Source organism: Pseudogemmobacter bohemicus (genome assembly GCF_003290025.1).
GTDB classification, from domain to species: Bacteria; Pseudomonadota; Alphaproteobacteria; order Rhodobacterales; family Rhodobacteraceae; genus Pseudogemmobacter; species Pseudogemmobacter bohemicus.
Map to the genome: position 1 here is coordinate 1,243,297 of NZ_QNHG01000001.1, position 57,238 is coordinate 1,300,534.

Consider the following 57,238-nt stretch of genomic DNA (forward strand, 5'->3'; position numbering starts at 1 on the left):
CAGCGCCTGATAGAATTCATCATAGGCGCGCGCGTTTTTCACCCGCACTTTCAGAATGTAATCAATATCGCCGGCCAGGCGATGCGCCTCCAGCACCTCGGGGCGTTCGCGCAGGGCGTGGAGGAATTTCCGCTGCCATTCCGCCTCATGTTCCGAGGTGCGGATCAGCACGAAGAAGCAGGCCTCCAGCCCCAGAGCCTCGGCATCAAGGATCACCGTCTGACGCGAGATCACGCCCTGTTCCTTCATCCGCCGGATCCGGTTCCAGACCGGGGTTTTCGACGAGCCCACCTTGCGGGCAATCTCGTCCAGTGACTGCTCTGCATCCTGTTGCAGTTCGGACAGGATTTTCCGGTCCAGATCGTCCAGCGCGGCTGCCATTCCTGATTTCCCCTCTGACGCAGAACTGCGTTCCTTGGCGCCAGAGTATCGGAACATTCTTCCTTATCTGCAAGAGGATCTGGCCGATTCATGGGAAAAAGTCCTATATTGCTGCTACCGCGAAAGCGACTCCGCAACAAAGCCAAGACCGAAGCCATGTTCCAGGCCAGCGCCGACAAACAAGACCTTCCGCCCGTGATCTTTGCGGGTGCCGGGCCGGGTGCGGCCGATCACCTGACGCTGGGCGTGCTGCGCGCGCTGGAAGGCGCCGATGTGGTGATCCATGACCGTCTGGTCGGTGACGAGGTGCTTGATCTGATCCCCGACCATGTGCGGCTGATTGATGTCGGCAAAGAGGGGTTCGGCCCCTCGACGGCACAGAGTGACATCAACCGGCTTCTGGTCGAAACCGCGCTGAGCGGCGCCCGTGTGGTGCGGCTGAAAGGCGGCGATCCCGGAATTTTCGCCCGTCTCGACGAAGAGGTTGCGGCGCTTGAGGCGAGGGGCCTTTCCTTCCGCATCCTGCCCGGCCTTTCCACCGCACCGGTTGCCGCCGCCGCCATTGGCCAGGCGCTGACCAAACGCGGCCGCAATGCCAGCCTGCGCATCGTCACCGGACATGACATGGCGGGCTTTGCCGAGCAGGACTGGCGCGGCCTCGCACGGCCCGGCGAGGTGGCCGGGATCTATATGGGCAAGAAATCGGCCCGCTTCATTCAGGGCCGGCTTTTGATGCATGGGGCGCGGCCGGAAACGCCGGTCACCCTGGTCGAAAACGCCTCGCGTCCGGATCAGCGTATCCATGCGGGGACCCTCGCCACGCTGCCGGCACTGGCCCTTTGTTGCAACGGCCCCGCCGTCATCCTTTTCGGCCTCGCGCCCCGCGCCGCCGTCATTGCCCTTACCAGTCACGAGGAAGCCCGCGCATGAGCCGCCGCTTTACCCCGAAAGTCGTCACCGCCAACCGCCTGCGTGAAGGCGATGTGGTTTACCTCACCGCCGATGACCGCTGGACGCTGGTTCACGGCGAGGCCGAGCTGATCGAAGACGAGGCCCATGCCCAGCTGCGCCTGCTGCATGCCAATGCGCAAGGCAGGCTGATCGTCGGCGCCTATCTGGCCGATGCGAAACCGGGCCCCAATGGCCCTGAACCCACCCATTTCCGTGAGGAGTTCCGCACCCGCGGCCCCTCGAACTATCACCACGGGAAACAGGCAGACCTCGATCATGTATGATTACACCGATTTCGATGAGCGTTTCGTCCGCGAGCGTGTGGCGCAGTTCAGCCAGCAGGTGGAGCGCCGGCTGGATGGCAGCCTGACCGAGGAAGAGTTCCGTCCCTTGCGGCTGATGAACGGGCTCTATCTGCAGCTGCATGCCTATATGCTGCGGGTCGCGATCCCTTACGGCACGCTGAATGCCGCCAAGATGCGCCAGCTGGCGATGATCGGGGCGCGGTGGGACAAAGGGTATGGTCACTGGACCACGCGGCAGAACATCCAGTTCAACTGGCCGAAACTGCCTGACGTGCCCGCGATCCTGACCGCGCTGGCCGATGTCGGCATGCATGCGATCCAGACCTCGGGGAATACCGTGCGCAACGTGACGGCGGATCATTTCGCCGGCGCCGCTGCCGATGAGATCGCCGATCCCCGCGCCTATGCCGAGCTTTTGCGCCAGTGGTCGACCGACCACCCGGAATTCCAGTTCCTGCCCCGGAAGTTCAAGATCGCGATCACCGGCGCTGTGCATGACCGCGCCGTGATCCGCGCGCATGATATCGGGCTGCAGGTGGTAAAGAATGAGCGTGGCGAGACCGGCTTTCGCGTGCTGGTCGGTGGTGGCCTTGGCCGCACGCCGCTGATCGGCATGGTGGTGCGGGATTTCCTGCCCGAAGCCGATCTGCTGCCCTATGTCGAGGCGGTGCTCAGCGTCTATAACGTGCTGGGCCGGCGCGACAACAAATACAAGGCGCGGATCAAGATCACCCTGCATGAGACCGGCAAGGAAGAGATCACCCGCCTGATCGAGGAGCGGTTCGAAGAGCTGCGCCCGCTGTTCGGTGGCGCCGATCAGGCCCTGCTGGAAGACATCCGCGACGCCTTCGCTCCGCCGGCCTTCCGCAATGCGCCCGTCACGGCCTTTGATGATTTCTACAAATCCGATCCGGTCTTCCGCGCCTGGGCCGATACCAACCTCGCCGCGCATAAGAACGATCAATATGCGATCGTGACGATTTCGGTGAAGGAACAGGGCAAGACGCCGGGCGATATGACCTCGGCCCAGATGGAGCTGGTGGCGGATCTCGCCGAGAAATTCGGCCATGACGATATCCGCATCAGCCATGAGCAAAACGTCATCCTGCCACATATCCATAAAGGCGATCTGCCGGCGCTGCATGCGGCGCTGGTTCAGGGCGGCATCGCCACCGCCAATGTCGGGCTGATTTCCGACATCATCGCCTGCCCCGGCATGGATTATTGCGCGCTGGCCACCGCGCGCTCGATCCCTGTCGCGCAAGAGATCGCTGTGCGGTTTAAGGAACTCGATCTGGAACATGAGATCGGGCCGCTGAAGATCAAGATCTCGGGCTGCATCAATGCCTGCGGCCATCACCATGTCGGCCATATCGGCATTCTGGGCCTCGACCGCGCGGGCGTGGAAAACTACCAGATCACGCTGGGCGGATCGGGGGCAGAAGACGCGCATATCGGCGACAAGACCGGCCCCGGCTTTGCTTATGACCAGGTCGTCCCGGCGGTGGAGCGGATCGTGCGCGCCTATCTCGCGGAACGCGATGGTCCGGGCGAGAGCTTCCTCGACGCCTTCCGCCGTCTCGGGATGGAGCCTTTCAAAGCCGCCCTTTACGAGACCGGAGACGCGAAGGATGCCGCGTGATCTGAACGCCTATCCGGTGGCGGACCGGGTGGCCGCGCTGAATGCGCGCTACAAACACCACTCTGCCCATGATGTGCTGGAACATGCCTTGCAGGATGAAGACCTGGGCCGGGTGGCCCTTGTCTCGTCTTTCGGGGCGGAATCGGTGGTGCTTTTGCATCTGGTCTCGCTGCTCGCGCCAGAGACCCCGGTGCTGTTCGTCGATACACGGATGCTGTTCAAGGAGACGCTGGATTATCAGCGCGAGCTGGCCGAACGCCTCGATCTTTGCGATATCCGCACCATCCGCGCCAATCCGCGCCGGCTGCAATTCGAGGATCCGGACAATACCCTGCATCTCTACAGCACCGATTCCTGCTGCAATGTCAGGAAGGTCGAGCCGCTGGAACGCGCGCTGAAACCGTTTGACGGCTGGATCACCGGCCGCAAACGCTTTCAGAACTCGGATCGCGGCACGCTGGATTTCTTCGAGAATGAGGGTGATTTCCGCATCAAGGTGAACCCGCTGGCGCATTGGGGCCGTGAAGACCTTGAGGATTATATCGTCAACAACAACCTTCCGCGCCATCCGCTGGTCGCGAAAGGCTATCCGTCGATCGGCTGTGCCCCTTGCACCAGCCCGGTGAAGCCCGGCGAAGACCCGCGCGCAGGCCGCTGGCGCGGGCAGACCAAGTCGGAATGCGGCATCCATTTCGCGGGCGGCAACCCCGTCCGCAACAACACCGGAAGCGCGGCATGAGCGGCGCCGATTTCTTGCAAGAAATCGGTCCGGTTCCTTCAAAGGAACCGGGCTCCTTGTCCGCCCCTGCGAACATAAAGGACTGAGACATGAGCATTATTGTCACCGATGCCGGTTTCGCCCCGGCCCCTGCGCGGGAAATTCCTGCCCTTGCCGATCTCACCGCCGGCGATCTTGCTGTCGATCTCTCGAATACCGACAATCCCGAGGCGCTGATCCCGCATCTCGACCGGCTCAGCCTGATCCGCGTCGCCTTCCCCGCCTTTTCCGATGGCCGTGCCTTTACCATTGCACGCCGGTTGCGGATGCTCGGCTATAAGGGGCAATTGCTTGCGCTCGGGCCGGTTATCTCCGATCAATATGCGATGTGTCGCCGGGTTGGCTTTGACGGGGTGGAAATCCCGGACGAGCTCGCCCAACGCCAGCCGGAAGAGCAATGGAAATTCCGCGCCAACTGGACGGCGCATGATTACCAGGGCCGCCTGCGCGCCTGATATATACGGCAACGCGAAGATATGCCGCAGTGAAGCCGGGGTGAAGCCGGGTTCCCCTCGGCCCGTCCTCGCCTTAAATGAATCAGCGCCCCGATGGCGCCCCGAGACGGAGCCTGAGATGACCGAGACCGCCGCCACCACCGAGCGCCCGGCGAAGCCGCATTTGCCCGATGCCCAGACCGTCACCTCGGTGAAACACTGGACCGACCGGCTGTTTTCCTTCCGCGTCTCACGGCCGCAATCGCTGCGCTTCCGTTCGGGCGAATTCGTGATGATCGGGCTGATGGGCGATAATGGCAAACCGCTCTTGCGGGCCTATTCCATCGCCTCGCCCGCCTGGGATGAAGAGCTGGAATTCTATTCGATCAAAGTGCCGGATGGCCCGCTGACCTCGAAGCTGCAGCATGTGCAGGTCGGAGACGAGATCATCCTGCGCCCGAAACCCGTGGGCACCCTGGTGCATGACGCGCTGCTTCCGGGCAAGCGGCTGTGGTTCCTGGCCACCGGCACCGGCTTCGCGCCTTTCGCGTCGCTCTTGCGCGAGCCGGAGACCTGGGAGAAATATGACCAGGTCATTATGATGCATACCTGCCGCGAGAATGGCGAGCTGGCTTATGGCTGTGCCCTGGTCGAGGGCCTGAAGCAAGATCCGCTGATCGGTGAACTGATCGGCGACAAGCTCCTTTACTACCCGACAACCACCCGCGAGGAATCGCAGTATAAAGGCCGGATCACCGACAACCTCGCCTCGGGCAAGGTGTTCGGGGATCTCGGCCTGCCGAAGATGAACCCCGAGGAAGACCGCGCCATGGTCTGCGGTTCGCTCGCGTTCAACGTCGATGTGAAGGCGACGCTGGAAAGCTTTGGCCTCGAAGAGGGCGCCAATTCCGACCCGAAGCAATTCGTGGTCGAGAAGGCCTTTGTCGGCGAAGGGATCTGATTTCCCACCCGCTGGAAGAAACAGGGCCGCCGGAGCAATCCGGCGGCCTTTTCCTTGCTCATCTCAGAGGCCACCCGGTGTTCTGAGACAGGAGACAGCCCCCGGGCCAGAACGAAAAACGGCTGCGGGATTGCGCCCGCAGCCGTCTCTCATGTCTTGCTGCCGGCCGGGGCCGGCAGGGCATCCGGATCAGAGGCCCGGATCAGAGGCCGAGTGCGGTCCGCACCTGGGCCAGAACGCTGGCAACCAGAGCCGGGTTCGCTTTGGCGCTGTCCACAGCGGTTTTCAGCACGCCCTTGGTCGCGTCATCCAGCGAGGAGGCGTCGATCAGCGCGGTGACTTTGGCCGCATCGAAATTGGCCGGGTCGAGGGCTGCGGCGGCATCCGAAGCGCCGGCAGCTGCCCCGGCGGCGGCATCATTTGCGGCCTCTGCGGTGCCGGTGACAGCTTCGGTCGCGCCTTCGACAGCATTGCCGGCTGCGGTTGCGGCACCTTCAACGGCGTTTTCGGTCGCAGTGGCAGCCTCTTCGGCAGCGCCGGTCACGGCTTCGCCGGCCGAGGCTGCGGCATCGCCAGCGGCTTCGACCGCAGCACCAGCGGCATTGCCTGCGGCTTCGGTGGCAGTGCCGACAGCTTCACCGGCAGTCTCGGCAGCACCGGCGACGGCTTCGCCGGCATCGGTTGCGGCTTCGGTCGCGGCGCCGGCAGCATCACCGTCAGCTTCGGTAGCAGTGCCCGCGGCCTCGGCTGCGGCGGCGGCATTCCTGGCGGCTTCGGCAGCGGCGGCGGCTTCCTGCTCTGGCTTATATTTGAACTGGTAGTATCCACCCGCCGCCAGCAGGACGACGATGGCGCCGATGATTACGCTTCTGTTCATGATGAATCTCCCATTGCCGGAAAAAAACGCCCGGATGGCCCGGATATGCCAGCATCACTGCCCGTTGAAAAGACTTTGGGCGCCAAACCGGCGGAAAAGCGGAGAAATCCGCGCAGTTGCCCCCGCAGATTTCCCGCGGACGGCGGCGCAGTCGGGCGCTTGAAAGCCCGTCACTTCAGGAGTAAGTTCGCCGCGACTTTCACCTCAGAAGGAAATACTACCATAGGACGCAGACCCCATAACGCCCCGCCGCAACGTGAGACCGGCCCGCGCGTCAACGACCGTATCCGCGCGCCCGAAATCCGTCTGATCGGCGCAGATGGCGAAAATGTCGGTGTTGTCACTCCGGCGCGTGCGATGGCGATGGCGGAAGAAGCCGGGCTCGACCTGGTCGAGATCTCGCCCAATGCCGTGCCGCCGGTCTGCAAGATCATGGATTTCGGCAAGTTCAAATACGAGACGCAAAAGCGCGAAGCCGAAGCCCGCAAGAAACAGAAGATCATCGAGATCAAGGAAATCAAGTTCCGTCCGGGCACGGATGAACATGATTATCAGGTCAAGATGCGCTCGGTACTGAAATTCCTCGGTGAAGGCGATAAGGTGAAGGTCACCCTGCGCTTCCGCGGCCGCGAAATGGCGCACCAGGAGCTGGGTCTGGAGCTGTTGAACCGGGTTTCCGCCGATGTCGGCGAGGCCGGCAAGGTCGAAAGCATGCCCAAGCTTGAAGGCCGCCAGATGGTGATGATGATCGCGCCCAAATAAGCGAACCATTCGTTTGTTGAGACATAAAGCCCCGCCTTGCAGCGGGGTTTTCTTTTCCGGCCTGGGCGCTGACTGGTTGTTCGCGCAGGGGGCGCTGCCCCCGTCCCGTTCCGGGACTCCCCCGGAGTATTTGGATCAAGAGGAAGTCAGCATTTCCTCTTGACCTAAATACTCCCGCAGGAGGCTTCCGAAACCAGTCAGAGAGTGCGAAGCCCGATCTATCGCGCGCCCTGCCCCTTCCCCTTGCGCCCGTCATTGGCTAAATCCCCTGCAGCAAAAGGGGAAGCGCGATGGCTATGGAAAAGACCTTCAACGCTCAGGAAGCCGAGGCCCGGATCTCGCAGCTCTGGATCGACGGCAAGGTCGGCCGCGCCGGAGCGAATGCAAAGCCCGGCAAGCCCGCCTTTTCCGTCGTCATCCCGCCCCCGAATGTCACTGGCAGCCTGCATATGGGCCATGCTTTCAACAATACGCTGCAAGATGTGCTGGTGCGCTGGCACCGGATGCGAGGGTATGACACGCTCTGGCAGCCCGGCACCGACCACGCGGGCATCGCCACCCAGATGGTGGTCGAGCGCGAACTGGCGAAAACCAACCGCCGCCGCTCGGATTTCACCCGACCGGAGTTTCTGGGTCTGGTGTGGGAGCAGAAGAAGAAGTCGCGCGGCCATATCATCGGCCAGCTGATGCGCCTTGGCGCCACCTGCGACTGGGACCGCGAGGCCTTCACCATGTCCGGCGCTCCGGATGCGCCCGAGGGCGAGGATGGCAATTTCCATGATGCGGTGATCAAGGTCTTTGTCGACCTTTACAACAAGGGTCTGATCTATCGCGGCAAACGCCTCGTGAACTGGGACCCCCATTTCGAGACCGCGATCTCTGACCTCGAAGTCGAACAGACCGAGGTTGACGGCCATATGTGGCATTTCAAATACCCGCTCGCCGGCGGGGAGACCTATCTTTACGAGGAGAAGGACGCGGACGGCAACGTCACCTTCTCGGAGGAGCGCGACTACATCTCCATCGCGACCACGCGCCCTGAGACCATGCTCGGCGATGGCGCGGTGGCGGTGCATCCCTCGGACTCGCGCTATGCGCCCATCGTCGGCAAGCTCTGCGAAATCCCGGTCGGGCCGCAAGAGCACCGCCGCCTGATCCCGATCATCACCGATATGTATCCCGACCCGACCTTCGGCTCGGGCGCGGTTAAGATCACCGGTGCGCATGATTTCAACGATTACGGCGTCGCGCAACGCAATGGCATCCCGCTTTACCGGTTGATGGATACCCGCGCCCGGATGCGCGACGACGGGTTGTCTTACGAGGAAAGCGCCGCCAATGCCCAGGCGATCCTTGATGGGGCGAGCTTTACCGAGGCCGATATCGACCGCATCAACCTGGTGCCGGACCATCTGCGCGGGCTGGACCGTTACGAGGCCAGGAAACTCGTTGTGGCCGAGATCAATGCCGAGGGGCTGGCGGTCACGAAACTGGTCAAATCCATCGACAAAGAGACCAATGCCGAGCATCTGGAACGGGTGCCGGTGGTCGAGAACAAAAAGATCATGCAGCCCTTCGGCGACCGCTCGAAAGTGGTGATCGAGCCGATGCTGACCGATCAGTGGTTTGTCGAGACCTCGAAAATCGTCGGCCCCGCGCTGGATGCGGTGCGTAATGGCGAGACCACCATCCTGCCCGAGCGTGATGCAAAGGTCTATTTCCACTGGCTGGAGAATATCGAGCCCTGGTGCATCTCGCGCCAGCTGTGGTGGGGGCATCAGATCCCGGTCTGGTATGGTCTCGACCTGCGCCCGGCGGGCTTCAAAGACGATCAGGGCGACAATGCAATGGACGAGGTGGAGCTGTTCCGCTTCCTCTATGATGGCGGCTTCAATAGCGCCGAGCCGGTCTATTTCTGCGCGCCCTCGCTGGCGGATGTGACAGGCCAGTTCCAGGACGCGCTGGCACCGTTGCCGATGCCGCTGAACCATGCGCGGATTGTCGAGGTCGAGAGCCGCGAGGCGGCGGAGCTGGCGCTGTCGGAGGCGCTGGCGGAGTATAACCTGACCCAGGACCCGACAAAGCTGATCTATCCGGTCTGGCGTGATGCCGATGTGCTGGACACCTGGTTCTCCTCGGGGCTCTGGCCGATCGGGACGCTGGGCTGGCCGGAACAGACGCCGGAACTGGCGCGCTATTTCCCGACGAGCGTTCTGGTCACCGGCTTTGACATCATCTTCTTCTGGGTCGCCCGGATGATGATGATGCAGCTGGCTGTCGTCGATCAGGTGCCGTTCAAAACCGTTTATGTTCATGCCCTTGTCCGTGACGAGAAGGGCAAGAAGATGTCGAAATCACTCGGCAACGTGCTCGACCCGCTGGATCTGATCGCCGATTACGGCGCGGATGCGGTACGGTTCACGCTCGCCGCAATGGCAGCGATGGGGCGTGACCTCAAGCTCTCGAAAGACCGTATCGCGGGCTATCGGAACTTCGGCACCAAGCTCTGGAATGCCTGCCGTTTTGCCGAGATGAATGGTGTCTGGGAAGGCCACACGACCAAAGCCGGTCCGCCCGTGGCCCAGGCGACCGCCAATAAATGGATCATCGGCGAGACCGCCAAGGCGCTGGCCGAGGTTGATCTCGCGCTGGCGGAATACCGTTTCGACCAGGCCGCAGACGCGCTTTACAAATTCGTCTGGGGCAAGGTCTGCGACTGGTATGTCGAATTCGCGAAACCGCTCTTTGACGGTGACGCGGCGGCGGAGACGCGGGCGACCATGGCCTGGGTGCTCGACCAGTGCATGATCCTGCTGCATCCCTTCACACCCTTCATCACCGAAGAGCTTTGGGCCACCACCGGCACGCGCGAAAAGCTGCTCGTCCATACAGACTGGCCGGAATATGGCCCAGGCCTGATCGACCAGGCAGCGGATGCCGAGATGTCTTTCGTTACCGGACTGATTGACGAGATCCGTTCGGCCCGGGCGCAATGCCATGTCCCGGCTGGCCTGAAAATCGACATCGTGGCGACGGAACTCGCCGGGCCTGCGCGCGAGGCCTGGAGCCGCAATGAGGCGTTGATCCGGCGTATGGCGCGGATCGAGGGGTTCAGCGAAGGCGCTGCACCGAAAGGCTCGATCCTGGTGGCGGCGGGGGGCGCTGGTTTCGCGATCCCGCTCGAAGGGCTGATCGACATTGCCGAGGAAAAGGCGCGGCTGACGAAGACGCTGGAGAAGCTCGGGAAAGAAATCGGCGGGCTGAAGGGCCGGCTCGACAATCCGAAATTCGCTGCCTCCGCGCCCGAGGAAGTGGTTGATGAGGCCCGCGCCAATCTCGAAGCGCGCGAAGACGAGCGCAGCAAGGTTGAAACCGCGCTGAAACGACTGTCGGAACTCGCCTGACATCCGTCCCTGCGGCGGCTCCCCTTGACCGGGGGCCGCCATCGGCGCGGGCCGCCGGTCGGACCCGGCTTTTCTGCCCCCCCTTCGGCAGGAGATCGCGGAAATCGGCGTAAAACCGCTTTACTGCCCCGCTCAATTCAGCAGACTCCCGCGCAGTGACGACCCAATTCTTGCAGGAGCTTTGCTGGTGTTTGCCCAAACCATCGCCGAAAATGGAATTTTTGAACTCGGCGGAGAGCGTCTGAGAGTCGAATCCTCCTCCGTCCTCCCGCGTCCGGTTTCCGATGCCACCGGCTTCGTTTTGCTCAAGAGCAAACCCTATCTCGACATCTATGCCAGCATCGCCGCCGGCGAAAAGCCGAAGACGCTGCTGGAGCTGGGCGTGTTCCAGGGCGGCGGCTATGTCTTTCTCGACAAGCTGCTGAACCCCGAGAAAATGTCGGCGGTGGAGCTGGCGGCGAAGCCGGTCGAGCCGCTGGTTGACTATGTCAAACGCACGCCGGGGCGGTCGGTGCATTTCGGCACCTCACAATCGGATGAGGCGGCGCTGAACCGCATCGTCGACGAGGAATTCGGCGGTCGGCTGGATATGGTCGTCGATGACGCCTCGCATATGTATGAACATACGAAGAAATCCTTCGAGATCCTGTTCCCGAAGCTGCGGCCGGGCGGGCTTTACATCCTGGAAGACTGGGCCTGGGCGCATCACCCGAATTACCAGTCGCCCGATCACGCCTGGCACAAACACACCTCGTTCAGCCAGCTGCTGTTCGAGCTGACCGCGCTGATGGGGTCGACCGCGCTGATGACCGAGATGAAGATCCTCAAGCCGCTGGTCGCGATCCGCAAGAACCCGAATTGCCCGCCGATCACCGGCAATATCTGGGATATGGTGCGGTTGCGCGGCCGCGAGATGGCGCCAGTTTGAGCAGCATCTGGCTGAGCAGCTTCTGACTGAGCAGCATCTGGGCGAGGCCTCCGCCTCAGCCCGCAGCAAGCGGCAGGATCAAACGGAAGGCGGCGCCGCCCGCCTTCCCCGACCCCGTCTTCCCATCTGTCAAAGCAATGCTGCCGCCATGCGATGACAGGATGGCGCGCAGCACGGCGAGGCCCATGCCGGTGCCGCCGGTCTCGCGGCGCGTGGTGAAAAACGGCTCGAAGACCCGCGCCGCATTGCCTGGCGAGATGCCGCGCCCGTTATCGCTGACATGCAGATGGCAGACCTCGCCGGAAACGGCGGCCCGGATCTGAACCCGGTCCGCGCCCTCCTCTGACGAATTCCGAACGAGATGGCCCAGCAAAAGCCGAAGCCCCTCGGGCGCGATGGCGATGCGAACCGATTCGCCTTCGGCCTCCAGCGTGAGCGCCGGCCAGTCCGCCCCGAGACCGGGCAGCACCATCGCAAGCGTGCTCTCGCCGATATAGCGGGTCTCGCGCGCCCGCGCCATGTCGCGAAGCGCCGCCAGCTGCGCCTCGATCTGGCGCCCGGCACTGCCGATCCGCGCCAGCAGCTCAAGATCGCCAGCCGCAAGTGTGCCGCCATCCTCGATCAGCTCCACCCCGGCGCGGATGGCGGCGACCGGCGTCTTCAGCTCATGGGTGACGTGGTCGGTATAGGCGCGCACCGTGGCCTCGCGGTCGCGCAGCACGCCGGCCATGGCGATCACCCGGCGCGCCGTGGAATGCAGCTCGCGCGTGCCGAAATGGGCGGGCGGCGCGATATCCTCGCCCGCTTCCACCCCGGCGGCAAAACTCTCCAGCGCGCGGATCGGCTGCAACAGGAGCCGCAGCAACAGCCAGCCAAGCCCGCCCGTCGCCAGGGCGATGATCAGAGCAATCCCGATTGCTGCATGGCGAAAGCCGGTCACCGGCCCCAGATAGCGCAAAGCGATCATCCCCACGAGCGAGAGCGCCAGCGTCGCCGCCAACGCACCGCCCAGCACCAGCGCAAGCGAGGGCCGCCAGCGCCGGGTCATGCGGCCTCCAGCCGGAAGCCCTGGCCATGCAGCGTGCCGATCACCGAGGGCAGCCCCGCCAGCGCCAGTTTCTGCCGCAGATTGCGCAGATGGCTGTCGAGCGTGCGGTCAGAGACGGCGTCGCGCCGGCTCCAGACCGCCTGGATCAAAGCCTGACGCGGCACCAGCGCCCCCGCCACCCGCATCAGCTCGGCCAGCAGGCGGAACTCGGTCGCGGTCAGCGCGAGACCCTGCTCGCCCACCCGCACCAGCCGCGCCGCCGGGTCGAGCGAAAGCGCCCCGTGGCGCAGCACGGGCTGGACCGGCGCGCTGCTGCGCTTCAGGATCGCCCGCACCCGCGCCACCAGCTCGCGCGGGCTGAAGGGTTTGGTCACATAGTCATCGGCGCCCAGCTCCAGCCCGACGATCCGGTCGATCTCGTCATCGCGGGCGGTCAGGAACAGCACCGGCACTTCCGAGCGCTGGCGGATCCGGCGGCAGGTCTCAAACCCGTCCATCTCGGGCAGGCCGATATCCAGCACGATCAGATCCGGCATTTCGCGGGCAAGATGGGTCAGGCAGGACCGGCCATCGGCGGCGGTGATCACCGCAAAGCCGGCCCGCTCCATAGCAAGGCGCACGAGATCACGCAGACGCGGATCGTCATCGACGATCAGGATCTTCATCCGGCCTGGTCTCCCCTCAGTTGTGCGGCTTTGGCGGCGTCGAGATTACGAAGCACCCTCGCGCTGCGAAAGCCCCAATCCCGCCAGCCATGGATTACCGGTCGGCTGGCGGCGGCGCAATTCTGGTGCCGGTATCCGGATTGATATATCCATTCAGACGATGTGCGCAGCGCGCTCGCAGCCATCGGCCCCAGCTCGCAGATATAGCGGTAATCGGGTTGGGCCCGGGCGAGATTCCGCTCGGCAACAAGGGCAGAGAAATTTACGAAGGACGCGATGTAAAGCACTGAAACAGCAGCTATCAACAGACGGCTGATCAACCAGGAATTGCTGCGCGCGGTAAGGCTCTGCCAGGCCATCAACCCCAGCCCGAAAGCCACCAGCCCTATCCAGATCAGTGCATAAAGCCGCAGGAAGGTCAGCCCGAAACGGTCGATGTAAAGGTCAAGCCGCAAGGCCGCCGCGCCGGTCAGCAGGATATTTTGCAAAAGCCACACGAGCAGCAGCGGTCGGATCAGCCGGTGCTCATACGTGAAGGGGCGCGCGGCGAGCGTGAAGGCACCGGCCAGCATCGCGGTCGCAAGCAGCGGCCAGGCGCCCCTGCGGGCATAGTCTGAGGCGGTGACGCCGCGGGGCAGCTCGGCCCCGCCAATCAGGATCGCGATATCGCTGATCATCTGCACCCCGATCAGCAGGTTGAAGAGGATCAGCGCCCTGAGCACCGAACGCGGGTTGAGACCCGGCAGGCGAAAGCGCAAGCCATCAGAAGAGAGGTCGGGGGCCACAGCCGCCGCGTCCCGCATCAGGAAGGGAAGGATCAAAAGCGCAAGGCCGATCCAGAAAAGAACGCGCTGCAACAATTTGATCGGATTGAACATTTCACTGCCGATTTGCAACAGCGCAGGATTGGCGCCAAGGATCAGCGACAGGAAGATCAGCGAACCGCCGACCGGCACCGCCCAGTCTCGCAACAGGGAGTTGCGGCTGGCGGGCTGGCTGAAATGGCCGGCAGTGTTTCGCGTCAGCTGCAACCCGCCGCGCCCAGGCGCCAGAAGATGCAAAAGACGCGGCACCAGCAGCCAGCGCTCCGGCAATTCCAGCAGGAAATCAGCCACCCTGAGCGGCAGCGGGCGTCCTCCTGGCCCGGCAAGCAGCGCCAGAGCGAGGATCAACCCGGCGATGAGGAAACTGACGGACAGCGGCTGGATATAATCCACCACCGGCGCGGCGCCAACTGCTGAGACCGCCAGCGCCTTCATCCGCTGCGGCCAGGCCCGACCATGACCGGCAACCAACACCAGCGCCAGCACGAAAAGCGCCAGAGAAAGCCCGGTAGACTGCCCCCAGAACAGGAAATCCCCCAGTATAAGCAAAGAGATAAGACCCAATGCTCCACCAGAGATACCGCCCGTTGCGATACGCCTTACCTGCGGCGGCGGGGCCGCGCCCGCCGCCTCATCCGGCGCACTCAGCCACCAGCCGTCGCGTTCCAGCCCATGCGGCACGCCGCGCAATTCGAAACCCTTCTGCATCCGTTCCTGTCCTCTGATCCATAGGCCGGATCAGCATGACAGGCTGCGCGTGCAGAAACGGCGCGGCAGATGTGCAGGATCTGTGCAGATCCTATTCCGCAGCCACCCGCTTTGGCCGGAGCATCGGGCCGAGATAGCGGCCGGTATGGCTGGCCGCGACCTTGGCTACCTCTTCCGGCGTGCCGCTGGCCACGATCTGGCCACCGCCATCGCCCCCCTCGGGGCCGATGTCAATGATCCAGTCGGCGGTCTTGATCACATCCAGATTGTGCTCGATCACCACCACCGTATTCCCCTGTTCAACAAGGGAATGAAGGACTTCCAGCAGTTTCCTCACATCCTCGAAATGCAGACCGGTGGTCGGCTCATCCAGGATGTAAAGTGTCCGCCCGGTCGCGCGGCGGCTGAGCTCTTTCGAGAGTTTGACGCGCTGCGCCTCGCCGCCGGACAGCGTGGTCGCCTGCTGGCCGACCTTGATATAGCCAAGCCCCACCTCGCAAAGCGCATCCATCTTCTCACGGATCGAAGGCACCGCCTGGAAGAAGTCGCGTGCATCCTCGCAGGTCATATCAAGAACATCGGCGATGCTTTTGTTCTTGAACCTGATTTCCAGAGTCTCACGATTGTAGCGCTGCCCTTTACAGGTCTCGCAGGTGACATAGACATCGGGCAGGAAATGCATCTCGATCTTGATAACGCCGTCGCCCTGACAGGCCTCACAGCGGCCGCCTTTGACGTTGAACGAGAACCGCCCCGGCCCGTAGCCGCGCGCCTTCGCCTCGGGCAGGCCCGAGAACCAGTCGCGAATATGGGTGAAAGCACCAGTATAAGTCGCTGGATTCGAACGCGGAGTCCGCCCGATGGGCCGTTGATCAATGTCGATCACCTTGTCGAGATGCTCAAACCCCCTGATCGTCTCGCAGGGCGCGGGCGTCTCATGCGCGCCGTTCAGTCTGATCGCGGCGGTCTTGAACAGCGTCTCGATGGTCAGGGTCGACTTACCACCGCCCGACACACCAGAGACACAGACGAATTCCCCCAAAGGAAAATCAGCCGTTACATCTTTGAGGTTATTGCCCGAAGCCTTTACAACGGTGAGCTTTTTTCCGTTCCCCTTGCGGCGTTCCTTTGGCACCGCAATCTCGCGCAGGCCCGAGAGATACTGGCCCGTTGTGCTGTCGGGATTGGCCGCGATCTCGGCCGGCGTGCCGCGCGCGATGATCTGGCCGCCATGCACACCGGCGCCCGGGCCGATATCGAAGACGTAATCCGCCTCGCGGATCGCATCCTCGTCATGCTCGACCACCAACACGGTATTGCCCTGATCACGCAGCCCTTTCAGCGTTGACAGGAGCCGGTCATTGTCTCGTTGGTGCAAGCCGATCGAGGGCTCGTCAAGCACATAAAGCACCCCCGTCAGGCCCGAACCGATCTGGCTCGCCAGCCGGATCCGTTGACTTTCGCCGCCAGAAAGCGTGCCGGCGTTTCGCGCCATGGTCAGGTAGTTCAGTCCGACATTCACAAGGAATCCAAGGCGTTCGCGGATTTCCTTAAGAATCGCCTTCGCTATTTCATTCTGCTGGCCGGTCAGGGTTTCATGGACCGACGATATCCAGTCATGCGCCTCCTGGATCGACTTCTGCACCACCTGGCCGATATGCAGCCCGGCGATTTTAACCGCCAGCGCTTCGGGTTTCAGCCGGTAGCCACTGCAGGAAGAACAGGGGCGATTGTTCTGATAACGCTCCATTTCCTCACGCGACCAGTTGCTGTCGGTCTCGCGATAACGGCGTTCCATATTGGGGATGATACCCTCGAAAAGACGGCGCACCTTATAGACGCGACCGTTCTCATCATAGGTGAAGTCAATCTCCTCACCCTTTGATCCGTAAAGGAAAAGCTGGCGGATCTGTTCCGGCAGGTCGCGCCATTTGGTCTTTTTGTCGAAACTGTAATGCTTTGCCAGGCAATCGACCGTCTGGGTGAAATAGGCCGATTTGGACTTGGCCCAGGGGGCGATGGCGCCCTGCGGAATCGAAAGCCCCTGATCCGGCACCACGAGGCGTTCGTCAAAGAACAGCTCTGCCCCCAGCCCGTCACAGGACGGACAGGCGCCGAAAGGCGCATTGAAGGAAAAGAGTCGCGGCTCGATTTCGGCAATGGTAAAGCCCGAGACCGGACAGGCGAATTTCTCGGAATAGGTCTTCCGCTCGGCCCCCTCATCGGCCATCTCGATCACCGCGATCCCGTCGGCGAGGTTCAGCGCGGTGCGGAAACTGTCGGCAAGCCGCACCTCCAGCCCCTCGCGCACCACGATGCGATCGACAACGACGTCGATATTGTGGCGGAATTTCTTGTCGAGGACCGGCGGCTCCTCCAGCTCATGGAATTCGCCGTTCACCTTGACGCGCTGGAAGCCTTGTTTACGAAGCTCCAGGAATTCCTTCTTATATTCGCCCTTACGGTCGCGCACGATGGGCGCCAGAAGGTAGGCGCGGCTGCCTTCCGGCATCGCCATCACCGCATCGACCATATCCTGCACCTGCATTGCGGTGATCGGCAGCCCGGTCGCCGGCGAATAAGGCACGCCCACGCGGGCAAACAACAGACGGAGGTAGTCGTAGATTTCAGTCACGGTCCCCACGGTCGAACGCGGGTTCTTCGAGGTGGTCTTCTGTTCAATCGAAATCGCGGGGCTCAGGCCCGAGATATGGTCGACATCGGGTTTGCCCGCCATATCAAGGAACTGGCGCGCATAGGCCGAAAGGCTTTCGACATAGCGGCGCTGCCCTTCGGCATAGATCGTGTCAAAGGCCAGCGAGGATTTGCCCGAGCCCGACAGCCCGGTGATCACCACGAACTGATCGCGCGGGATATCCAGATCGACGTTTTTAAGATTGTGCTCGCGCGCGCCGCGCACTTCGATGAACTTCTGCTCGGCCATCATCACACCGCTATCTGAGCGCTCAGGGGATCAACTCCAGGAGAGATAGGGCAAAAAACCGCCGCCGCCAACCGCAAATCGTGAACGAAGAATGAACATCCTGACACAATGCGGCAGCTGCGCATTTTGTCGCCAATGCACCGGCCCGCCCAGGATCCGGTACGGGGCGGGCTGGCAAGCGGGCCCGATCTGCGCCACAAGCATGCCATGACAGACGCGCCCCGGATTCTCTGCATCGGCTCGGTCCTTTGGGACATTATCGGTCGTAGCCCTGCCGTAATGCGGCAGGGATCGGATGTGCCCGGCCGCATCACCCGGCTGCCTGGCGGTGTGGCCCTGAATATCGCGATGGGCCTCGCGCGGTTCGGGCTGCGGCCCGAGGTGCTGACCCTGATCGGTCAGGATCCCGAGGGGGAGGAGCTGATCCGCGCCTGTGCTTCGCTGGGCGTGGGCACCACCTGGGCGCTGCGGTCGCATGACCTGCCGACCGACCGTTATCTCGCGGTCGAGGGCGCCAATGGGCTGATCGCCGCCATCGCCGATGCGCATTCGCTGGAACTGGCGGGCGCGCGGATCCTTACACCCCTGGAGGATGGACGGCTGGGCGGTCTCGCCGCCCCCTGGTGCGGGCTGATCGCCCTCGATGGCAATCTGACCGAGGCGCTACTGGCCGAAATCGCCGCCTCGCCCCTCTTCAGCAAGGCCGATCTCAGGATCGCGCCGGCCAGCCCGGGCAAGGCGGGGCGGCTCAGGCCCCTGCTTTCACATCCCGGGGCGACGCTCTATCTCAATCTCGAAGAGGCCGGGCTGCTGGCCGGCCAGCCCTGTGACAGCGCTGCCGCCGCCGCCGATGCGCTGATCGCGCGCGGTGCTGTCCGGGTTCTGGTGACCGATGGCGGCCACCCCGCTGCCGAGGCCACAGGCGGCCGGCCCACCGTCATCGGCTGCCCGCCCCGGGTTCTGGTCACCCGCGTCACCGGCGCGGGCGACACTTTCATGGCCGCCCATATCGCGGCTGAACAGCGCGGGCTGGCCCGCGAAGCGGCGCTGCAGGCGGCGCTTGAGGCCGCCGCCACCTATGTTTCCGGAGATATATCCTGATGACCCAGATCCCGCTGACCTTCTCACCCGAGGTGCTTGAGGCCCGCAAGAACGGCCTGCCGCTTGTGGCGCTGGAATCGACCATCATCACCCACGGGATGCCCTGGCCCGAAAATGTGGAAACTGCGCTCAGGGTTGAGGCAGAGCTGCGCGCCAGCGGAGCGGTGCCGGCAACCATGGCGGTGCTGCAGGGTCGCATCCATATCGGCCTGACCGAGGCAGAGCTGAACGCGCTTGGCCAGGCCACCGATGTCGCCAAACTGTCGCGCGCCGATCTGGCGGCCTGTGTGGTCCGGGGCGGCAATGGCGCGACCACGGTGGCCGCGACGATGATCTGCGCCCGCCTTGCCGGCATCACCACTTTCGCGACCGGCGGGATTGGCGGTGTCCATCGCGGGGCGGAGACCTCGTTCGACATCTCGGCCGATCTGCAGGAGCTGGCGCAGACGCCGGTGACGGTGGTGGCGGCAGGTGCGAAAGCGATTCTCGACCTGCCCAAGACCTGGGAATATCTGGAAACCGCCGGTGTGCCGGTGATCGCCTATGGCCAGGACGCGCTGCCCGCTTTCTGGTCGCGGGACTCCGGGCTGAAGGCGCCGCTCAGAATGGATGATCCGGCGCAGATCGCGGCGGCGGCTTCCATGCGGGCGGCGCTTGGCATTCCCGGCGGCCAGCTGGTGGTCAACCCGATCCCGACCGAGCATGAGATCCCGCTGGCCGAGATCATGCCCCATGTCGAGGCGGCGCTGGTCGAGGTCGAGGCGGGCCGTATCGCAGCCAAAGAGGTGACGCCCTTCCTCCTCGACCGCATCTATGAGCTGACCGGGGGCCGCTCGCTGGTCGCAAATATCGAGCTGGTGCTGAACAATGCCCGTCTCGCGGCACGGATCGCGGCAGCGGCTGCAAAAGCAGGCTGAGGCAGCGGCTTTTCCCTGATCGCCCCCTGATCGCCCATTGCGCGGGGGGCATATGCAACCCTAGATTAGCGCTATCAGGGAGTTAGCATGTCCGATCCGATCCTGCCCGTTACGCCCCCGAAACGCGGCTTTTTTGCCAGCCTCAGGGCCAGTTTCCTGACCGGCCTTGTGGTTGTTCTGCCCATCGGGCTGACGCTCTATCTTGTCTGGGCGGTGATCGGCTGGATCGACGGCTGGATCCTGCCGCTGATCCCGGCCTATTGGCAGCCCGATGCGGTGCTGTTGCGCTATCTGGGGCCCGAATATGAATTCCCGGTGCGCGGCGTCGGTGTGCTGGTCTTTCTGGTCTTCACCATCCTTGTCGGCTGGATCGCCAAAGGGCTGATCGGTCGCTCGCTGATCCGCAAGGCCGAGAATATGGTCGACCGGATGCCGGTGGTGCGCTCGATCTATGGCGCGATCAAACAGGTGGCCGAGACCTTCTTCAACAAGAAGGAGACCAGTTTCGACAAGGCCTGTCTGGTGGAATTCCCGCGCCCCGGCTCCTGGGCGCTCGGCTTCATCTCGACCCGGCCCAAGGGCGAGATCCTCGAGCGACTGGACCAGCTTGGCGGCGAGATGTCGGCGGTCTTTGTCGGGCTGACGCCCTTTACCAGCGGCATGCTGATCTTCGTGCCGACCCGCGATCTGGTGATCCTTGAAGAAACCGGGGTCGATGATGCGGCCAAGCTGATCGTCTCGGGCGGGCTGGTCTATCCAACGCCGAAAGAGACGCCCTGACGGCTCCGGGCCGGGCGCTCAGCCGAACAGAGCGCCCAGATCCACCGAGGATTCCTGTCCTATCCGCGTGGCGCAGTCATTGAGAAACTGATCGCCCGAGGCACGGCCCGCCTCGAACAGGCGCCCGATCAGCGCGCCCGAAGGCTGTAGTTTGGAACTGGCGGAAAGCGCGTTCATCAGCGAATCGTCAAGGATCATATGGATGCGGATATCCTTCATCTGCCCCTTCTGCACCCGGCCCTCTGCGATCAGCCGCTTGACGAAAGCCACCGAGCGCAACTCAGACAACAATGTCGCGTTGAAGCTGATCTCATTGATCCGGTTCTGGATTTCCAGCGGCGTCTCCGGCACTTCATCGCGTCTGAGCGGGTTGACATGCACGATCAGGATATCGTCGGACAGAGTCCGGTCATAAAGCGGCCAAAGCGAGGGATTGCCGGCGAAACCGCCATCCCAATAGGCCTCGCCATCAATTTCCACCGCCTGGAAGACCGAGGGCAGACAGGCCGAAGCCATCAGCGCGTCGGGGCTGATCTCATCGCCCTGGAAGACACGGGCCTTGCCGGTGCGCACATTGGTGGCACCGATGAAAAGTGCCGGGCCATCGGCGGCGCAGACATGGCTGAAATCGAGATCGCGGATCACCGGCTCAAGCGGGTTGCGCCAGCCCGCACCCCAGGCATAGGGGCTGTAGATCTGGGCCGCGAGCCCCTGAGGGCTGACCGGCATCAGCACCTCGGCAGCATCCTGCATCATGCGCATCATCGGCAGGAAGGGCTGGAACCATGGCAGCAGCACGCGGAAATCGCCGATATCTGCGATATCCTCCCAAAGCCGGCGCAGGCGTTTTCGCGCCGCACCGCGCCCGCCGGCAACCAGCCCCGCCTTGAGTGCCGCCCCGTTCAGCGCGCCGGCCGAGGTGCCGCTGATCGCGGTGAAATCAAGCTGCGGATCCTCCAGCAGCCGGTCGAGAACGCCCCAGGTATAGGCGCCATGCGCGCCGCCCCCCTGCAATGCGAAGCTGATCGCCGTCATCGGTATTCCCTTATCCCAGTCCCGATTCTTTCTGTCGGTGCGTCAGCGCCGTTTCCTTGCAAGGAAACGGTCCGGATCCTTTGAAGGATCCGGGTTGCGCCCCGATCACAGGGCAGTCCAGCCGCCATCCACCGAGATCGTCGTCCCGGTCACTTGCGCCGCGTAATCCGAACAGAGCCATACAACCGTGCCGCCGATCTGTTCCGTGGTCACGAACTGGCGCGAGGGCTGGCGTTCCAGCATCACCTCGCGGATCACGGTGTCGCGATCCATATTGTGAACCTTCATCTGATCGGGGATCTGCGCTTCGACCAGCGGTGTCAGCACATAGCCCGGGCAGACCGCATTGCAGGTGATACCCTGCCCCGCCGTCTCCAGCCCCACCGTCTTTGTCATCCCCACAACGCCATGTTTCGCGGTGACATAGGCCGATTTGAACGGGCTTGCCGTCAGCCCATGCGCCGAGGCGATATTGACCACCCTGCCCCAGCCCTTTGCCCGCATCCCCGGCAGCGCCACCGCCGTGGTGTGAAAGGCCGAGTTCATATTGATCGCGATAATCCGGTCCCAGGTCTCGACCGGGAATTCGTCAATCGGCGCCACATGCTGGATGCCGGCATTGTTGACGAGGATATCGCAGCCGCCCGCCTGTTCCACCAGCGCCCGCGCCTGCGTCCCCAAAGACAGATCGGCCTGGATATAGCGCGCCTTCACCCCGTATTTTTCGGTAAAGCTCTTCGCGAGATCGTGATCCTCGGCGCGATCCGTAAAGCTGTTGAGGATGATTTCCGCCCCGGCTTTCGCCAGTTCCACCGCCACGCCCAGACCGATTCCCGAGTTTGACCCGGTGATTACCGCGCGTTTTCCACTCAGATCCATGACCCGCATCTCCAATGCTGCACCTGCAAGGGACACTAGCGCCTGAGGCCAGGAATTCCAGCGAGGATTGGTAAATCTCTGGTGTTCGCGCGCTGCCTGCTCTTGCATCACACCCGGCATCCGGGCCAAAAAAAACGCCGGCACGAGGCCGGCGTTAAGTCGTTGAGGCAGGTTTCATACAGGCAAGAAACCTATCGAGCAGTGAGTCTTATATAGTCCTCTCTGCGCCGATGGCCAAGCTAAAAGTTTGAAAACCCTCGTCCCTGCGCTTAGGGTCGCGCCAATACTCCATGACTGCCCGGGGATTGTTTCCTGAATGCTGATCGAATCTCCTGTGCGACCGGATGTGCAACGGGGGCGCTGGCCTCTGGCTCTTGCCGCCCTGCTGCTGGCCTTGCTGCCCCCTCTCTCTGCAGTTGCAGAACCGCAGCATGGCATAGCTATGTATGGCGAACCTGCGCTCCCCCCGGATTTTGTGTCGCTGCCCCAGGTCAATCCCGATGCGCCTAAGGGCGGCTCGATCACCATCGCGCTTCCCGGCACCTTTGACAGCCTCAATCCCTTCATTACCGCCGGGCAGCCGGTCGTGAGTGTCTCGCCGCTGGTGACCGAGACGCTGATGGGGCGCAATTACGACGAACCCTTCAGCCTTTACGGTCTGCTGGCCGAATCGGTCGAGACCGACGAATCGCGGACCTACGCAGAATTTACCCTGCGTGAAGAGGCCCGATTCTCTGATGGATCGCCGGTTACGCCCGAGGATGTGCTCTGGTCCTTCGAGATGCTCGGCACCGATGGCGCGCCACGCTACCACACCGCGTGGAAAAAGATCGCCAAAGCCGAACAGACCGGCCCGCGCAAGATACGCTTCACCTTCACCACCGAAGACCGTGAACTGCCGCTGATCCTGGGCCTGCGCCCGATCCTGAAGAAATCCAGCTGGGACAACCGTGACTTCACCGCCACCACCTTCGATCCCCCGATCGGCTCGGGCCCCTATCTCGTCGAAAAGGTCGAGCGTGGCACCTCGGTCATCTTCCGCCGCAACCCAAACTGGTGGGGCAAGGATCTGCCCTTCAACCGGGGACAGTGGAATTTCGACGAGATCCGATACGAATATTTCGCCAATCCCCAGGCGATATTCGAGGCCTTCAAGGCCGGGTTCGTCACCACCTTCCGCGAGACCAACCCGTCGAAATGGGCCACCGCCTATGATTTCCCGGCAGTGCGTTCGGGCGATGTGCTGCTCTCAGAGATCCCGCATCACCGCCCTTCCGGGATCGAGGGCTTTGTCTTCAACACCCGCAACCCGCTTTTCCAGGACTGGCGGGTGCGCGAGGCGCTGATCCAGGCCTTCCATTTCGAATTCGTCAATCAGGTGATCAATGGCGGCGTGCAGCCAAGGATCGAGAGCTATTTCTCGAACTCGCCTCTGGGCATGATCCCCGGCACCCCGGCCGAAGGTGCCGAGCGCGATCTGCTTTTGCCCTTTGCCGACAGCCTGATCCCCGGCACGCTGGAGGGCTACCGGCTGCCCTTCGCCACGGATGAGCGTGATTACCGCCGCAAGCTGCGCGGCTCGGTGAAGCTATTGGAAGAGGCAGGCTGGCGCGTCGATGATCAGGGGGTGCTGCGCGATGCCGCCGGCACCGCCTTCCGCTTTGAAATCCTGCTGTCGGTGGGCCAGGACGAGCTGGTCGCCATCTCCTCGATCTGGGTCGAGGCCCTGAAACAGCTGGGCATCGAGGCACGGGTCGCCGTCATCGACGCCGCCCAGATGCGCGAGCGCACCCGCGATTACAATTTCGAGGTCACGCATTATATCCGCTCCGTCTCGCTGTCGCCCGGCAATGAGCTGCTGCTCTATTGGGCTTCGGGTGGCGTCAGCAATCCGGGCAGCGGCAACTGGATGGGGATGAACGCGCCCGCCGCAGATGCAATGATCGCGGCCATGCTGCGCTCGGAAGATCCGCAGAGCTTTCAGGCGGCGGTGCGCGCGCTGGACCGGGTGCTGACCGCCGGGCGCTATGTGATGCCGATCTGGTATTCCGACCGCGCCCGGATCGCGCATCGTAAAGAGCTGCGCTACCCGGCAAGAACCCCACTTTACGGCGACTGGATGGGCTTCCAGCCCGATACCTGGTGGTATGAGGCCGAATAACGCGCTAGAATGGTGCGGATAAAAGGGATCAGGACTGCAAAGATGGTCCGGCCCCGAGGCAGAAAGGCAGTATGACCATGAAGAAGATCCTTCTGATCGGCGCGGTTCTTGCGACGCTTGCGGGCTGCAACACGATTGCGGGCGTCGGCGATGACGTCTCGGGCGGCGCGCGCACGGTTCAGGGCTGGTTCTGAGCAGGGCTTTTTCTGAGCCCCGCTTTCCCGCGCCAGAAGCTTTCGCGCTGAAAATCCCGCCTGGCCGCAAGGCCTCCTGTCGCCCATCTGTGTCCGGCAGCCAGCCGGCCAGGTGCTTTGTGCCTGCACAATACCGGCGGGCTTGCGGCGCCGGATGCGGCGGATTATGCCCGCCAGGCCAGTTTCGCCCGCCACCACCCCTCCGGGAGCCGCATTCCGCCGATGGAAATCTCCGTGGACATCCCCGATCACAACCCGACTGAGCCGACCGCCTTCAACCTGGCCGAATATGTGCTGAGGAAAGGGGCGGCCACGCCCGACAAGGTGGCGCTGGCGGTGCTGACACTGACCGGCGCGACACGGTGGAGCTATGCGCGCCTGATCGACTCGGTCCAGGGCATCGCGGGCTGGCTGCTGGACCAGGGGCTGGCCCCCGGTGACAGGCTGCTGATCCGGCTGGGCAACAGCCCGGATTATCCGCTGTGCTATCTGGGTGCGATGGCCGCCGGCATCGTGCCTGTCGCGACCTCGCCGCTGCTGACCCTGCCCGAGATCACCCGCATGGCAGCGCAGGTCGGTCCGGTGGCCGTGATTGCATCCGGGGATATCGCCTGCCCCGAGAGCCTGCGCCGCCTGACCCTTCCCGAGACGCCCGAGACCCTGCCCCCCGCGCCCTGGCACCGTGCGGACCAGGGGCGCGAGGCCTATATCGTCTTCACCTCGGGCACGTCCGGCACGCCGCTCGCCGTGCGCCATGCCCATCGTGCCATTCTCGGTCGCCTTCCGATGCATCACGGCTGGGAGGGGATCAGCGCCAGCGACCGGCTGCTGCATTCGGGTGCCTTCAACTGGACCTACACGATGGGGACCGGGCTGATGGATCCCTGGACGGTCGGCGCCACCGCGCTGATCGCCGCCCCTTCGGTGGCGCCGGAACAGCTGGCGCTGGTGCTCAGACGCCATGATGCGACGATCTTCGCCTCGGTGCCGGTGATCTTTCGCCGGCTGTTGCGCGGGGCCCTGCCCAGGCTGCCGCGCCTGCGCCACGCGCTTTCCGCCGGTGAGGCGCTGGCGCCGGATCTGCGCGCCGCCTGGACTGAGAGAACGGGCACCGATATCCATGAGGCACTCGGGATGAGCGAGATTTCGACCTTCCTTTCCGGCAGCCCCGCCCGCCCGGCGCCGCCCGGCAGCTGCGGCTATCCCCAGCCCGGCCGCCGCATCGCGGTGCTGGATGACAGCGGCAATCCGGCCCCCCCGGGCGAGACAGGCCACCTGGCGGTCGCAACCGACGATCCGGGCCTGATGCTGTCCTATGAGGGCGAGGCGCCGCCTCCGGATCCCTGGTTCACCACCGGCGATCTGGTCTCGGCCAATGCGACCGGCGCGCTGTTCTACCAGGGCCGCGCCGATGAGATGATGAACCCCGGCGGCATCCGCGTCAGCCCGCGCGAGATTGAGATGGCGCTTTCCGGCCTGCCCGGAGCCGGTGAGCTTGCCGTATGCGAGATCGGGCCCCGCCCCGGCAGCCGCATCATTGCGTGTTTTTACGCAGGCGACGATGTGCAGGAGAATGTCGCGAATGACTTTGCGGCGGCGCGGCTTGCGCGTTACAAGTGCCCGCGCGTCTGGATCCCGCTGTCAGCCCTTGGCCTGACCGATCTGCCGCGCGGCCCCACCGGAAAAGTGCTTCGCAGCCGGTTACAGGCCCTTGCCGAAGAGATGCCTGCGCATGCAGGCAAGCCATGAAAGCCGCAGCATGACCGAATTCACCTCCCCGACCGCGACGCGGCTGGATATCTTCTCCGACCCGGTCTGCCCCTGGTGCCATGTCGGCAAGCTCAATCTCGACCGGGCGCTGGCGGAAAATCCCGGCCATCCGTTCCGCATCGAATGGCATCCCTTTCAGCTGAACCCCGATATGCCCGCAGGCGGCGTCGCCAAACGCGCCTATCTCGAAGAGAAGTTCGGCGGCTCTGCCCGCGTCGATGCCGTGCATGAGCGTCTGCGCGAAGTGGCCCGCCAGAACGGGGTCGAGCTGGATCCCGACCGCCCCGCACAGATCCCGAACACGCTGGATGCGCATCGGCTGATCCACTGGGCCGGGATCGAGGGGCTGCAGCAAGAGGTGGTCACCCGCCTCTTCCAGGCTTATTGGGATGAGGGGCGCGATATCGGCGCGGCGCAGGTGCTGGCGGATATCGCCGCCGGCGCCGGCATGGACAAGGCGGCAGTGTTGCGGCTTCTGGCCTCGGATGCCGATGCTTCGGATATCCTGGCCCGCGACGAGGATGCGCGCCGCAAGGGGGTCTCCTCCGTTCCCACCTTCCTCATTTCGCAACATTATGTCGTCAGCGGTGCCCAGCCCCCGGAATTCTGGGGCAATGTTATCCGCGAAATCGCAAAGTCCTGACCTATGAATGACAAGACCCCTCTGAATCCCGCAATGGTCGAAAAGAACCATGCGAAACCGGCGCTTGGCCAGCTGGAATTCATCGCCCTGATCGCGATGCTCTTCGCCACCATCGCGCTGTCGATCGACGCCATGCTGCCTGCGATCACCGATATCGGCCAGCTGCTCTCGCCCGAGGCGCCCAACCGCGCCATGCTGATCATCGGCGCGTTCTTCCTCGGCATGGGGCTGGGCACTTTCGTCTCCGGCCCGCTTTCAGACGCCTGGGGACGCAAACCGGTGATGATGATCGGCGGGCTGGTCTATTCCATCGCCTCGCTGGTCTGCTATTTCGCGGGCTCGCTGGAAGTGCTGATCGCCGCCCGTGTGGTGCAGGGGATCGGCGCGGCCGGGCCGCGCACGGTCTCGCTTGCCATGGTGCGTGATATGTATCGCGGCCGCGAAATGGCGCGGATCATGTCTTTTGCGATGATGATCTTCATGGTCGCCCCGGCCATCGCACCGCTGATGGGCCAGGCCATCATTCATATCGCCGGCTGGCACGCGATCTTCCTTGTCTTCGTGCTGTTCTCGGCGGCCAGCCTTGTCTGGCTCGGCCTGCGCCAGCCCGAAACACTTGCCAAAGCCGACCGCATCCCGCTGAACATCCCGCGCCTGGTGGCCTCGGCCAGGGATATGTTCTCGCACCGGATCGTGGTGGTCACCATCCTGATCCAGGCGCTGGTGATGGCGGTGCTGGTCTCGCAGCTTTCCTCCATCTCGCCGGTTTTCGAGCAGCATTTCAACCGGGGCACGGAATTCCCGCTCTGGTTCGCGCTGGCGGCGGTCTTCTCGGCGATCAGCTCTTTTGCCAATGCAAGGCTGGTGGTGACCGTGGGCATGCGGCGCGTGGTCACGCTGACCTTCGCGACCGTGCTGGCGATTTCGGTGCTGGTGCTGGCCTCGCTGGTGCTTGTCACGCTGTCGCCGGTGGTGGAATTCGCCCTCTTCATGCTCTGGCTGATCAGCCTCTTTTGCATGATGGCGCTGACCATGGGCAATCTCAACGCCCTCGCGATGGAGCCGGTGGGTCATATTGCAGGCTTCGCCGCCTCGATCATGGCGGGTGTGTCGACGGTGCTGGCCGTGCTGATCTCGCTGCCGATCACCCAGAGCTTCTCTGGCAGCCACCTGCCGCTGGTCGCGGGTTCCGTGGTCCTTCTCGGCCTCGCACTGGCGCTTATGCGCCTGACAAAGCGCTGAACGCCCCTTCCTCCTGACAGAAATACTCCCGCCGGAGGCATCCGGCACCAGCCAGAAGGCGCGCGGCTTACTTACCGCGCGCCTTTTCCGCAAGATCGCGGGCAATCGCGAAAGCGCCCCGGATCCGCTCGGCCTCGGTCTTCATCTCGCCCAAGAGCACGATCTTGTTGCCCTGCACTTTCGCGGCCGGCCCCTGCGCTTTCAGGAACTCGACCAGCCCTGCCGGATTGGCGAATTTGTCGTTCTGGAAGGTCAGCGTCGCGCCTTTCGGCCCGGCATCCAGCCGGTTGATCCCCGCCTTTTTCGCCATCGCCTTGATACGCACGATCAGCATCAGCGTATTGACCTCTTTCGGGATCGCCCCGAACCGGTCGATCAGCTCGGCCGCAAAGCCCTCCAGCTCGACTTTTGAGCTCAGCCCCGACAGACGACGATAAAGCCCCAGTCTTATATCGAGATCCGGGATATAATCCTCGGGGATCATCACCGGCACATTGAGGTTCAGCTGCGGGCTCCAGTCGTCGGACACATCCGCCAGCCCGTCAATCTCACCCGATTTCAGCTTCGCAATCGTCTCTTCCAGCATGTGCTGATACAGCTCATAGCCAACCTCGCGGATATGGCCCGACTGTTCTTCGCCCAGGAGATTCCCCGCGCCACGCAGATCAAGATCATGCGAGGCCAGATTGAACCCCGCGCCAAGACTGTCGAAACTCGCCAGCAATTTCAGCCGCTTGGAGGCCTGTGGCGTCAGGATCATCCGGGGCCGCGTCGTCAGGTAGCAATAGGCCCGCGTCTTCGAGCGCCCGACCCGTCCCCTTATCTGATAAAGCTGCGACAGCCCGAACATATCGGCGCGGTGCACGATCATCGTATTCGCGGTCGGAATATCCAGCCCGGATTCCACGATCGTCGTCGCCACCAGCACATCGAAGCGGCCATCATAGAACTGGTTCATCCGCTCATCGAGATCGCCCGCCGCCAGCTGGCCATGGGCGATCACATAAGACACCTCCGGCACATGCGCCTTGAGGAATTCCTCGATATCCGGAATGTCCGAGACACGCGGCACCACGAAGAAAGACTGCCCGCCGCGATAGCGTTCGCGCAAGAGCGCCTCGCGCAGCGTCACCGTGTCGAATTCCGAGACATAGGTGCGGATTGCCAGCCGGTCCACCGGCGGCGTCGCGATGATGGAAAGATCCCGCACCCCCGTCAGCGACAGCTGCAAGGTGCGCGGGATCGGCGTCGCGGTCAGGGTCAGCACATGCACCTCGGAGCGCATCTCTTTCAGCCGCTCCTTGTGGCTGACGCCGAAATGCTGTTCTTCGTCGATGATCAGAAGGCCAAGGTTTTTCAGGTTCACACCTTTGGCCAGCAGCGCATGGGTGCCGACGACGATATCGACGCCTCCCTCGGCCAACCCCTTGCGCGTCTCTGCCGCCTCTTTCGCTGACACAAAGCGCGACAAGGGCCGCACATTCAGCGGAAATCCCCGGAAACGTTCGGCAAAGCTGCGGTAATGCTGGCGCGCAAGCAGCGTGGTCGGGCAGATCACCGCAACCTGCATCCCCGCCATTGCAGCCACAAAGGCCGCCCGCATCGCCACCTCGGTCTTGCCGAACCCCACATCCCCGACGATCAGCCGGTCCATGGGCGAGCCCTTTTCCAGATCCGCCACCACATCATTGATGGCGGTCAGCTGGTCATCGGTCTCAGGCCAGGGGAAGCGGGCGGCAAAGGCCTCCCATGCCGAATGCGGCACTTCCAGAATGGGTGCCGAGCGCAGCATCCGCTCTGCCGCGACCCGCATCAGCTTGTCGGCGATCTCACGGATCCGTTCCTTGAGCTTCGCCTTCTTCGCCTGCCAGGCGCCGCCGCCAAGCCGGTCCAGCAGCCCCTCTTCATGGCCGTAACGGCTGAGGAGTTCGATATTCTCGACCGGGAGGTAAAGCTTCGCCCCTTCGGCATATTCGATCATCACACAGGCATGCGGCGCCCCAAGCGCGGTGATGGTTTCGATGCCCAGGTAACGCCCGACGCCATGTTCGACATGAACGACCAGATCGCCGACCGAGAGACTGTTGAGCTCGCGCAGGAAGTTCCCGGCCTTGCGTTTGCGCGCAGGTTTGCCGACCAGCCGGTCTCCCAGCACATCCTGTTCCGAGATCACGGCGACGCCTTTGGCGGTGAACCCCGCCTCCAGCGCCCAGATCATCTGATGCACATGCCCCTTGCCACGCGATGGCGGCTTGTCGAGATCACGCAGATCGCGGATCGTCTCGGTCGCGATCTGCTGATCGGCCAGCAGGCCCCTGAGCCGCTCCAGCGCGCCCTCGGACCAGGAGGCGAGCACGACATGGCGCTCTTCACGCAAGTGCCGGATATGATCGGCCAGAGCCTCGAAAAGATTGAGGGATTCCTGCTGACGTTCGGGCGCGAAAGACCGCCCGGCGCGGCCACCCGCATCCAGCACATTCGGCCCCGGGCTTTGCGCCAGCGGCGAAAGCCGGATCTCGCGCCGGTCCTCCAGCGCCGCTTTCCAGGCCGCCTCGTCGAGATAGAGACCCGCAGGCGGCACCGGCTTATAGACCGAATCCATCTTTGCCCGCGCGGCCATCGCGTCATTGCGCGCATCAAAGGCATCCTCGACCGCCTCCCAGCGGGCGAGCTGCATCGGGATAACCTGGTCATCCAGCATCACCGTGGCTCTGGGCAGGTAGTCGAACACCGTCTCAAGCCGCTCATGGAAGAAAGGCAGCCAGTGCTCCATCCCCTGATGTTTGCGCCCGGCGCTGACGGCCTCGTAAAGCGGATCATCCGAGCCACCGGCCCCGAATTCCACCCGGTAATTCTGCCGGAACCTGGTGATCGCAGCCTCATCCAGGATCACCTCGGACATCGGCGCGAATTCCACCGATTTCAGCTTCTCGGTCGTGCGCTGGCTGGCGGCATCGAACCGCCGGATGCCGTCAAGCTGATCACCGAAGAAATCCAGCCGCACCGGCCCGTCCGGCCCCGGCGGCCAGATATCGACAATGCCGCCGCGCAGCGCATAATCACCCGGCTCGGCCACGGTGGAAACCGGGGTGAACCCCATCCGCGCAAGGAAATCCCTCAGCCGCCGCTCATCCACCCGGTCGCCCAGCTTGGCCCGGAACGAGGCCGCCCGCACCACATCGCGCGCCGGCAGCCGCTGCGTGGCGGCGTTCAGCGTGGTGACCAGCACGAAAGCCCCCGCCATGCCATCGGCCAGCGCCGCCAGCACCGACATCCGCCGTGCCGAGGTTTCGGGATTGGGCGAGACGCGGTCATAGGGCAGGCAATCCCAGGCCGGCAGGCTCAGCACCGCCACGCCGGGCGAGAAAGCCGCCAGGGCTGCGCGCATCGCCTCGGCCCGCTTATCGTCGCGGGCGACAAAAATCACCGGCTCGCCACGTTCCAGCTCGCGCGCAAGCAGGAAACCGTCATAGCCCTCGGGGGCGCCTCCAAGCAGGATCGGCAGCCGCATCGTCATGTCAGGTCAGTCGTCATGGCGGATCAGAAGAAAACGGTGTGGGCAAGATTGCGCCACATGCCGAAAAGCGCGGTGGTGAAGATCGCGAACATGCCCACCACCTGCACCATGCGGCGCAGCATGATCAGCCGGCGATGCAGCATCTCGCCCATATTCTCGCCCGCCTCGATCCTCAGCGCGGTGCGCAAGGACAGCCATGCCACCGGCACCAGCCAGATCGTCAGCAGGAACAGCGCCTGGGCGAATTCGAGCCAGTACCAGAAGGCCAGCATCGCCAGTGTGGTGAAAAAGAAGGTCAGGCCGAAGAACAGCGGCACTGATGCGGTACGGGTGACATTCAGCATCCGCCGGCTTTTGATCGCGACCAGCGCCTCGACATCCAGCTGCGCCTGGCCGCCATTCCTGCGCGCCCGCGTGATCAGATCGAACGGAACCCCCAGAACCCAATGGCTGGCCGTCGACCACAGCACCGTGAGGACAATCCAGTACCAGAGATTCGAGAAGGATCGCAGGTCGATCACTTCAGAGAGAATGCCGTAAAGCTCCAAGCCGGAAGAATCCTTCGCCTGACCGTTCCCGATGCTGCAGGCCCCGCTTGAAGACCCGCCCCTTTCCATGGCAGGCAAGGGCACGGGCCGCAAGCCCCCAGGACAACAGGCTCAATGCAAGGCAGCATGTCCTGTGCGAAATGTGACCGCACCGCCATCCTGCAGGATCAGATATGCACCCGATTCAGGCTGACTTCCCCGCCACCCGCCACCGCCGCAACCGCCGCTCTCCCGCGCTTCGGGCGCTGGTCCGCGAGAATGAGCTTTCCGTGAATGACCTGATCTGGCCGGTCTTCATCCGCGAGGGCAATGGCATCGAAGAGCCGATCCATTCGCTGCCCGGCGTGAACCGGCTGTCGCTGGACCGGCTGCTGGCCCGCGCCGAAGAGGCCGCCCGCCTTGGCATCCCGGCGATCTGCCTTTTCCCTTATACCGAACAGGAACTCCGCACCGAGACCTGCGAAGAGGCCTGGAACCCGGAAAACATCACCAACCGCGCGATCCGGGCGCTGAAACGGGAAATCCCCGACCTGGCCGTGATGACGGATATCGCGCTCGACCCCTATAATGCGAACGGGCATGACGGGTTTGTCGTGGATGGCGAGATCATCAATGACGAGACGGTCGAGGCGCTGGTGAAGATGGCACTGGCCCAGGCCGATGCCGGGGCGGATATCCTTGGCCCCTCCGATATGATGGATGGCCGGATCGGCGCCATGCGTCAGGCGCTTGAGGCGGCGGGGCACAGGAATGTCTCGATCATGTCCTATGCCGCCAAATATGCCAGCGGCTTTTACGGCCCGTTCCGCGATGCGGTGGGCGCGAGCGGCCGGCTGGTCGGCGATAAAAAGACCTATCAGATGGACCCCGCCAATGGCGATGAGGCGCTGCGGCTGGTGGCGCGTGACCTCTCGGAAGGCGCCGATATGGTGATGGTCAAGCCCGGCATGCCCTATCTCGATATCTGCCACCGGGTGAAACAGGCATTCGGCGCGCCGACCTTCGCCTACCAGGTCTCGGGCGAATATGCGATGATCAAAGCGGCGGCGCTGAATGGCTGGATCGACGGTGAAAAGGTGATGCTGGAAAGCCTGATGGCCTTTCGCCGCGCCGGTTGCGACGGGGTGCTGACCTATTTCGCGCCCGAAGCGGCCAGATTGCTGCGAGGCTGATCGCTGACCTGCGCCCATGTCGGGAAATCCCGCCGATGGGCAGGAATATTGCGCATAGCCGATGACAAGCGGCAGATCCGCAGCTAGATTTAGCGGGAACGGGGCCGCAGAGCCCCTGCCGGATGTGCCGGCCATATCATTGAGGGCAGAGCCATGGAAAAGATTACAAGACGCGCAATGCTGGCCGGTGTCGGCTCGGCCACGCTGCTGACAGCCGCCTGCGGCAATGGAGTCGGCTCGAACGGCGCGGCGCAGATTGATGCGCGGGTCGATGCGACGCAGAATTACCTCTTCGGCCGCTATCCCGGCACCCGCGAACTGGCCTCGCGCGCCAATGGCGTGCTGTACATGCCGCTGATGACCGAGGCGGGTCTTGTCTGGGGCGGCGCTTTCGGGCGCGGCGCTTTGCGGATCCAGGGCGCCACGGTGGATTACTATTCCGCCACCAAAGCCTCTGTCGGGTTGCAGATCGGCGCGCAGCAATATGCCCATGCGCTGTTCTTTATGACCCCGAACGCGATGGAGGATTTCCGCCGCTCGACCGGCTGGGCGGCCTCGGCCGATCTGCGCTATGCCACGCCCGAGGAAGGCGCCTCGATCGGCAAGGCCACCACCGAGAGCGATCCGGTCATCGCGCTGATTTTCGGCCAGCAGGGGCTGATCGCGGGCGCAACGCTGGCCGGCGTCAAATATACCCGCATCATTCCCTGACGCGGCATGACCTTCGAAGACCTGCTGTCCCGCTGGGGGCTGATCGCGGTCCTCTGGGGCTGTTTCTTCGAAGGCGAGACCGCCGCCATTCTTGGCGGCGTCATCACCCATCACGGGCTGACCCATTGGGCGGCAACGGCGGGGGTTGCCTTCGCAGGCGCCTTCATCGCCGATCAGATGTGGTTCCTGTTGTCACGGCATATGCCTGCCGGGGGGCGGATCGGCGGCTGGCTGAGCCGCCTCAGCGGCAAGGCGCGGGCGACATGGCTGCATCAATGGCTGGCGCGCCATCCGGACGGGCTGACGCTCGCATTCCGCTTCGTGCCGGGAACGCGGATCATCGGTCCGATCCTGCTGGCGCAGACCCCGATCGGCTGGCTGCGCTTTTCAGCTCTGAACGCGCTTTCCTGCCTGATCTGGGCGGTAGGCTTCACCACGCTCGGCTATCATTTCGGGCGGGCGGTCACGCTGGCTCTGGGGCGGCTGCATGGCCTGCATCTGGGGCTTTTGCTTGCTTTGGTTGCGGCTGTCGGCCTTGCGCTGCATGTCCTGTTACAGCGCAAGGCCAGGCACTGATCAGCGCGGCAGGCGGCGGATCAGGCTGGATGTGTCGTTGCGCCCGCCGCCCATCAGCTGCACATCCTTGTAGAACTGGTCGATCAGCGCGGTAACCGGCAGGCTGGCGCCGATTTCTTCGGCGGTTTCCAGGCAGATATTCAGATCCTTGCGCATCCAGTCGACGGCAAAGCCGAAATCGAACCGGTCCTCCAGCATAGTCTGATGCCGGTTCGCCATCTGCCAGCTGCCCGCCGCGCCCTGAGAGATCACCTCGACCACCGCACGGCCGTCAAGCCCGGCCTTCGATCCGAAAGCCAGCGCCTCGGACAGCCCCTGCATCAGCCCGGCAATGCAGATCTGGTTGACCATCTTTGCGAGCTGCCCGGAACCGGCCTCACCGATGCGGCGGCAGATCCTGGAATAGGCGTCGATCACCGGCGCCGCGCGGTCGTAATCGGCCTGACTGCCACCACACATCACCGAAAGGACGCCATTCTCCGCCCCCGCCTGCCCCCCCGAAACCGGCGCATCGACATAGCCGAATCCCCGTTCAGCGGCGATGGCCGCCAGATCACGCGTCACCTTTGCCGAGACGGTGGTGTGATCGACGAAGACCGCGCCCTGCCCCATGCCGGCGAAGGCTCCCGCCTCGCCCAGACAGACCTCGCGCAGATCCTCGTCATTGCCGACGCAGGCCATGACGAATTCCGCGCCCGCCGCCGCCTCTTTCGCACTCGAAGCCACCTGGCCTTTGAACTTCGCGCCCCAGGCGCCGGCCCTGGCCGCTGTCCGGTTCCAGACCGTCACCGCATGGCCCTGGGCCGCCAGATGCCCCGCCATGGGAAACCCCATCACACCAAGGCCGAGAAATGCCACTTTCGCCATGTTACGCTCCTGTTGCCGTGAATTGCCCTTGGGCCGCCGATCGACTAGGAACCGGTTGAGTTGCGGACGTCAAGGACAGGCCCGATGCTAACCCTTTTTCGCTGGCTGATGCGGATCACCGCCGGGCTTCTGGTCCTGAGCGGCCTTGCGCTTCTGATCGGCTACTGGTTCCTGTCGCGCTCGCTGGTGGATTACAACGAGGATTTCACCCTCGAAGGCATCACCGCCCCGGTCGAGGTCGTACGAAACAATGACTCGGTGCCGCATATTTTCGGCCAAAACGACCGTGACGTCTATTTCGCGCTTGGTTTCGCCCATGCCCAGGACCGGCTCTGGCAGATGACCATGTTGCGGCGTACGGCCCAGGGCAGGCTGTCCGAGATTTTCGGCGACCGGACGCTGGCCGTGGATGAGCTGATCCGGCGCTATGATATTTACGGGCTCTCGCTGGAATCGGTGAAGGCGCAGGATCCCGAAACACTCGCGGTGCTGGAGGCCTATTCGGCGGGCGTGAATGCCTGGATCGAACAGGTGAATACCGGCGCGCGCGGCCGCGGGGCACCGGAATTCTGGTTCTTCGAGCCCGAGATTTCCGCCTGGGCGCCGGCCGATTCCATCGCGATCCTGAAGCTGATGGCGCTGCAACTGACCGGCATGGGGCAAAACGAGGTGCTGCGTGCCCGCGCCTCGCTGGTGCTGCCGCCCGAGCGGCTGGCCGATATCCTTCCCGAAGACCCGACCAAGGGCATCACCTCGCCCGATTATGCCAGCCTGATCCCGGGTGTGATGCCCGGCGACAAGCCGGTCGATTTCGCGCTTGGGCCGCTGTCGCCGGTGACCGAGCCGGCACTGGCGGGGGCATCGAATGCCTGGGCTGCGGTGGCGGGGCGCTCGGCCGCCGGTGGCGCGCTTCTGGCCAATGACCCGCATCTGGGCTTTACCGCCCCGACGATCTGGTATCTGGCCCGGCTGGAGCTGCAAAAGGGCGGCGTGATCGGCGCCACGATCCCCGGTGTGCCGGTGGTGCTGATCGGGCGGACCGAGGAACTTGGCTGGGGCCTGACCACCGCCTATCTCGACGATCAGGATATCGTCATCGAAAAGCTGAATCCGGAAAACCCCGAGGAATATCTGCTGCCCGATGGCAGCTACGAGAAATTCGTCACCCGCCAGACCGTGGTGCGGGTGAAAGATGCCGAACCGATCACCCTGACATTGCGCTGGTCGCGCAATGGGCCGGTGCTGTCGGGGCGCCAGTATGATCTGCAATCGGTCACCCCCGCCGGCCATGTCGCGGTCATGTCCTGGACGGCGCTTTCGCCGGCGGATACCTCGATAACGGCCGCCGTGCGGCTGATGTCGGCCGCGACCGTCGCAGATGCGATCGAGGCCGGGCGGCTGTATATCGCGCCGGCGCAGAACCTGACGCTGGCCGGCAAAGACGGCATCGCCATGCAGCTGATCGGCGCCATGCCGATCCGCGACGGGAGCCATCCAAGCCAGGGGCGGATGCCCTCGCCCGGTTGGGTCGAAGCCACCGGTTTCAAGGGGATCTTCCCCTATGAGGAAAACCCGCGCTTCGTGAACCCGCCGGAAGGGATCCTTGGCAATACCAACAACAAGACCGTCGACCGCCCCTTCCCGCGCCATGTCAGCTTTACCTGGGGCGATACGCAGCGCATCCAGGCCTGGCTTGCGCTGATCCGCACCCGCGAGGTCCATACCCGCGAGAGCTTTATGGAGGCCCAGCTCGATATCGTGAATCCGACCGCGCGGCTTTTGCTGCCGCTGATCGGCGCCGATCTGTGGTATACCGGCGAGGCGGCGCCCACCGGCACCCAGGAGGAATTCCGCCAGCGCGCGCTGAAGCTGCTCTTCGCCTGGAGCGGCGAGATGAGCGAACACTCCCCCGAGCCGCTGATCGCCGAAGCCTGGCTCAGCGTGTTGATGGAGCGGCTGATCCAGGATGAGATGGGGCCGCTGGCGCAGAATTTCCGCCGGGTCGACCCGGTCTTCCTTGAGCGCGTGTTCCGCAATACCGACGGCGCTGCAGTCTGGTGCGATGTGGTGCAATCGGCTCCGGTCGAGACCTGCACGGATATGGCGCGGATGGCTCTGGACGAGGCGCTGATCCAGCTGACCGAGACCTATGGCCGCAATATCGAAAGCTGGCGTTGGGGCGATGCGCATCAGGCGACGCATGACCATCCGGTGCTGGGAAATGTCCCCTTCGTGAAATGGTTCGTGAATATCCGGCAATCGACCTCGGGCGGCAATGACACGCTGATGCGTGGCGTGACGAAAGGATCGGGACCAGAGCCCTATCTGAATGTCCATGGTGCCGGCTATCGCGGGGTCTATGATTTCGCAGATCCAGACAGCTCGGTCTTCATCACGGCGACCGGCCAGTCGGGGCATCCGCTGTCGCGCAATTATGACGATCTGGGCGAGCTGTGGCGGCGCGGCGAATATATTCCGATGTCGCTGGATCGGGACCTTGCCAATGCGGCGGCGGCGGGGGTGATGCTGCTGACACCGGCCACTGCGGCAGAGTGAGCCGGTTCTGGCTGGCCGGGGAACGCCTCCGGCGCGGGAGTATTTTTTTCAGGAGGAAGGGTATAGCCCGCGTTTTATCGTGGGCGCGGCGCCAGGATCCAGAGGGTGAATGTAGCGGTGAAAGCGGCGACGAAAGTGAACATGCCCGCGCTGTAGAACAGGGTGAAACCGTCGCCCCAGCCGAATATGCCGCCGCTTGCGGCGGTAAAGAGGGTGCCGAGCTGTTCTCCTCCCCAGGCCAAGGCAGCGAGAAAGCCGAGGCTCATCACGAAGCGGCCCGCGAAGACGGTGATCGCGACCACCGGCAAGACCGGCAGCGCGGCGATCAGGCATTCAAAGGCAAGGCCGCCCGCCGTCAAAGACAGTCCGGGCGTATGCGGCAGGCCCTGGCCCGAGCCGATCAGGCCGCGCGCCGCGCCCATGGTCAGCGTCATAAAGTGAACGCCGGTCGCCAGAACCGTTCCGATCAGCCCCGCCGCAAGGGCGCGGGCCGGGGTCTTCAGAGACGCGCCCATTCCTGCGCCTGCCTTTCATTCCACTCCACCCGGATCTGCCAGCCCTCATCATTCTGGCTCTCGGCGGTGACCACGCCGCTCTGATGCAGCCAGGCGCGCTTGCGCCCCTCGCTGAAGGAGAGCACCAGGTCTTCCTCGCGCCGCTCGGCCTCGAAACTGGCGGAGATGGCGCTGAGGAGATCGGGCACCCCTTCGCCGGTCAGGGCAGAGATCACGAAAGTGCCGGGACGCGCGGCCGCCTGGGCCTCCAGCGCCTCGCGGGCAGAGGGCTCGACGAGGTCTAGCTTGTTCCAGATCTCGAATTTCGGGGTCTCGGGCGGCACCCCCAGCGAGGTCAGGATCTCTTCGACATCGGCCGCCTGTTCGGCGGTTTCCGGATGCGAGATATCGCGGACATGCAGGATCAGATTGGCCGAGAGCACCTCTTCCAGCGTGGCGCGGAAGGCCGCGACCAGCTGCGTCGGCAGGTCCGAGATGAAGCCCACCGTATCGGAAAGGATCACCCGCCGGCTGCCGCCATGGGTGCCGGGGATTTCCAGCGCCCGCATCGTCGGGTCAAGCGTGGCGAAAAGCATGTCTTTAGCCAGCACTTCCGCCCCGGTCACCCGGTTGAACAACGTCGATTTTCCGGCATTGGTATAGCCGACCAGCGCCACGATCGGGAACGGAACCTTGGCCCGCGCCGCCCGGTGCAAATGCCGTGTCCTGACCACCTTTTCCAGCTGGCGCCGCAGCCGGATCGCATGATCGTCGATCGCGCGGCGGTCGTTTTCCTTTTGCGTCTCGCCGGGGCCGCCGACGAAACCAAAGCCGCCGCGCTGGCGTTCCAGGTGGGTCCAGGCCCGGACCAGCCGCGCGCGCTGATAGGTCAGCGCCGCCAGCTCCACCTGCAACACACCCTCGCGGGTACGGGCGCGGTCGGCGAAGATCTCAAGGATCAGCGAGGTCCGGTCAAGCAGCTTGACCTTCCATTCGCGCTCCAGATTGCGTTGCTGGATCGGCGTCACCGGCCCGTCGATGAAGACGAGGCCGATTTTGTCCGCCTTAAGCTGTGCGCCGATCCCGGCCAGTTTTCCGGTGCCGAACAAGGTGCCCGGCAGCGTCTTTGCAACCCTGACCACCTGCGACCAGATCACCTCCATATTCGGAAGTGCCGCAGCGAGGCTCACCGCCTCGGCCAGCCCGTGTTCGGGCAGGCGGCGGGTCTGGCGGCTCTTGATATCGGGATGCAAAACGACGGCCCGCGTCTTTTCGGTCGCGGTCAGCTGCCATTTGCTCCGCTCTGCCCTGAGAGCGGACAGATCGGAGAACAGGTCGTCGTCAGGGTCCCCATCAGGAAATCCGGGGAGATCGGAGGGCGTATTTATCAGTCTTCGCCTTCATAAAGATTGATCGGCGCGCCGGGCATGATCGTCGAAATCGCGTGTTTATACACGAGTTGCGACTGGCCATCACGGCGCAGCAGCACGCAGAAATTGTCGAACCAGGTGATCACACCCTGCAGTTTGACCCCGTTGATCAGGAAGATCGTCACCGGAACCTTGGCCTTGCGGACATGGTTCAGGAAGGCGTCCTGGAGGTTCTGTTTATCGCCAGCCATTGTTTGTTTTGCCTTGCGCCTGGGCCCGCTTCACTTGCGGGTTTGAGAGATGCGGTGGCGCCAGCGGAACACCCGCATCAAGCCCACCTGGCCCGGATGCGGAATTTCCGACCGGGTTGCCGGGATAATAGGAATGTTGCGCATGGTTTCCAGAGAGGAAATGATGTTTTCAACACTCGCTGTGACCTGATGGCCCTTTACTGTTGCGAAAAAGCCCGTCAGCGCCCTTTCCCCTGCCGCCAGGGCGCGGTGAGGCTGACCGACCAGTTGCCCGGTGCGATCAGCGCGATCAGCGCCAGCGTCTCCAGCCGTCCAAGCACCATGGCAAGGCCCAGAATCACTTTGACCGGTGCAGTCAGCGCCGACCATGACAGGGGCGCATCGCCCGCAAGCCAGGCCAGCTGGCCGGTGGTGGTCAGCGCCGACAGGCAGAAAATCAGCGCCTCGGTAAAGCGCAGGCCGAACAGGGTCAGCGCAGCCGTCACCACCGCGACCGAGATGGCGAAAAGCATGAAGAAGATCCAGGCGAACCAGGCCCCCCGCCCCGCCAGACGCCGCGCCTCGGCGCCGCTGCCGATGGAATGGGGATGGATGATGCGATCAAGTTCGCGCTTGCCCTGCAACCCAAGCGCCCAGACCCTGAGCAGCGTGACGCCTCCGGCCGTGGTCGCAACGCCCCCGCCGATGATCGCAAGCCCCATCAGCATAAGACCCGGCGAGCCCATCCCCGCCCAGTTCCGCGCAGATCCCCACCAGACGCTTTCATAGCCGGTGGTGGTCAGGAATGAGGCCGCCGTGAACAGCGCGCCCCAGAAGGCACGGATCACCGCCGCGACACTCGCTTCGCCGCCGGTGCCGGCATCGGCGACCAGATGGCGCAGCAAAAGGACGGTGACGACCAGCGCAATCAGGCTCAGGCCCAGCCGTATTTCGGGATCGCGGCGCAGGCTGCCGCGCACCTGGCCCGGCAGGTCGAAAGGCATCAGATGACGGCTGAGCGCCAGCAACAGGAAAAAGAAGATCAGCACCTCGCCCGCCAGCCCCGACTGCGCCACCGCCCGCCCGTTCCCCGCCGAGATGCCGCTGGTCGACAGCGTTCCCATCGCGTGTGTCAGCGCGATCAGCCCATTCTCGCCGGCCACCAGAAGCATCAGCCAAAGCGCCAGCGTCAGCCCGGCATAGACCGGCAGGATCGCCATTGACGCCCGGGTCAGCCGCTCTCGCGGGTCGGTCATGGCGCCGGCGCGGCCGATCAGCTGGCTCTTTTGCCCCGGAAGCTGCCCCGAAATCACCTCGGCCCCGCCAAGGTTCAGCGGCGCCAGCACCGCCCAGGCCGCCAGCAGCACGAAGTATCCCCCCAGCCAGCCCGCCATCGCCCGCCAAAGATGCACCGAAGGCGGCAGCCGGTCGGGCGCGTAGCCGGTGGCGCCGGTGGTGGTGAAGGACGAGATCATCTCGAACCACAGATTGAGCATCGTGGTATCGCGCAGAAGCGGAGCCAAAGGCAGCGCGAACGCAAAGGGCAGCACCGCATAGGTGCCGGCCAAAGCCGCCAGCTGGCTGTGGGCGGAATGGCGGCGGGCGGGATCGCGGGTCACGATGCCCAGCATCACCGTCAGCACCACAAGGATCAGCCCGGAATAGAAAAAGCTCTGTGCGGTGCGGAAATCCCGCAGGCTGGCGGCATGGACGGCCGGGATCCAGCACATCACCCCCACCACGCCCAGCGACAGCACCAGCAGCGGCACATCCCATAAAAGCGGGCGCCTGCCATGTCGAGGAAGCCCCGCCAGCGGCCGCATCAGAAGAAATCAATCGAGACCTGGAACAGGCGCTCGACCTCGGGCACATCTTTCACCAGCGCGAAAACCGCCACCACGTCATTGGGCTCGATCCGCATATCGGGCTCGGGTTTCAGCATCCGCTCGCCCTTCAGCACGCCGCCGACCAGCACGCCTTCGGGGAAGGAGATATCGCGGATCATCTTGCCCGAGATCGGCGAGGTCGACATGACCTGGGCTTCGATCATCTCGGCCTCGCCATCGCCCAGCGAATAGACAGCGCGCACGCGGCCATGGCGGATATGGCGCAGGATCGACGACACCGTGGTTGCGCGCGGGTTGATCCAGGCGTCAAGGTCCAGCGCCGCCATCAAAGGCGCCATGGTCGGGTCATTGACCAGCGCAATGGTCAGCGGGCAGCCCGCCTGTTTGGCGCGCACCGAGACCAGCAGATTGGTCTTGTCATCATCGGTGACCACCAGCACCGCATCGGCGCGGTCGACCCCGGCCTCGGCCAGGAGGTCCATATCCATACCGTCGCCATTCAGCACGATGGTGCGGGACAGTTGATCGGCCGCCGCCTCGGCGATCTGGCGGTTCTTTTCGATCATCCGGACGCGGACGCGGTCCGAGCGCGCCTCCAGCGCCCGCGCCACTGTCAGCCCGACATTGCCGCCGCCGACAATGACGATGCGGTCCTGCTTATGCTCGCGCTTGCCGAAGATGGCGAGGCTGCGCTGCACATCCTCGGTATGGACGAAGAGATAGATCTGATCCTCTTCCAGCAGCTGATCATCGGGATGCGGCGCGAACAGCCGTTCATTGCGGTGCACGCCGACCACAATCGCGCGCAGCGACGGAAAGAGGTCGTTCAGCTGCCTCAGCGGCGTGTTCAGCACCGGGCATTCCGGCCCGAGCCGGATCCCCAGCAGATGCGCGCGGCCCGACATGAAGACCTCGGTGTCAAAGGTCTCGGGCGCGGCAAGGCGTTGCAGCGCGGCCTCGGCCACCTCGAGTTCGGGGCTGATGATCACGTCGATCGCAAGCCGGTCGGTGTTGTAAAGATCGGAATACCCGGTCTCCAGGTAATTCTGCGCCCGGATCCGCGCGATGCGGCGGGTGACGTTGAAAGCCGCCGCCGCGATCTGACAGGTGACCATATTCACCTCGTCGGAATAGGTGGCCGCGATCACCATATCGGCGTCGCGGGCACCGGCTTTCGCCAGCACATCCGGGTGGCTCGCAAAGCCCACCACGCCCTGGACATCCAGAACCTCGGTCGCGCGGCGGATCAGATCGGCATTGGTATCGACGATGGTGACGTCGTTCTTCTCACCGGCCAGCTGGCGCGCAATCTGCCAGCCGACCTGGCCGGCGCCGCAGATGATGACCTTCATAGGCTTCTCCCGTGGTCGCGCCTGCCTTCAGGGACCTGTTTCGCAAAGCCCCGCTGAAAGGTCAATTCCTACGCCCCGGCGGCTCAGGGCACATCGCCCTCCTGATATTCCTCATCGAAATAGGCGCTGCGGGTGCCGGATTTCGACGAGGTCACCACGCCGAGGCTTTTGAGCTTGCGATGCAGCGCCGAGCGCTCCATGCCGACGAAATTCGCGGTGCGGCTGATATTGCCGCCGAAACGGTTGATCTGGGTCAGCAGGTATTCGCGTTCAAACAGCTCGCGCGCCTCACGCAGAGGCAGCGTCGCCACCGCGCCGCCCAGCACCATCGCCTCGCCGGCGCTGCTGGAGCCTTCGGCGCCGGGCAGCTCGCGCGCCTCGATCTCGCCGGTGCCCTCGCCAAGGATCAGCACGCGCTCGATCATATTGCGCAGCTGCCGGATATTCCCGGGCCAGGACATGGTCTGCAGCATCGCCTCGGCATCGGGGCTGATCACCCGCAGCGGGAGGCCCTGGCTGCGATGGAACCAGGTGACGAAATGGCGCGCGAGTTCCGGGATGTCGTCGCGGCGATCCGCCAGCGAGGGCACCGGGATCGGCACCACATTCAGCCGGTCGAACAGCTCCTGGCGGAAGCGGCCTGCGCGGATCTCTCCCGGCAGATCGCGCGAGGTCGAAGAGACCACCCGCAGATCGACCCGCACCTTGTCGGTGCCGCCGGCGCGGGTGAATTGCTGCTCGGTCAGCACGCGGAGGATCTTGGACTGGGTGCCGGTCGGCATATCGCCGACCTCGTCGAAATAGACCACACCGCCATGCGCCTGTTCCAGCAGGCCCGGCTCGATGCCGCGTTCGGGCGTTTCGCGGCCGAACAGCACCTCTTCCATCCGCTCGGGTTCGATGGTCGCGGAAGACACGGTGATAAAAGGCGCCGAGGCGCGGTTCGAGTTCAGATGGATATAGCGTGCCGCCAGTTCCTTGCCCGATCCCGGCTGGCCGGTCAGCATCACGCGGCCATTCGACTTTGTCACCTTGTCGAGCTGCGATTTCAGCGCCTTGAAAGAGGGGCTGGACCCGATCATCTCGGTCGAGGTCACATCGCGGCGTTTCAGCTCGGTGTTTTCGCGTCTGAGCCGCGAGGTCTCCATCGCCCTCGCAACAACCAGCACCAACTGGTCGATATTGAAGGGTTTTTCGATAAAATCGTAAGCGCCCTGCTTGATCGCCGCCACTGCGATTTCGATATTGCCATGGCCCGAGATGATGATCACCGGCACGTCCGGATTGTCGCGCTTGACGGTCTTCAGGATGTCGATCCCATCCATCCGGCTGTCTTTCAGCCAGATGTCCAGCACCATAAGATCGGGCGCCTCATTATTGATTTCGTTGATACAATCCTCGGAATTTCCGGCAAGGCGTATCGCGTATCCCTCATCCTTGAGGATATCGCCGATCAGTTCGCGAATGTCCTTTTCGTCATCGACGATCAGAATGCTCATCTCAGCCTCCATTCCCGTTATCGGGCCCGTTTGCAACGGCGGCCTCTGCCCCGTTCCGCAGGTTGTTTTCCATTTTCTCTGTCGCAACAGCCCCTTGCGGCGCCATGTTGCGCCCCATGCGCCGACGGTTCAGCCGTGGCAATCTGATCTCGGCCATGGCGCCGGCATGGTCCTCGCCCGCGAAGACAGGCGCGTCGGTCAGCGCCAGAGTGCCGCCATGCTCTTCGATGATCTTGCGGACGATCGGCAGGCCCAGCCCGGTGCCCTTGGCGCGGGTCGTGACATAGGGTTCAAAGAGCCGCGCGCGGTCTTCCGGCAAGCCGGTGCCATTATCCATGATGCGGATCACGCTTTCCGCCTCATCGCTGACCAGCGTGATACGGATCTGCGGATGGTATCCTTCCACTGCCCCATTTTCAATATGGGATTCAGTGGCTTCTCCGGCGTTCTTAATCAGGTTTGTCAACGCCTGGCTGATCATGGTCTGATCGAGATCCATCAGGAGCGGCCCGTCGGGAATTTCGGCCGTGAAGGCCACGCCGGGCTGGCCGGCGCGCTGCAAGGTCACCGCATCCTTCAGGATCGCCACCAGATCGGTCTCACGCCGGTCGGGTTCGGGCATACGGGCGAATTTGGAAAACTCGTCAACGATGCGGCGCAAGTCATTGGTTTGCCGCACGATCACATCGGTGAGGGAGGTCAGTTCCTCGACATCCTGCACCTGTTTCGAGAATTTGCGTTTCACCCGCTCGGCCGAAAGCTGAATGGGCGTCAGCGGGTTCTTGATCTCATGCGCGATGCGGCGCGCCACATCGCCCCAGGCCGCCATCCGCTGCGCCGAAACCAGGTCGGTCACATCGTCAAAGGCCACGACATAGCCCTCGGCCTCGCCGCTCTCGGAGCGCCGCTCGCCCATCCTGACCAGCAGGCTCTCGATCTGGCCGCGACGGGTGATGCGGATTTCTTCCTGCGCGACCTGGCCCGTGCTCGCCTGGAGGGTTTCAAACAGCCCGGCAAATTCCGGCACGATCTCGTTCAGCAGCCTGTCCTCGACCTCCTCGCCCAGATCCAGCACCCGCAGCGCCGCGCGGTTGATGAAATCAACCCGCCCGTCCCCCCCGAGCCCGATCACCCCGGCGGTGACGTTCGAGAGCACGGAATCAAACATCCGCCGGCGTTCCTCGGTCTCGGCATGGCTGGCCTCCAGCGCAAGGCGCTGGCCTTTCAGCTGCCGCGTCATCCGGTTGAAGATGCGGCCCAGCATGGCGATCTCGTCATCGCCCTGTTCCTCGGCCACCTGCACATCCAAATCGCCGTCGCCAACCCGTTGCGCCGCCCCGGTCAGCCGCCCCACCGGGCGCGACAGCCGCTCGGCAAACCACAGGCCCAGCCAGATTGCAGCAAGGATCAGGATCAGCGCAAACCCCAGATAGATGAAGCCGAAATTCAGCAAGAGCTTGCCGCGATCCGATTCCAGCTGGTTGTAGAGTTTCACCGTCTCGGTGGTTTCATCCAGCAGCGACAAAAGCCGCCCATCCACCTCGCGCGCGACATAGAGATAGCGGTCGGCATAGGCCGGCAGCCGCACGAGCGCGCGGAATTCATTATTCCGCCAGTCGGGGATCAGCACGACGCCACCCGCCTGGCTTTGCTGCAAATGCTCGGCGCTGATGGTTTCGAAATCAAAGAGATAGGAGCTCTCTCCCCGCGTCCTCAACTGGCCGGTGCCATCGACCAGAAAGGCCTCTTTCAGCCCGCGCTGGATCTGCTCCTGCCCCTTGGCCAGCAGCGGGCGCAGCTGATCGTCGCGCAGCATGACGCTTTGTTCGCGCGCCGTGTTCAGATAGACCGCCAGCGCCAGAGCGTCCTGGGCGAGGGAGGCGCTTTGCTCGCCCTCATAGGCCTGGGCAGCAGCCAGCGACGAGCCCACCACCGAGCGCACCCGTTCGGAAAACCAGCCCTCAAGCCCCAGATTGACCGAAAGCACCGCAAAGACCGCGACCAGAATCGTCGGCACCAGCGCCATACCGGCGAAAACCCCGGTCAGCCGCATATGCAGGTTCGACCCGGCCGAGCGACGGCGGCGGTCGGCCACCATCCGCATCACCCGCCCCAGCACCAGCGCCGCGATCAGCAGCACATAAACCAGATCCGCCAGCAGGATCAGCCGCAGTGCCGGCGAATTGCCGGAATGGTTCATCGGCCCCAGCAGCAGGAAGGTCGCCACCACCAGCACAGGGCCCAGAAAAACCAGCCCCAGCGTGAAGGCGGTCTGAAGCCGGCGCTGCCGGCGCAGGCGGGACACCCTTTGCCAGACATCACGTTTCACTACCCGACCGGACTCAGTCGTCGCCATAACCTTCAACATCTTGTGGACACGCCCGCCTGCGGCGCGTCTGCCACGCTTGATGTTGCGGTTTTACATCAGCTTGCGGCGCCGTGTCACGCGAATATCCAGATCGGTGATCTTCTTGCGCAAAGTATTGCGGTTTATCCCGAGAAGATCGGCACATCTTGCCTGATTGCCGCCTGTTGCATCCAGAGCGATTTCGATCAGCGGCATCTCCACTTCGCGCAGGATACGCTGGTAAACACCGGGGGGCGGCAGCTGGCCGCCATGCAGGTCGAAATAGCGTTTCAGGTGGCGCATCACGGTGGCGGAAAGTTTCTCCCCCTCCATCACGCCGCGGCTCGGCTCTGCCACCGGCAGTTGACCCAGCACGGCAGCAACCTCGGCACGGTTGATCTCGGCATCCGAGGCGGTGACCAGCAGGCGGCGAATCGCGTTTTCCAGCTGGCGGACATTGCCGGGCCAGGAATGGTTGCGGATCAGCTCGCGCGCATCGGGCGCCAGCTGACGCACGGCGCCGAAATCGCGCTCGCCCCGGGCGAGGAAATGCTCGGCCAGCAGCGGGATATCCTCGACCCGCTCGCGCAAGGACGGCACATGCAGCATGACGCCGCCCAGCCGGTAGTAAAGATCCTGACGGAAGCTGCCCGTCTCCATCCGCGCCGCCAGATCGACCTGGCTTGTCGCCATGATCCGGGGCGCCTTGCCGGCCATCGATTCGTCGCCGAGCATATCCAGCAGCCGCACCACCCGCGCCTGGGCATCCTCGTCGAAATCACCGATCTCGTCGAACACGACCGAGCCGCCGCGCGCCTTAGCGATCAGCGAGGACGGGCCTTCGACCCCTTGCAGATCGCTGGCGGTGGCGGTGACAAAGGGAAGCGTCCGGCGGTCGGAGAAATCATGGATCGCGCGGGCCAGCAGCGATTTACCAGTGCCGGATTCGCCGGTGATCAGCGCCGGGATATCGGTGTTCATCACCCGCGCCACCAGCCGGTACAGCGCCTGCATCGCGGGCGTGCGCCCGACCAGCGGCAGTTCCTCGGCGGGTTCGCGCACCGGCTGCGCCACCGGCGCCGCGCGGCGTTTTTGCTCCAGCGCACGGGCCGAGCGTTTCATCAGATCTGGCAGATCGAAGGGTTTCGGCAGATAGTCGAAGGCCTCGGCCTCGGCCGCCTGGATTGCGGTCATAATGGTGTTTTGCGCCGAGATCACGATCACCGGCAGGCCGGGGCGCATGCGCGAGATCCGGGGCAACGCATCCAGACCATTGCCGTCGGGCATGATCACATCCGAGATCACCAGATCGCCCTTGCCCTCTTCGACCCACCGCATCAGCGTCATCAGGCTTGAGGTGGCATGAACCTTGCAGCCTGCCCGCGTCAGTGCCTGGGTCAGAACCGTGCGGATCGTGCGGTCGTCATCGGCGACCAGAACCGTGCCATCCATGGGTTACACCTCTTTCTTAGCGGCTTCAGGCTTAGCGGAATCGGGCTTAACGTCTTTGGGCATCATCGGCAGCGAGATGCGGAAGGCGGTCCGCCCTGGCACCGAATCGACCGAAATCCAGCCCTCGTGATCGGCGATGATTTTCGAGACCAGCGCGAGGCCCAGCCCCGTCCCGTTCTCGCGCCCCGAGACGAAGGGGTCGAAAACCTCTGCGGCAATATCGGGCGGCAGGCCGGGGCCATCGTCGATCACCTCGACATTCAGCGGCAGCGCGCCCTGGCTGCCATCCTTGCGGCGCATCCTGAGGCTCAGGTCATAAAAGGTGCGCAGCCGGATGGTGCCCCCCTTGCGGCCTGCCGCCTCGGCCGCGTTTTTGATCAGGTTCAGAAAGACCTGCATCAGCTGATCGGGATCGGCGAAGGTCGGCGGCAGCGAGGGGTCGTAATCCTCAAGGATCACCATATGCGAGGCGAAGCCCACAAGGCCCGAGCGCCGGGCGCGGTCGAGCGCGTCGTGGATATTCACCGCGCGGCGATCCGGCGGGCGCAGATTGCCGAATTGTTCAACCTGTTCCAGCAGCTTGACGATGCGCCGCGTCTCTTCGACGATCAGATCGGTCATTTCGCGGTCTTCGGGCGTCAGGCTCATCGACAAAAGCTGTGCCGCGCCGGCGATGCCTGCGAGCGGGTTCTTGATCTCATGCGCCAGCATCTCGGCCATGCCGATCGCCGATTTCGCCGCCGTTTTCGAGGCGCCCGCCCGGCCCAGCCTGTCGGCAATCTCGCGCGGAGAAAACAGCAGCATCAGGTAATCGGGCTGGTCATGCATCGGCGCGATATGGACCGAGCACTGCACCGGCGCACGGTCTCCGCTGGTCACATCGGCATCATTGATCTTCATCGGCGCCTGATTGGCACGGGCGCGGGCAAAGGCCTCCTCCATCGGCGCGTCGATCATAATCCGGTCCAGCACCGGCTGGCCGAACAGCGATTTCGCCGAGACGTTGAGGAAACTCTCGGCCGCAGGATTGGCCTCGCGGATCATGCCATCGGGGCCAACCAGCAGTGCCGGCAGCGGCAGCGAGGCCCAGACCACACCGGGAACCGGCCAGGGGGAGCGGTAGGGGGTCATGCTGCCTCCTCTGTCTCGCTGAATGCGCGCAGGATCAGATCGCGGACCAAAGCGGGGTCGGTGGCGGTCAGCACCGCCTCGCGGGCATGGTCAAGCCCCGCCTCTTCCAGATACCAGCCGAGATGTTTGCGGGCGCAGCGCAGGCCCAGCTCGCGCCCGTAGAAACCGAGCATCTCATCGTAATGGCGGGTGATCATTTCACCGCGTGCAAGGCCCTCGGGGATCACCGGCGCGGGCGTGCCGTAAAGCGCATGGGCGATCTGGGCCAGCCGCCAGGGCGCGCCTTGCGCGCCGCGCCCGACCATGACGCCATCGGCGCCCGATTGCTCCAGCGCCTCGGCCGCCGTTGCGGCGTCAATAATGTCGCCATTGGCGATCACCGGGATCGACACCGCCTCTTTCACCCGCCTGATCGCCGCCCAGTCGGCCCGCCCCTTGTAAAACTGACAGCGGGTGCGGCCATGGATCACCACCATCTTCACCCCGGCCTGTTCGGCGCGGGCCGCCAGATCGGGCGCATTCAGCAGGGTGTCATCCCAGCCCAGCCGGGTCTTGAGCGTGACCGGCACCTGCACCGCGCCGACCACCGCCTCGATCAGCCCGATGGCAAGATCCAGATCCTTCAGAAGCGCCGAACCGCAAAGCCCGGTGGTCACCCGTTTCGACGGGCAACCCATATTGATGTCGATGATTTCAGCGCCCTGCCCCTCGCACCATTTCGCGGCCTCGGCCATCAGCGCGGGTTCACGCCCCGCCAGCTGCACCGAGGTGATATTCTCGCCAAAGCCCAGCTCGGCCCGCGCGCGCGCCTCGGGGCGGTTCCTGAGCACCTCTTCCGAGGCGACCATTTCCGACACGACCAGCCCCGCCCCGAAAGAGCCGACCAGCCGGCGGTTCGGCAGATCGGTGATTCCGGCCAATGGCGCCAGGAAGACCGGCGGAAACAGGGTGAAAGGGCCAAGCGCCACCGCAGCCGCCGGTGCGGCGCCGGTCGCCCCCCCCTTCGGCAGGCCCGCATTCATCAGTGCAGCAGCCGGCCGCCCATCCTGCACAGCGCCCTTTCGCGCTGCGACATTCTGCACAGAACCAGTCACTGGGCCGGTTACCATAGAGCCAGGGATCAAAGCCAAAGGTGCGGTTCCTTTTCTCTCAGAGTCAGTGCTAGGGCTGGTCCGGCACAGTTCCAAGGCAGATGCCCGGATCTTTCGCGGTCAAATCTGCCCCGGAAAGAGGCAACGCACAAATATTAAGCATATTTGCCCATATATCAGGCAAAGATGCGCAGATTGCCAGCGTCCTTTCCCTGGCCTAAAACCGCCCCACTCTTCTGACAGCACAAAGGCAAACCGCTGTGACCGATCCCGACATCAGTGCCAGCCCTCCCGCGCCTGCGGCAAAGACCCTGGTGGTGATCACGGCGGCGGGTCGCGGGCTGCGGGCCGGAGGAGGCTTGCCGAAACAATGGCGCCTGCTGGCCGGCGAGCCGGTCCTTGCCCATACGCTCAGGGCCTTTGCCGGGTTTGACCTGGCACTGGTGATCCATCCCGATGACCGGGCGGCGGCGGCGGCGCTCGCGCCCTCGGCGCATCTGGTCGAGGGCGGGGCTACCCGGGCGGAATCGGTCCGCAATGCGCTGGAGGCGATGGCGGGCCGGGGCTATGGGCGGGTGCTGATCCAGGACGGCGCCCGGCCGCTGACCAGCCCGGCGCTGATCGCCCGTGTCTGTGAGGCGCTGGAAACCGCGCCGGCCGCCGCCCCCGCTCTGACGGTCAGCGATGCGCTCTGGCGCGGCGCTGCAAACCGCGTCACCGGGCTGCAACCCCGCGACGGCCTCTGGCGGGCGCAGACGCCGCAGGGCTTTCATTTCGACGCCATTCTCGATGCCCATCGGGCCGCCCCCTCCAGCTCTGCCGCCGATGATGTCGAGCTGGCGCTGGCTCTGGGGATGGAGGTTGCGATTGTCGCGGGCGAGGAGGACAATCTCAAACTCACCTTCCCGCCGGATTTCCCCCGCGCGGAACAGATCCTCGCGCGCTTGCGCGGAAAGGAAAACGCCATGGATATCCGCATGGGGAATGGCTTTGACGTCCATGCCTTCACGACAGGCGATCATGTCTGGCTTTGCGGCGTAAGGATCGCGCATGACCGCGCGCTGCTGGGTCATTCCGACGCCGATGTCGGGATGCATGCGCTGACCGATGCGATCTATGGCGCGCTCGCCATGGGCGATATCGGCCGTCATTTCCCGCCTTCCGACCCGCAATGGAAAGGCGCCGGGAGCCATATTTTCCTGCGCCACGCCGTCGCGCTGGCGGCGGAACGGGGTTTCGCGATCTCGAATTGCGACGTGACCCTGATCTGCGAGCGCCCGAAAATCGGCCCCCATGCCATCGCCATGCAGGCCGCACTGGCCGCCATCATGGGCCTTGATGCCGCCCGGATCAGCGTCAAGGCCACCACATCCGAGCGCCTGGGCTTTACCGGGCGCGAGGAAGGCATCGCCGCAATCGCAACCACCCTCCTGGTAAAACCATGATCAATCTGACCGCGACCTTCTTCGGCATCGGCCATATCCGCCCGGCTTCGGGCACCTGGGCCTCGCTGGCCGCCGCGCTGCTGGCGCTCCTGGCCATGAACCAGGGGCTTTACTGGCTGGTGCCGGTGGCGGCGGTTCTGGCTACGGGCTTCGGCTTCTGGGCGGTGCCGCAATATCTGCGCGGACGCGACGATACCGACCCTTCCGAGGTGGTGATCGACGAGGTCGCCGGCCAGTGGATCGCGATCAGCTTCGTGGCGATCCCGGCGATGCAACACGGGCTGGATGTCGGGCTCTGGTGGGGCGCCTGGCCGGCCTGGGCCGCGCCCTTCCTGCTGTTTCGACTGTTCGATATCTGGAAGCCCTGGATCATCGGCCGGGCCGACCGCCGCGGCGATGCAACCGGCGTCATGCTTGATGACCTGATCGCGGGGCTGTTCGCGGGCATCGGATCGGTTATCCTTGCCGGGCTTTATCATGGGGTCGTCAAGCCATGGCTGATGTGAACCACGCCCTTGCATATTCCGTGCTGCACGAGGCCCGCGCGCGCGGGCTGATGATCGCCACCGCCGAGAGCTGCACCGGCGGCATGGTCTCGGCCGCGCTGACCGATATCCCCGGCTCGTCCGACGTGTTCGAGCGCGGCTTCGTCACCTATTCCAACCATGCGAAACAGGGGATGCTCGGCGTCTTTGAAAGCACGCTGGCCCGCCACGGTGCCGTCAGCGAAGAGGTCGCGCGTGAAATGGCCGAAGGCGCACTCAGACATTCGCGCGCCCATCTCGCCGTCTCGGTCACCGGCATCGCCGGCCCCGGCGGCAGCGAACACAAGCCCGAGGGCCGCGTCTGTTTCGGACTTGCACAAATGGGCCGCCATACCCTGACCGAGACCCGCGATTTCGGCGCGCTCGGCCGGGGCGCCGTGCGCGAGGCCGCCACCGAATACGCGCTGCGTCTGCTGCTGAACGGCACCGCACCCACCGCGCATGCCTGAGCGCAATACGACCTTCCTCCTGACTTAAATACTCCCGCCGGAGGCCGGCGCCCGCCAGGGCGCCAGTCTCTTACATCCGCGCCCCGTAAAGTTCCGCCGCCCGCCGCTCAAAGGCGCGCACGATCCGCTGCATCGCCTCGTTGAAAACCAGCCCGATCACCCCTTGCAGGATCGCATTGCGGAATTCGAAATCGACAAAGAAGCTGACTTCCGAGCCGCCCGTCCCCAGATCCCGGAACTCCCAGGTCGAGCGCAGATAGCGGAACGGCCCGTCGATATATTCGGTAAGAATGCGCTTTTCCGTCTTCAACAGCGTCACCCGGCTGCCGAAACGCTCGCGAAACACCTTGAACGAAATCACCAGATCGGCCTCGATCACCTCATCGGCGCCAGCCGCGTCAACAGGCGCCGCACCAGCAAGCTCCACGCCAGCCGCGCCCCCGACCGGCCGGCGCGACCGGATCCGCGCGGCGGCATTCCAGGGCAGGAATTTCGGATAGCTCTCTACATCGGCCACGAGATCGAACATCTCCTGTGCCGACCAGGGCAGTTTGCGGGTTTCTTGATGTCTGGGCATGTCTGACGGATTTGCGACTTCCCCTCCATCTCACCGCTCAGAGGCCGGATTTCAACCCCATTGCCCGAGTTTCCGCTTTCCCCCGCCCGCTTTCGCGGCGAAAATAAACCATCCCGCCAGATCCGAGCCCCTGCATGACCGACCCCGTCCCGCTGCCTCCTGCCGCCCGCCCCCCCGCCACCCGGCCTTATGCCATCGACCAGCTGATCAGCGCCAAGGCGATTGCGGCGCGGATCGAGGCGCTGGCGCGTGAGATCACCCGCGCCTTCCATGATACCGAGAAACTGGTGGTGGTCGGCCTCTTGCGCGGATCATTCGTCTTCATCGCCGACCTCGTGCGCGAGATCCATCTGCCGGTCGAGGTCGATTTCCTCGAAGCCTCCTCTTACGGCAATGCGACGCAAAGCTCACGCGAGGTGCGGATCCTCAAGGATCTGCGCGGCGAGATTCAGGGCCGTGACGTGCTGGTGGTCGAGGACATCGTCGATACCGGCCACACGCTGACCCATGTGAAAAACCTGCTGCTGTCGCGTCTGCCGCGCCGGCTGGAGATCTGCGCGCTGCTGGACAAACCCTCGCGCCGCGAGGTTCCGATCCGCGCCACCTGGACCGGGTTCGAGATCCCCGATGAGTTTGTCGTGGGTTACGGCATTGATTTCGCACAAAGAAACCGAAACCTGCCTTATATCGGCAAGGTCAGGTTCACCGATGGTGGCTGAGATGCACCCGCCCGCCATTGTGCGGTCTTCCAAAGGCCTGCCATCTGGCGGAATGGAGATCTGACGATGAATATCATGGTCTGGCTGCTTCGCGCCAAACGCTGGGCGCAAAACCCGCCTCCGATGCGCCGCGTGCTGCTGGTGCTGGGGGTGATCGCCGCCTGCCTGGCCTTTGCCGCCTTTGAATGGATCTGGGGCTGGCCGGACTGGCTGCGGGTGAACCGGATGAAATTCTGAGGCGCAAGCGGCGGCAAAATCCGGACCGGCGGCAAAAACGCGCTGACAAGGGGCGCCTCCCGGGGCACTATGGGCAGAAGAGCCAGCCCGGAAAGCCAAGCCGATGCCATCTCGCCCCGACCCACTGCGTCCCGGCCCCTTGCATTCCAGCCGCCTGCATCCCGGCCGCCTTCGTCGCCTCGCGCTGATGCTTTTCCTGATCGCGGCACTGGCCGGGGCGGTGATGCTCTGGCTGATACGGCCCGACCCGCTGGACGGTGACGCGATGGCGGGGTTGACGGGCGCGCCTGAGGCGGGGCGGCTCGTGTTTCTGGCCACGGGCTGCGCCTCCTGCCATCTCGCACCGGGGCAGGAAAGCAGCGATGCCGAGCGGCCGGTCCTTGCCGGTGGCCAGGCTTTTCCATCGGATTTCGGCACCTTCTACGCGCCGAATATCAGCCCGGACCCGGAGCATGGCATCGGCGCCTGGTCGGCGCTGGATCTGGCCAATGCGCTGACGCGCGGCGTCTCGCGCGAGGGGGCGCATCTTTATCCGGCCCTGCCCTATGCCTCTTATGCAAAGCTCACGCTGCAGGATGTGGCGGATCTGGATGCCTGGCTGAAGACGCTGCCAGCCGATGCGACCCCCAGCCGGGAGCATGATGTCGCCTTCCCCTTCAGCCAGCGCTGGCTTCTGGGGGGATGGAAGCTTTTATTCCTGCGCAGCGACTGGGTGGTGACCGCCGATCTGACGCCGGAAGAGGAGCGCGGCCGCTATCTCGCCGAGGCGATGGCCCATTGCGGTGAATGCCATACGCCCCGCAACGCCCTTGGCGGCATGGACACCGCGCGCTGGCTGGCCGGCGCCCCGAACCCGTCGGGCCGGGGCAAGGTGCCGGGGATCACCCCCGCCACGCTGGACTGGAGCGCGGTTGAAATCGCCGATTACCTGACCACCGGTTTTACCCCGGATTACGATTCGGTGGGCGGCCATATGGCGCATGTGGTCGAAAACTTCGCCCGACTGCCCGCAGCCGATGCCGCAGCGGTGGCAGCCTATCTGAAACGGGTGCCGCCCGCCGAATAGGCCGGCGCGTCCCCGAGGATCAGGATATCCGCCGCCATCCTCCTGGCCCAGACCTGAAAGCGCGCCACCAGGATCGCCCCCCTGCGCCATTGCCATCGGCATCCTTCCACAACGCCTTGTCCGTTATACCGGACATGAAGCGCTCATCTGCATGCCGGGCCCGAGTGTCGGCGCGGAGGCGGAACTGGCTTTCCACCAACGCACCCGCAACCAGGCCGCCAAAAAAAACTGCCGCCAAAAGCCGCCGCCAGGACCTGAACGCATCATTATTCCCCCGGGGCATTGGGCGAGAAATCCACGATCACATCGCCACATTCCTTGCACAAGAAAAAGCGGAACAGGAACCACCCATTAAGCCTGTCAGTGCCGGTGTCGCCCTGCCCTCCGTGCCCACCCGGCGCATCATTCCCCGCGCCGCCATTCGGGGCGTCCTTGCCGCCGCTGCCGGGAAAGGAATGCACCTCGGCCCCACCGCGCCGCCGGTCATTGCCTGTATTCGAGCCGTTGATGATCCCGAAGCCGGAACAGATATCGCCAGGGGCAGCGCCACCATTGCCGAAGGCCATCCGGCGCCATATGCGCCCCTGCCGCAGAACGGAAATCCAGCGCATCCGGAAGAGCGGCGCCACCGCCCCCCCCCCGGACCGGGCGATGTTGCCGATGATCCCGTCATTTCCCCCGCCAGGACGCAGGGTGCCGATCATCGGCCCCCGCGCCCGTCAACCATGTCCTTGCCAGCACCGGTAAGGGATGGCCGTCAGCAGGCCATGATTGACGATCACATCCGTCATCGGACCGGTTTCGACCGGGACCGTTCCGCCTTCGATGGCGCAAGTATTCTGTGATGGAGGGGGTATAACAGCTGACGGCCTGAAAGATGATCCCCCGCAAGGTCGCCCGGATAAGGCTGCTGGAGGTAATGACCGCAAGCCTCTCGCCATTGGTCTGAATGCCGGCATTCTGGCCTAAGATCCGGATCCCGGCCCTGACAGTGCTGAGGCCCAGATAGGCGAGGGTCGTTATAAGAGCCGGTAAATCCCCTCACCACCGCTGTTTATCGCGCCCGGATCGACCGCAATGCCCGCAATCGCCCCCCCCGGGATAGT

Annotated in this window: 50 protein-coding genes (1 of these 50 cut by a window edge); 27 read left to right on the forward strand and 23 right to left on the reverse strand. The window is 64.1% G+C overall.

Annotation, left to right across the window (positions count from 1 at the left end):
• Positions 1-381, reverse strand: partial view of an Lrp/AsnC family transcriptional regulator gene (locus DRF71_RS05875; RefSeq protein ID WP_112309542.1) — the 5' portion only. The gene continues 81 nt to the left of window position 1, outside the view; only the first 381 of its 462 coding nucleotides appear in the window; its start codon is at positions 379-381; its stop codon lies off the left edge, out of view.
• A 156-nt stretch (positions 382-537) separates the two neighbouring features.
• On the opposite strand from DRF71_RS05875, the gene cobA reads away from it, so the two are divergent.
• The 6 genes from cobA to DRF71_RS05905 all read left to right on the forward strand — a co-directional run bounded on the left by cobA (position 538) and on the right by DRF71_RS05905 (position 5,452).
• Positions 538-1,311, forward strand: coding sequence for a uroporphyrinogen-III C-methyltransferase (gene cobA, locus DRF71_RS05880; RefSeq protein ID WP_112309543.1), 774 nt, complete (start codon positions 538-540; stop codon positions 1,309-1,311).
• Positions 1,308-1,616: a DUF2849 domain-containing protein gene (locus tag DRF71_RS05885; RefSeq protein WP_112309544.1), complete on the forward strand. Its 309-nt coding sequence runs from the start codon at positions 1,308-1,310 to the stop codon at positions 1,614-1,616. Before cobA ends, DRF71_RS05885 begins: the two co-directional genes overlap by 4 nt.
• On the forward strand, positions 1,609-3,279 hold the full coding sequence (locus DRF71_RS05890; protein ID WP_112309545.1) for a nitrite/sulfite reductase: 1,671 nt from the start codon (positions 1,609-1,611) through the stop codon (positions 3,277-3,279). The genes DRF71_RS05885 and DRF71_RS05890 overlap by 8 nt, the downstream gene beginning before the upstream one ends.
• Positions 3,269-4,018, forward strand: coding sequence for a phosphoadenylyl-sulfate reductase (locus DRF71_RS05895; protein ID WP_112309546.1), 750 nt, complete (start codon positions 3,269-3,271; stop codon positions 4,016-4,018). The genes DRF71_RS05890 and DRF71_RS05895 overlap by 11 nt, the downstream gene beginning before the upstream one ends.
• 89 nt (positions 4,019-4,107) lie before the next feature.
• Positions 4,108-4,512 (forward strand): DUF934 domain-containing protein, encoded by a 405-nt coding sequence (locus DRF71_RS05900; protein WP_112309547.1) that lies wholly within the window; start codon positions 4,108-4,110, stop codon positions 4,510-4,512.
• Between the two features lie 118 nt (positions 4,513-4,630).
• The gene (locus DRF71_RS05905) at positions 4,631-5,452 is read left to right on the forward strand and encodes a ferredoxin--NADP reductase (protein WP_112309548.1); all 822 of its coding nucleotides are present in this window, start codon (positions 4,631-4,633) and stop codon (positions 5,450-5,452) included.
• 202 nt (positions 5,453-5,654) lie between these two features.
• Here DRF71_RS05905 and DRF71_RS05910 read toward each other — a convergent pair whose 3' ends face one another.
• Positions 5,655-6,329, reverse strand: a complete 675-nt coding sequence (locus tag DRF71_RS05910) for a hypothetical protein (RefSeq protein ID WP_112309549.1) — start codon at positions 6,327-6,329, stop codon at positions 5,655-5,657.
• Between the two features lie 75 nt (positions 6,330-6,404).
• Here DRF71_RS05910 and infC point away from each other — a divergent pair, with 75 nt between their 5' ends.
• From infC to DRF71_RS05925, 3 genes are all read left to right on the forward strand, one after another.
• Positions 6,405-7,091 carry a translation initiation factor IF-3 gene (gene infC, locus DRF71_RS05915; RefSeq protein WP_232831320.1) on the forward strand — a complete coding sequence of 229 codons (687 nt, stop codon included), beginning with the start codon at positions 6,405-6,407 and terminating at the stop codon, positions 7,089-7,091.
• A gap of 290 nt (positions 7,092-7,381) precedes the next feature.
• Positions 7,382-10,495 (forward strand): valine--tRNA ligase, encoded by a 3,114-nt coding sequence (locus tag DRF71_RS05920; RefSeq protein ID WP_112309550.1) that lies wholly within the window; start codon positions 7,382-7,384, stop codon positions 10,493-10,495.
• 187 nt (positions 10,496-10,682) lie between these two features.
• Complete coding sequence (locus DRF71_RS05925; RefSeq protein ID WP_157970940.1) at positions 10,683-11,423, forward strand: class I SAM-dependent methyltransferase; 741 nt, start codon at positions 10,683-10,685, stop codon at positions 11,421-11,423.
• A 55-nt stretch (positions 11,424-11,478) separates the two neighbouring features.
• Here DRF71_RS05925 and DRF71_RS05930 read toward each other — a convergent pair whose 3' ends face one another.
• The 4 genes from DRF71_RS05930 to uvrA all read right to left on the reverse strand — a co-directional run bounded on the left by DRF71_RS05930 (position 11,479) and on the right by uvrA (position 17,612).
• Complete coding sequence (locus DRF71_RS05930) at positions 11,479-12,471, reverse strand: sensor histidine kinase (RefSeq protein WP_112309552.1); 993 nt, start codon at positions 12,469-12,471, stop codon at positions 11,479-11,481.
• Positions 12,468-13,136 (reverse strand): response regulator transcription factor, encoded by a 669-nt coding sequence (locus tag DRF71_RS05935; protein ID WP_112309553.1) that lies wholly within the window; start codon positions 13,134-13,136, stop codon positions 12,468-12,470. Before DRF71_RS05935 ends, DRF71_RS05930 begins: the two co-directional genes overlap by 4 nt.
• The gene (locus DRF71_RS05940) at positions 13,133-14,668 is read right to left on the reverse strand and encodes a DUF4153 domain-containing protein (protein WP_112309554.1); all 1,536 of its coding nucleotides are present in this window, start codon (positions 14,666-14,668) and stop codon (positions 13,133-13,135) included. The genes DRF71_RS05935 and DRF71_RS05940 overlap by 4 nt, the downstream gene beginning before the upstream one ends.
• Positions 14,669-14,759: 91 nt before the next feature.
• The gene (gene uvrA, locus DRF71_RS05945; RefSeq protein WP_112310022.1) at positions 14,760-17,612 is read right to left on the reverse strand and encodes an excinuclease ABC subunit UvrA; all 2,853 of its coding nucleotides are present in this window, start codon (positions 17,610-17,612) and stop codon (positions 14,760-14,762) included.
• A 207-nt stretch (positions 17,613-17,819) separates the two neighbouring features.
• On the opposite strand from uvrA, the gene DRF71_RS05950 reads away from it, so the two are divergent.
• From DRF71_RS05950 to DRF71_RS05960, 3 genes are all read left to right on the forward strand, one after another.
• Positions 17,820-18,713, forward strand: a complete 894-nt coding sequence (locus tag DRF71_RS05950; RefSeq protein ID WP_112310023.1) for a PfkB family carbohydrate kinase — start codon at positions 17,820-17,822, stop codon at positions 18,711-18,713.
• Complete coding sequence (locus DRF71_RS05955) at positions 18,713-19,630, forward strand: pseudouridine-5'-phosphate glycosidase (protein ID WP_112309555.1); 918 nt, start codon at positions 18,713-18,715, stop codon at positions 19,628-19,630. Before DRF71_RS05950 ends, DRF71_RS05955 begins: the two co-directional genes overlap by 1 nt.
• A gap of 87 nt (positions 19,631-19,717) precedes the next feature.
• Entirely contained in the window at positions 19,718-20,410 is a 693-nt protein-coding gene (locus DRF71_RS05960) for a DUF502 domain-containing protein (RefSeq protein ID WP_112309556.1), read from the forward strand.
• Positions 20,411-20,428: 18 nt separating this feature from the next.
• On the opposite strand, the gene DRF71_RS05965 is transcribed toward DRF71_RS05960, so the two are convergent.
• The gene (locus DRF71_RS05965) at positions 20,429-21,445 is read right to left on the reverse strand and encodes a patatin-like phospholipase family protein (RefSeq protein ID WP_112309557.1); all 1,017 of its coding nucleotides are present in this window, start codon (positions 21,443-21,445) and stop codon (positions 20,429-20,431) included.
• A 105-nt stretch (positions 21,446-21,550) separates the two neighbouring features.
• Positions 21,551-22,324 carry a 3-hydroxybutyrate dehydrogenase gene (locus DRF71_RS05970; protein ID WP_112309558.1) on the reverse strand — a complete coding sequence of 258 codons (774 nt, stop codon included), beginning with the start codon at positions 22,322-22,324 and terminating at the stop codon, positions 21,551-21,553.
• Positions 22,325-22,640: 316 nt separating this feature from the next.
• On the opposite strand from DRF71_RS05970, the gene DRF71_RS05980 reads away from it, so the two are divergent.
• The 5 genes from DRF71_RS05980 (at position 22,641) to DRF71_RS06000 (ending at position 28,334) form a co-directional block, all read left to right on the forward strand.
• Positions 22,641-24,485 carry an extracellular solute-binding protein gene (locus DRF71_RS05980; protein ID WP_408634520.1) on the forward strand — a complete coding sequence of 615 codons (1,845 nt, stop codon included), beginning with the start codon at positions 22,641-22,643 and terminating at the stop codon, positions 24,483-24,485.
• A gap of 77 nt (positions 24,486-24,562) precedes the next feature.
• Positions 24,563-24,679, forward strand: a complete 117-nt coding sequence (locus DRF71_RS05985; protein ID WP_112309561.1) for an entericidin EcnA/B family protein — start codon at positions 24,563-24,565, stop codon at positions 24,677-24,679.
• Positions 24,680-24,796: 117 nt separating this feature from the next.
• Positions 24,797-26,428 (forward strand): class I adenylate-forming enzyme family protein, encoded by a 1,632-nt coding sequence (locus DRF71_RS05990; RefSeq protein ID WP_332872043.1) that lies wholly within the window; start codon positions 24,797-24,799, stop codon positions 26,426-26,428.
• A gap of 10 nt (positions 26,429-26,438) precedes the next feature.
• Entirely contained in the window at positions 26,439-27,092 is a 654-nt protein-coding gene (locus tag DRF71_RS05995; protein WP_112310025.1) for a DsbA family oxidoreductase, read from the forward strand.
• A gap of 33 nt (positions 27,093-27,125) precedes the next feature.
• Positions 27,126-28,334: an MFS transporter gene (locus DRF71_RS06000; RefSeq protein WP_112310026.1), complete on the forward strand. Its 1,209-nt coding sequence runs from the start codon at positions 27,126-27,128 to the stop codon at positions 28,332-28,334.
• A 67-nt stretch (positions 28,335-28,401) separates the two neighbouring features.
• On the opposite strand, the gene mfd is transcribed toward DRF71_RS06000, so the two are convergent.
• Positions 28,402-31,851 (reverse strand): transcription-repair coupling factor, encoded by a 3,450-nt coding sequence (gene mfd, locus DRF71_RS06005; protein ID WP_232831321.1) that lies wholly within the window; start codon positions 31,849-31,851, stop codon positions 28,402-28,404.
• Positions 31,852-31,874: 23 nt separating this feature from the next.
• Positions 31,875-32,399, reverse strand: coding sequence for a component of SufBCD complex (locus DRF71_RS06010; protein ID WP_112310028.1), 525 nt, complete (start codon positions 32,397-32,399; stop codon positions 31,875-31,877).
• A gap of 173 nt (positions 32,400-32,572) precedes the next feature.
• Here DRF71_RS06010 and hemB point away from each other — a divergent pair, with 173 nt between their 5' ends.
• From hemB to DRF71_RS06025, 3 genes are all read left to right on the forward strand, one after another.
• Positions 32,573-33,571 carry a porphobilinogen synthase gene (gene hemB, locus DRF71_RS06015; protein ID WP_112309562.1) on the forward strand — a complete coding sequence of 333 codons (999 nt, stop codon included), beginning with the start codon at positions 32,573-32,575 and terminating at the stop codon, positions 33,569-33,571.
• A 153-nt stretch (positions 33,572-33,724) separates the two neighbouring features.
• Positions 33,725-34,282, forward strand: a complete 558-nt coding sequence (locus tag DRF71_RS06020) for a lipid-binding SYLF domain-containing protein (protein ID WP_112309563.1) — start codon at positions 33,725-33,727, stop codon at positions 34,280-34,282.
• 6 nt (positions 34,283-34,288) lie between these two features.
• Positions 34,289-34,858 carry a DedA family protein gene (locus DRF71_RS06025; protein ID WP_112309564.1) on the forward strand — a complete coding sequence of 190 codons (570 nt, stop codon included), beginning with the start codon at positions 34,289-34,291 and terminating at the stop codon, positions 34,856-34,858.
• Here the strand turns inward: DRF71_RS06025 and DRF71_RS06030 are convergent, their stop codons facing one another.
• Positions 34,859-35,725, reverse strand: a complete 867-nt coding sequence (locus tag DRF71_RS06030) for an NAD(P)-dependent oxidoreductase (protein ID WP_112309565.1) — start codon at positions 35,723-35,725, stop codon at positions 34,859-34,861. It lies immediately after the preceding gene.
• An 84-nt stretch (positions 35,726-35,809) separates the two neighbouring features.
• On the opposite strand from DRF71_RS06030, the gene DRF71_RS06035 reads away from it, so the two are divergent.
• Positions 35,810-38,281: a penicillin acylase family protein gene (locus DRF71_RS06035; RefSeq protein WP_112309566.1), complete on the forward strand. Its 2,472-nt coding sequence runs from the start codon at positions 35,810-35,812 to the stop codon at positions 38,279-38,281.
• Positions 38,282-38,355: 74 nt separating this feature from the next.
• Here the strand turns inward: DRF71_RS06035 and DRF71_RS06040 are convergent, their stop codons facing one another.
• From DRF71_RS06040 to dusB, 10 genes are all read right to left on the reverse strand, one after another.
• Complete coding sequence (locus DRF71_RS06040) at positions 38,356-38,796, reverse strand: hypothetical protein (RefSeq protein WP_112309567.1); 441 nt, start codon at positions 38,794-38,796, stop codon at positions 38,356-38,358.
• Positions 38,781-40,097 carry a GTPase HflX gene (gene hflX, locus DRF71_RS06045; RefSeq protein WP_408634526.1) on the reverse strand — a complete coding sequence of 439 codons (1,317 nt, stop codon included), beginning with the start codon at positions 40,095-40,097 and terminating at the stop codon, positions 38,781-38,783. Before hflX ends, DRF71_RS06040 begins: the two co-directional genes overlap by 16 nt.
• A gap of 65 nt (positions 40,098-40,162) precedes the next feature.
• Positions 40,163-40,396, reverse strand: coding sequence for an RNA chaperone Hfq (hfq, locus tag DRF71_RS06050; protein ID WP_023664101.1), 234 nt, complete (start codon positions 40,394-40,396; stop codon positions 40,163-40,165).
• Positions 40,397-40,614: 218 nt separating this feature from the next.
• Positions 40,615-42,198, reverse strand: a complete 1,584-nt coding sequence (locus tag DRF71_RS06055) for a potassium transporter TrkG (RefSeq protein WP_232831323.1) — start codon at positions 42,196-42,198, stop codon at positions 40,615-40,617.
• Positions 42,198-43,574, reverse strand: a complete 1,377-nt coding sequence (gene trkA / locus DRF71_RS06060) for a Trk system potassium transporter TrkA (protein ID WP_112309569.1) — start codon at positions 43,572-43,574, stop codon at positions 42,198-42,200. Before trkA ends, DRF71_RS06055 begins: the two co-directional genes overlap by 1 nt.
• 83 nt (positions 43,575-43,657) lie before the next feature.
• Complete coding sequence (gene ntrX, locus DRF71_RS06065) at positions 43,658-45,073, reverse strand: nitrogen assimilation response regulator NtrX (RefSeq protein ID WP_112310030.1); 1,416 nt, start codon at positions 45,071-45,073, stop codon at positions 43,658-43,660.
• A gap of 1 nt (position 45,074) precedes the next feature.
• Complete coding sequence (locus DRF71_RS06070) at positions 45,075-47,429, reverse strand: sensor histidine kinase NtrY-like (RefSeq protein ID WP_112309570.1); 2,355 nt, start codon at positions 47,427-47,429, stop codon at positions 45,075-45,077.
• A gap of 63 nt (positions 47,430-47,492) precedes the next feature.
• Positions 47,493-48,872 carry a response regulator gene (locus DRF71_RS06075; RefSeq protein WP_112309571.1) on the reverse strand — a complete coding sequence of 460 codons (1,380 nt, stop codon included), beginning with the start codon at positions 48,870-48,872 and terminating at the stop codon, positions 47,493-47,495.
• A 3-nt stretch (positions 48,873-48,875) separates the two neighbouring features.
• Positions 48,876-50,003, reverse strand: coding sequence for a two-component system sensor histidine kinase NtrB (locus tag DRF71_RS06080; protein ID WP_112309572.1), 1,128 nt, complete (start codon positions 50,001-50,003; stop codon positions 48,876-48,878).
• Positions 50,000-51,025, reverse strand: coding sequence for a tRNA dihydrouridine synthase DusB (gene dusB / locus DRF71_RS06085; RefSeq protein WP_112310031.1), 1,026 nt, complete (start codon positions 51,023-51,025; stop codon positions 50,000-50,002). The genes DRF71_RS06080 and dusB overlap by 4 nt, the downstream gene beginning before the upstream one ends.
• A 329-nt stretch (positions 51,026-51,354) precedes the next feature.
• Between dusB and DRF71_RS06090 the strand changes: the two genes are divergently transcribed.
• Genes DRF71_RS06090 through DRF71_RS06100 form a run of 3 tightly spaced genes read left to right on the forward strand, consistent with a single transcriptional unit; the run spans position 51,355 to position 53,533 of the window.
• Positions 51,355-52,539 (forward strand): bifunctional 2-C-methyl-D-erythritol 4-phosphate cytidylyltransferase/2-C-methyl-D-erythritol 2,4-cyclodiphosphate synthase, encoded by a 1,185-nt coding sequence (locus DRF71_RS06090; protein WP_232831325.1) that lies wholly within the window; start codon positions 51,355-51,357, stop codon positions 52,537-52,539.
• Positions 52,536-53,045 carry a phosphatidylglycerophosphatase A family protein gene (locus DRF71_RS06095; protein WP_112309573.1) on the forward strand — a complete coding sequence of 170 codons (510 nt, stop codon included), beginning with the start codon at positions 52,536-52,538 and terminating at the stop codon, positions 53,043-53,045. The genes DRF71_RS06090 and DRF71_RS06095 overlap by 4 nt, the downstream gene beginning before the upstream one ends.
• Positions 53,033-53,533, forward strand: coding sequence for a CinA family protein (locus tag DRF71_RS06100; RefSeq protein ID WP_112309574.1), 501 nt, complete (start codon positions 53,033-53,035; stop codon positions 53,531-53,533). The genes DRF71_RS06095 and DRF71_RS06100 overlap by 13 nt, the downstream gene beginning before the upstream one ends.
• A 70-nt stretch (positions 53,534-53,603) precedes the next feature.
• Here DRF71_RS06100 and DRF71_RS06105 read toward each other — a convergent pair whose 3' ends face one another.
• Positions 53,604-54,110 carry a type II toxin-antitoxin system RatA family toxin gene (locus DRF71_RS06105; protein ID WP_112309575.1) on the reverse strand — a complete coding sequence of 169 codons (507 nt, stop codon included), beginning with the start codon at positions 54,108-54,110 and terminating at the stop codon, positions 53,604-53,606.
• Between the two features lie 134 nt (positions 54,111-54,244).
• On the opposite strand from DRF71_RS06105, the gene hpt reads away from it, so the two are divergent.
• The 3 genes from hpt to DRF71_RS06115 all read left to right on the forward strand — a co-directional run bounded on the left by hpt (position 54,245) and on the right by DRF71_RS06115 (position 56,132).
• A complete protein-coding gene (gene hpt, locus DRF71_RS06110) occupies positions 54,245-54,829 on the forward strand; it encodes a hypoxanthine phosphoribosyltransferase (RefSeq protein ID WP_112309576.1) in 585 nt (194 codons plus the stop codon).
• A gap of 66 nt (positions 54,830-54,895) precedes the next feature.
• The gene (locus tag DRF71_RS27925) at positions 54,896-55,066 is read left to right on the forward strand and encodes a hypothetical protein (RefSeq protein ID WP_198672075.1); all 171 of its coding nucleotides are present in this window, start codon (positions 54,896-54,898) and stop codon (positions 55,064-55,066) included.
• A 187-nt stretch (positions 55,067-55,253) separates the two neighbouring features.
• Entirely contained in the window at positions 55,254-56,132 is an 879-nt protein-coding gene (locus tag DRF71_RS06115; protein WP_112310033.1) for a c-type cytochrome, read from the forward strand.
• A gap of 266 nt (positions 56,133-56,398) precedes the next feature.
• On the opposite strand, the gene DRF71_RS06120 is transcribed toward DRF71_RS06115, so the two are convergent.
• Complete coding sequence (locus DRF71_RS06120; RefSeq protein WP_112309577.1) at positions 56,399-56,836, reverse strand: hypothetical protein; 438 nt, start codon at positions 56,834-56,836, stop codon at positions 56,399-56,401.
• Between the last annotated feature and the right edge of the window lie 402 nt (positions 56,837-57,238).

Bases quoted from the DNA above. Each gene is read 5' to 3' on its own strand.
- DRF71_RS06075 (WP_112309571.1), bottom strand. From the start codon at position 48,872: ATGGATGGCACGGTTCTGGTCGCCGATGACGACCGCACGATCCGCACG.
- DRF71_RS06105 (WP_112309575.1), bottom strand. From the start codon at position 54,110: ATGCCCAGACATCAAGAAACCCGCAAACTGCCCTGGTCGGCACAGGAG.
- DRF71_RS06035 (WP_112309566.1), top strand. From the start codon at position 35,810: ATGCTAACCCTTTTTCGCTGGCTGATGCGGATCACCGCCGGGCTTCTG.
- DRF71_RS06100 (WP_112309574.1), top strand. From the start codon at position 53,033: ATGGCTGATGTGAACCACGCCCTTGCATATTCCGTGCTGCACGAGGCC.
- DRF71_RS06000 (WP_112310026.1), top strand. From the start codon at position 27,126: ATGGTCGAAAAGAACCATGCGAAACCGGCGCTTGGCCAGCTGGAATTC.
- hemB (WP_112309562.1), top strand. From the start codon at position 32,573: ATGCACCCGATTCAGGCTGACTTCCCCGCCACCCGCCACCGCCGCAAC.
- trkA (WP_112309569.1), bottom strand. From the start codon at position 43,574: ATGAAGGTCATCATCTGCGGCGCCGGCCAGGTCGGCTGGCAGATTGCG.
- DRF71_RS06115 (WP_112310033.1), top strand. From the start codon at position 55,254: ATGCTTTTCCTGATCGCGGCACTGGCCGGGGCGGTGATGCTCTGGCTG.
- DRF71_RS05895 (WP_112309546.1), top strand. From the start codon at position 3,269: ATGCCGCGTGATCTGAACGCCTATCCGGTGGCGGACCGGGTGGCCGCG.
- DRF71_RS06055 (WP_232831323.1), bottom strand. From the start codon at position 42,198: ATGCGGCCGCTGGCGGGGCTTCCTCGACATGGCAGGCGCCCGCTTTTA.
- DRF71_RS06120 (WP_112309577.1), bottom strand. From the start codon at position 56,836: ATGATCGGCACCCTGCGTCCTGGCGGGGGAAATGACGGGATCATCGGC.
- DRF71_RS05935 (WP_112309553.1), bottom strand. From the start codon at position 13,136: ATGAAGATCCTGATCGTCGATGACGATCCGCGTCTGCGTGATCTCGTG.
- DRF71_RS05955 (WP_112309555.1), top strand. From the start codon at position 18,713: ATGACCCAGATCCCGCTGACCTTCTCACCCGAGGTGCTTGAGGCCCGC.
- hpt (WP_112309576.1), top strand. From the start codon at position 54,245: ATGACCGACCCCGTCCCGCTGCCTCCTGCCGCCCGCCCCCCCGCCACC.
- ntrX (WP_112310030.1), bottom strand. From the start codon at position 45,073: ATGAGCATTCTGATCGTCGATGACGAAAAGGACATTCGCGAACTGATC.
- DRF71_RS27925 (WP_198672075.1), top strand. From the start codon at position 54,896: ATGAATATCATGGTCTGGCTGCTTCGCGCCAAACGCTGGGCGCAAAAC.
- uvrA (WP_112310022.1), bottom strand. From the start codon at position 17,612: ATGGCCGAGCAGAAGTTCATCGAAGTGCGCGGCGCGCGCGAGCACAAT.
- DRF71_RS05985 (WP_112309561.1), top strand. From the start codon at position 24,563: ATGAAGAAGATCCTTCTGATCGGCGCGGTTCTTGCGACGCTTGCGGGC.
- DRF71_RS06030 (WP_112309565.1), bottom strand. From the start codon at position 35,725: ATGGCGAAAGTGGCATTTCTCGGCCTTGGTGTGATGGGGTTTCCCATG.
- DRF71_RS06095 (WP_112309573.1), top strand. From the start codon at position 52,536: ATGATCAATCTGACCGCGACCTTCTTCGGCATCGGCCATATCCGCCCG.
- DRF71_RS05965 (WP_112309557.1), bottom strand. From the start codon at position 21,445: ATGACGGCGATCAGCTTCGCATTGCAGGGGGGCGGCGCGCATGGCGCC.
- cobA (WP_112309543.1), top strand. From the start codon at position 538: ATGTTCCAGGCCAGCGCCGACAAACAAGACCTTCCGCCCGTGATCTTT.
- DRF71_RS06070 (WP_112309570.1), bottom strand. From the start codon at position 47,429: ATGGCGACGACTGAGTCCGGTCGGGTAGTGAAACGTGATGTCTGGCAA.
- dusB (WP_112310031.1), bottom strand. From the start codon at position 51,025: ATGAATGCGGGCCTGCCGAAGGGGGGGGCGACCGGCGCCGCACCGGCG.
- DRF71_RS05920 (WP_112309550.1), top strand. From the start codon at position 7,382: ATGGCTATGGAAAAGACCTTCAACGCTCAGGAAGCCGAGGCCCGGATC.
- DRF71_RS05940 (WP_112309554.1), bottom strand. From the start codon at position 14,668: ATGCAGAAGGGTTTCGAATTGCGCGGCGTGCCGCATGGGCTGGAACGC.
- DRF71_RS05980 (WP_408634520.1), top strand. From the start codon at position 22,641: ATGCTGATCGAATCTCCTGTGCGACCGGATGTGCAACGGGGGCGCTGG.
- DRF71_RS05960 (WP_112309556.1), top strand. From the start codon at position 19,718: ATGTCCGATCCGATCCTGCCCGTTACGCCCCCGAAACGCGGCTTTTTT.
- DRF71_RS06020 (WP_112309563.1), top strand. From the start codon at position 33,725: ATGGAAAAGATTACAAGACGCGCAATGCTGGCCGGTGTCGGCTCGGCC.
- DRF71_RS05910 (WP_112309549.1), bottom strand. From the start codon at position 6,329: ATGAACAGAAGCGTAATCATCGGCGCCATCGTCGTCCTGCTGGCGGCG.
- DRF71_RS05995 (WP_112310025.1), top strand. From the start codon at position 26,439: ATGACCGAATTCACCTCCCCGACCGCGACGCGGCTGGATATCTTCTCC.
- DRF71_RS05900 (WP_112309547.1), top strand. From the start codon at position 4,108: ATGAGCATTATTGTCACCGATGCCGGTTTCGCCCCGGCCCCTGCGCGG.
- DRF71_RS05950 (WP_112310023.1), top strand. From the start codon at position 17,820: ATGACAGACGCGCCCCGGATTCTCTGCATCGGCTCGGTCCTTTGGGAC.
- DRF71_RS05885 (WP_112309544.1), top strand. From the start codon at position 1,308: ATGAGCCGCCGCTTTACCCCGAAAGTCGTCACCGCCAACCGCCTGCGT.
- mfd (WP_232831321.1), bottom strand. From the start codon at position 31,851: ATGACGATGCGGCTGCCGATCCTGCTTGGAGGCGCCCCCGAGGGCTAT.
- DRF71_RS06025 (WP_112309564.1), top strand. From the start codon at position 34,289: ATGACCTTCGAAGACCTGCTGTCCCGCTGGGGGCTGATCGCGGTCCTC.
- DRF71_RS05930 (WP_112309552.1), bottom strand. From the start codon at position 12,471: ATGACCCGGCGCTGGCGGCCCTCGCTTGCGCTGGTGCTGGGCGGTGCG.
- hfq (WP_023664101.1), bottom strand. From the start codon at position 40,396: ATGGCTGGCGATAAACAGAACCTCCAGGACGCCTTCCTGAACCATGTC.
- DRF71_RS05970 (WP_112309558.1), bottom strand. From the start codon at position 22,324: ATGGATCTGAGTGGAAAACGCGCGGTAATCACCGGGTCAAACTCGGGA.
- DRF71_RS06040 (WP_112309567.1), bottom strand. From the start codon at position 38,796: ATGGGCGCGTCTCTGAAGACCCCGGCCCGCGCCCTTGCGGCGGGGCTG.
- DRF71_RS05905 (WP_112309548.1), top strand. From the start codon at position 4,631: ATGACCGAGACCGCCGCCACCACCGAGCGCCCGGCGAAGCCGCATTTG.
- DRF71_RS05890 (WP_112309545.1), top strand. From the start codon at position 1,609: ATGTATGATTACACCGATTTCGATGAGCGTTTCGTCCGCGAGCGTGTG.
- DRF71_RS06080 (WP_112309572.1), bottom strand. From the start codon at position 50,003: ATGACCCCCTACCGCTCCCCCTGGCCGGTTCCCGGTGTGGTCTGGGCC.